This window comes from Mesocryomonas lacus, assembly GCF_055730135.2.
Map to the genome: position 1 here is coordinate 1 of NZ_JBUZWE020000014.1, position 56020 is coordinate 56020.

Here is a 56020-nt window from a genome sequence, read left to right on the forward strand (position 1 = left end):
ACCGTCGTGGTGACGTTTGGCGTCCAGCAAGTAATTGCTATCGTCCGGTCGAGACCGCCAACTCGGCAAATCTCTCAAAATGTTCAAGCAGCAGAGGCGCCAATTCGAACCGCACCGGCCAATTCTGCCGATCCAGTTCTTCGCCAACCCGTCTGGTTGGCCCCGGCGCCGCGCCGTCTCGATGTCCGCTGTATAGGCCCCGCCCCTCGTTTCTGTCAACGACCTTTTCGCAAAATCGTCGCAGAGAACCCAAAACCCAATGTTTAGCAGGGCTTCCAGACTGTCGGTTTTTAGGGAACCCTTTCGTCTCCCGGCGTGTCGCTCACCTCCAGTCTGTGCGCATCAAGCGAACGCGCCCTCCTCAAGGTCGAACTTTTGGCAAAACCTCGCCCGTCTTTGCCGGTGAATCCGTGAGATCGCCAACGGACATTAGCCCTTCGTCTTGGGCGGTTAGAGCTGTCCGGCAATTCGCAGGAATTCCCGGACCCAGACGCCCGCCTACCTATCGGTTTCCGAAGGGAACTGCAGATTGTCTCCCAGAGGATCGGAATGTCTTCCCTCTTCCCTCTTCCCTCTTCCCTCTTCCCTCTTCCCTCTTCCCTCTTCCCTCTCTCTGTCTTCGCCCCTTCCCCCGTCTCATCCCGTCGCCCCTTCCTGACTGCATCCATTGTGGGAAGCACCGTCGGCGCCGCTCCCAGCATTGACAGTCCCGCGCTGCGCCGGGTTAATCGCCCCATTCGTTCAGCGGCGCGGCGCCATGCCCCGGCCGCCGGTCGCGATTTCGCCACCATGATCGCCGATGGCCGGGCTGACACCCAACCAAGGAAGTGAATGAGCCAGGATTCGCCCCGTCGACCCGAGTTCGGAAACGAGCCGCCGCTTCTCGCCGATCGGCGACGGCGTCCGGACCGTCGCCAGGTCTCGGTACGCTGGCTGGCCGGAACCTTGCTCACCGGTCTTACCTCGAGCGCGCTGATGGGCATCGCGCTCTCGGCCGCACTCGACGGGCGCCATACGATGGCGAGCCCCGCCGCGGCCGCAACCGCCGCAGCCTCGCTTGACGCCACCTCGGAAAAAGGCGAGCGCGTTTTCGCCACCGCCATCCCAATGACCAAGAGCCGGCAGACCCTCGAACTCTCGACCGTGACGCGCGAGGGCGACCGCGAGGTGATCCGCACCCTCCCCTTCGCCTACGTCAACATGTCGCTCGCCGCCCGCCACACCACCAATGTCGACTATCCCGCCTTCGACGCGATGAAGGTCTTCGCCGAGGACGGCGATGCCGCCCCGGAGGTCGAAGCGGATGCCGCTCAGATCTATGGCGGCAAAACCGAGAGCGAGATGAGCCTCAAAATGGAGCCGTTCGACTTCGCCGACCTCGACGAGAGCGGCGAGATCGACGACCAGCAAGCCGAGGCGCAAGTGCGGGGCATCGCGCCGACCTTGTCCTACGATCCCGTCAAGGTCGCCTCGCTGGAGCCGGTCGACCCGCTGCGCTTCGCGCTCGAAAGCGACGCCCAGGATTACGAGCCCGGCTCGGCCTTTCGCGTCATCGAGGAGAACGTCTCGATCGCCGCGCCGAACGCACCGGCGGAGATCCCGCTCTACAACGAGGAGATCATCCCCTTCTCCACGCAGAAGACCATCCTGTCGGCGCTCACCGAGGCCGGCTACGCAGATAACGAGGCGAGCTATCCTGCCGAGAGGCTGGCCGACGTCCTCTCGACCAAGGTGCTCAACGCCGACAACGTCATCCGCGTCGGCGCCGAGACCGAGGGCGGCGTCCGGCGGATCGTCCGTCTCTCCGTCTACCGCGGCGATACCCATATCGTCACCGTCGCGGAAAACGATGCGGGGCGCTTCGAGCCGGCGGCCGCCCCGGATGTCAGTCATTCCGTCGCCGACGCCTTCGACGAGAACACCAGCGAAGGCCAGCGCGCTGACATGCCGAGCGTCTACGACGGCATCTACCAGGCGGCCCTGTCCTATGGCCTTAACGAGCGGCTGTGCCAGCAGCTCATCCGCATGCTGGCCTCGGAAGTCGACTTCCAGGCCCGGCTGGGGCCGAAGGATCACCTCACCGTCTTCTATTCGCTTGAAGAGGGCCAGGAGTCGGCGACCGACGCATCGGAAATCCTCTTCGTCGAAGCCAATTTCGGCGATGTAGCGAAGAAATATTACCGCTTCCGGGCGGAGGGCGACGACCACAGCGACTATTACGACGAAGAAGGCCGCAGTTCCCGCCAGTTCCTGCTGCGCAAGCCGGTCCCGAATGCCCGCATGAGCTCGGCCTTCAGCACCGGCCGCAAGCATCCCGTTCTCGGCTACACCCGGCCGCACTGGGGCGTCGACTGGGCGGCGCCGCAGGGAACGCCGATCCTTGCCGCGGGATCCGGCGTCGTCGAGACCGCCGGCTGGACCAATGGCTACGGCCGCCAGACCATTCTGAAGCACGCCAACGGCTATGAGACGTCCTATTCCCACCAGAGCGGCATCGCCAAGGGCGTTGTTCCGGGCGCCCGGGTCCGGCAAGGTCAGATCATCGGCTATATCGGTTCGACCGGCCTCTCGACCGGCAACCATCTGCATTACGAGGTGATGGTCAACACCACGAAACTCGACCCGATGCGCATCAAGCTGCCCTCCGGCCGCGTGCTGCAGGGAGAGGAGCTCGAAGTGTTCAAACGCGAACGCGATCGGATCGACAACTTGCTGATGGACCGCGACGACCCAGCCAAGGTCGCCGCCCGGTAGGATTTTCGCGCCTCAGCACTGGGCAGTGATTTTGCGCTACACCGTGTGATCGCGCCAGCCGCCGAAACATTTAAAGCGCTTCTCAGGGCTAACCATCGGTGTGCCTAGGAGAGGACAGCAACCTCTCCACCCGATTTCAAGGTTCGGCCCGACCTTGCGGAGCCGGCCTTGTCCCCGCAACTTCCCCCGCCCCTCGGACAAACTCTACTTGCAGTAGGTCGCGCCATTGTTGCGAGCGGCGATGTCGAGGTGGAAGTGGGTATCGTGGTCTGAATCGGTGCCGGGTCCGAGGACCGTCTTGAACGGGCCGCAAGCGGCGGCGCGGATGGAATCCTGGAATTTCGCCTCCGGGCTCCCCGCCGGCTTGGCCGCAACGCCGATCTCCTCACCCTTGTCGAAAACGAAGGACGCAATGTCGATCGCACTGCCGCGCGCGTGCTCGGAAATGCCCTTCTCGCTGGCACGCGGTCGGCAGACATAGGTCGAGGCGTGCTTGAATTCGGTGAGCTTGCGGTCTGGAAGATCGGCCTTTGCCGCGGGGACGACGCCCTTCGTCATCCAGTCGTCCAGTGCCAACGCCGTGCGGCACAGCATCTGTGTCTTCGGCGAAACCGTGATGCCGGAAGACAGGCGGGTGACGGCGACGGGCCGAAGCACGCCGCATTCGCCTTCGGAAATGCTGTCGTCGACGGTGAACTCGACGCCGCGCTTCTTCAGCTCGGTCTCACAGGCCTCGGCGTCCTCCACGGCAGCAGCGGCGAGAACCGCTGCGGCTGGACTGACTGCTGTCGTGCGCGACTTCAGCTTCTCCGTCGAATTCGGCGCCGCATCTTCATCCGCCGCTTCTTCAGTGGACGGGGTCGGCTTGGCCGGCTTCTGCGGTTCGACCTCAACTGCCGGCTTTGCCTCGCCCGGCGCGGCCGGCCGTTGGTCCGGCACCGGAATTTCATCCACGGGCTTTGCCGCCGTCGCCGCCGGGTCGACGGGTGTTGTCGCAGCGGGATCATTTGCCTGCGCAACGCCGGCATCGGAGTCGATCGAGGGTTTGTGCTCCGCCTTTTCGGCCTCTGCTTCCGGCTCGACGGCCACTGCCGGCTCGGCCGGTGCTTCCGATTCAACCGGGGGTGCGGGTGACGCCTCGGGCTTTGGCACGTCTTCGGCGCGTGGTACGGGCGGCGTGGCCTCAGCCGCGGCTGGCTGCGCAGCGACTATTTCGGACGGCGCCTTCGTGTTGGCCGCATCCGGCACCTTTGCGTCAGCATCCTTGACGGCAACAGCGGCAGCCGTTGCTGTAGCGGCAGCGGGGACCGCTGCTTCTGCAGCCGTGGCCGGGCGCTGGTTGGGAACCGGCACGGCACCTCTCGCCGACGCCTTGGGCGCCGAGCGTTTCGACTGGTGACGTCGGGTTGTTGCCTTGCGCGGGGCCGGCTTGCCGAACAGACGCTCCAGCGGATTGGCGTCGGACCACGGCAGCTTTTGCGCTACCGCCGGCGCCGCATCCGTGAAACCAGCAATGCTGAGAATGGCGAGAACCGCAGCGCTGCGGCGCAACGCCGACCTCATTCGCTAAACTCCACCACGGTCTTTGCGGGCTGCACCATCTTCGACAGCGCCTGCGCATCCCAATTTGTCAGACGCACACAGCCATGGCTTGCCGTCTTGTCGATCTTCGAGGGATCGGGCGTGCCGTGGATGCCATAGGTCGGCTTCGACAGGTCGATCCAGACGATGCCCACGGGTCCGTTCGGGCCACCCGGCAGCGTCAGCTTCTTGTCGTTCTTGCCTTGCTGGAAATTCTTGTCGGGATTGTACTCATAGGTCGGCTCCTGGGCACTGCCGTTCACCTTCATCGTACCCGATGGCGACGGTGTGCCTTCCGAACCGATGGTCGCGGGATCCATCAGGAGGATTTTGCCATCCTCGTCATAGGCGATGAGTTCGCCGAGGCTTTTGTCGACGACGATCTTGGCAACCTTGCCCTCGGGAGCGGCACCGGGATCGACCACCAGTACTTCCTGGCCGACGCTCGCCTCGTCGATCTTGGGATTGAGCCGGCGCAGCAGCTTCTCGTCCATATGGAAGCGCTCGCCGAGCATTTCTGCGACGTCGCGGTAGCCAAGCCACTCGAGCTTGGCGAGCTTGGCGTAATCGGTCGGCAGGTCCGGAACGAAACGCTCATCGAGATCGGCCTGGGTCAGGCGGTAGACCTGCATGCTCTTGGCGGTATCGGCCGAAAGCGCGGCCCAGAACTCAGGATCGGCTTTGCCGTCCGCCTTGAGGTCGTGCATCTTTTCAAAGGCCTTGATTGCCTTTTCGGTGTTGCCTCCGGGCATGCCGTCGATGACGCCCGGCGATGCATGCGCACGGTCGAGCAGAACTTGCATCCGAATCAGAAAGGGATCGGGAACATCCTCGGGCTTTTCGGCGATGCCGGGATCGACGGCCACGGCCTGCTGGTCGGCAGCCGGCGCATCGGCGGCCTGTTCGCGGGCCATCATGTCGACGGTGGAGTCCGCCTCCCCCTCGATTACGTCCTTGGCTTCGGCGGCGGTTTTGACGCGGGCCTGCCATTCCTCGAACGACGCCGCATCGATCGAGCCCGGCGACAGATCGGGCGCGCTGGTCGATGGCGGTGTCGGCGCGGCTGCCGGGTCAGGGGTCTGCGCCTGCGCCACCGAGGAAAGAAGGAGGCTGATCAATACCGAGTGGATGAACTGTGGCCGCATGTCTGTCTCCGCCTGTTTTGCAGGGGGTAACGTGCAGAAGCCTACTCCGCTCCGGGGTCTTCAGCTTATCTTATCAAACGGTGCCCCGCATCCGCTGCCGCCGCGATGGCGGCGCCGCGCTACTCGATAAACTCGACCGTGACGCCCGGCTTGACGAGCTTCGCGAGTTCCTGCGCGTCGAAATTGGCCAGGCGCACGCAGCCATGGCTGTTGGTCTTGCCGATCTTCGAGGGCTCCGGCGTCCCGTGAATGCCGTAGGTCGGCTTCGACAGCGCGATCCAGACCGAGCCGACCGGTCCGTTCGGGCCGGGGGGGATGGTGAGGATCGACTTGTTCGAGCCTTGGGTGAAATTGATCTTCGGATTGTAGGTGTAGTTCGGGTCGAAGGCGATGCGGCTGACCTCGACGGTGCCGCTCGGCGAAGGCGTATCGGACGAGCCGATGGTCGAGGGATAGGCGGCGATCAATCGACCGGCGGCGTCGTAGGCGCGCACTTGCTCGCGGCCCTTGTCGGCGATGATCTTGGCGACCGGCTCGGTGACATTCGCGCCGACGGCGGTGACCTTCAGGATCGTGCCCGGCCGGTTGAAGTCGGCGCCAGGGTTGATCGCCTTCAGATAGTTCTCGTCCATATGGAAACGCTCGCCGAGCATCTCGCTGACGCGCGTATAGGCCATCGCCGGCAGCAGCGCCTTCTCGGCATAGTCGTCCGGGATGGAGGCGACATAGGGACCGGCGATGTCCTTCTCGGTGATGGTGTAGCTGACGATCGCGGGTCCGCCGGTCGAGTCCAGTTCCTCGGCGAGCGCCTGCGAATTGGTCGCGTCGAGCCTTGTGCCGAACTTCTCCTCATAGGCGGCGACCGCCTTGTCGACATTGCCGCCCATGCGCCCGTCGATCACGCCCGGCGAGATGCCGGCACGGTCGAGCAGCACCTGCAGCGCAGCGATCTGCACCGAGGCATTCTTGCCTTTCGGGCCGGCAACAGACGGTGCGGGCCGGGATTCCGGCGCGGTGGTCTCGTTGGGATAAACGATCGCGGGATTGCCCTCGGGCATGTCGATCGCGCCGCCGGCATCGCCGGGCAGTTGCGAGTCGCCGGGCAACTGGGAGTCGCCGGGCAAGCCGGCATTGCGCTGACCGCCGGAAAGGCCGTCATCGCCGGGCTCGGGAAAGGCGGAGTCATAGGTCGGGTCCGGCAAGGCCCCTCTCTCGACCGGCGCGTCATAACGCGGATCGGACCGTTGATCGGCACGGCGGGATCTGAAGCCGGGATCGATGCCGGGAACGTCGTCCGCCGGACCTTCCAGGACAAGGTTCGGGTCGTTGGCGGGCGGCGCACCCAGCCGGGCCGATCCGTTCCCGCGCGGGCGGAAGCCGCCACGGTCCGGCTGCTCAACGCCAATGATGCGGCCGCGCGCGTCGACGGTCACCCGCCGGCCGTACTCGTCGATAAAGCTCTCGGCCCGCCGCGGGGGAGCGGCGTCGTCGCCATTCCCGTCATAGATCGGCAGATCGTTCGGCTCGTAATACTGTGCCAGCGACGGCGTGGACGAAAGCGCCGACAACGCCAGCGCCACGAGCACGGCGGACGGCACAGTGACTGACTTCATCTGAACTCTCCACGCAGAGCAAGGCGGCCCGCCCCGACACCAACGGCTGCCGTAGCACCCCAAGCTGTCCCGGGGGTTACCAGATCGCAAATGAACCCGGCATGAAGAAGGCGTCCGCGAGAGCTCCGGCGGCCCGGTCGGCTCCGCGTTCGAATGGGGTGGAGGACCGGTCACTCAACCGATCATTCGCCTTGCCCGCTCGGTGGTCTGGCAGGTGCGACCGCTCAGGCGACCTGCCCGGCGCTCCAGCCGGAGGCCCAGGCCCACTGGAAGTTATAGCCGCCGAGCCAGCCGGTGACGTCGACCACCTCGCCGACGAAATAGAGCCCGGGCACGCTACGCGCCTCGAGGGTGCGCGAGTCCAGCTCGCTGGTATCGACGCCGCCGAGCGTCACCTCGGCCGTGCGGTAGCCCTCGGACCCCGCCGGCTTGAACCGCCACTGGTTGACCGCAAGGACAACGCCGCGCAGCAGCTTGTCGGACCAGTCGGCCAGGTTCTTCGGCCCGGGATGCGCCTCGGCGATCCGCTGGGCGAGGCTTTTGGGCAGGAAGGCGCCCAGCGCCGTCTGCAGCGCCTGCCGGCCGTTTTCCGCCCGCGCGGCGCGCAGGTCCGCCAGCACGTCGCGCTCCGGCAGCATGGCGACCGAGATCTCGTCGCCCTCGCGCCAGAACGACGAGATCTGCAGCATCGCCGGCCCCGACAGGCCGCGGTGGGTGAACAGCAGCGCCTCGGCGAACGTCGTCTTGCCGTGCGAGACGGTCGCGTCGATGGCTGTGCCCGACAGCGGCTTCAGCCGCTCCAGCGTCGGCGGATCTAGCGTCAGCGGCACCAGCGCCGGCCGGACGTCGGTAACCTTCAGGCCGAACTCCCGCGCCACGTCGTAGCCAAAGCCAGTGGCGCCCATCTTCGGGATCGACTTGCCACCGGTGGCAATGATCAGCGATCTGCACTCGACTGGCTCGGACCCGCGGCTGTCATGGCTTAGCACCGCCGAGAAGCCGTCGTCGGTCTTGCGAATGCGACCGGCCGAGGTGCCAAGCCGCAGCTCGGCGCCCGCCTCCCGCATCTCGGTCATCAGCATAGACACGATCTGAGCGGCCGAGCCGTCGCAGAACAGCTGCCCCAGCGCCTTCTCGTGATAGGCGATGCCATAGCGCTCGACGAGGGCGATGAAGGCGCTCGCCGGATAACGCTTCAGCGCCGAGATGCAGAAGCTCGGATTGGCGGAAAGGAAGTTCTTCGGACTGGTGTGCACATTGGTGAAGTTGCACCGCCCGCCGCCGGAGATTCGGATCTTCTCGCCGGGCGTTGCCGCGTGGTCGACCACGAGCACGCTCCGCCCCCTTTTGCCGGCCTCGGCGGCCGCCATCATCCCGGCGGCACCGGCACCGATGACCAGAACGTCGATTTTCACGTGAGCACTCCAAAAGGTCGGCGCTGCAGGGCGCTCCGCGTCATGTGCCGACGACCGACCGTCCGGTCAAGCACCCCTCAGTCCACAGCCCCCGTCAGCGTCTTGACGAAGCGCATGGTGCGCGGATCGCGCGGGGTCTGGAACAACACCGCGGGCGGCCCTTCCTCGACGATGCCGCCGCCCTCGAGGAAAGCGACGCGGTTGGCGATCTGCCGGGCGAGGCGCAGGTCGTGCGTTGCCATCAGCATGGTCATGCCTTCGCCGGCGAGCGTGCGGAGGACCTCGACGACCTCGCCCGCGAGTTCCGGATCAAGCGCCGAAGTCGGCTCGTCGCAGAGCAGAAGTTTTGGCGATGCCGCCAGCGCCCGGGCGATGGCGACGCGCTGCTGCTGGCCGCCCGACAGCGTCGCCGGCCAAGCCTCGGCCTTATCAGCCATGCCGACCTTCTCCAGGAGTTCCATCGCCCTTGTCCGGGCCTTTTCCTCCGGCCATTGCGAAACGACGACCAGGCCCTCCATCACATTGCCGATCACCGTGCGGTGCGGAAACAGCTGAAAGTTCTGGAACACCATGCCGGTCTGCCGCCGAACCGCCAGAATGTCGGCCTTGGAGGGTTTGTGTGCGGCGTCGAAGGTCAGCCGGAGGGTGCCGAGCTCGAGCGTGCCGGCCTCCGGCATCTCCAGAAGGTTGACGCAGCGCAGCAGCGTGCTCTTGCCGCTGCCGGAAGGGCCGATCAGCGCGGTCACGCTGCCCTCGGTAATGTCGAGGTCGACTCCGCCGAGGACGACATTGTCGCCGAAGCGCTTGCGGATACCGGAAAGGCGGATCATCGGCCGGTCTCCAGAAAGCCGCCATAGCGGCCGTAGTGCTTTTCAAGCCGTGCCTGAAGAGCCGAGAGAACCGAGGAGACCACGAGATAGAGCAGCGCCGCCTCGATGTAGAGGATCAGCGGCTCGTAGGTGGTCGCCACGATCCGCTGCGCCTGCTGGAACAGTTCCGGCACGGTGATCGCGGCAGCGAGCGAGGTGTCCTTGACCAGCGAGATGAAGGAATTGGACAGCGGCGGGACCGCCACCCGCGTCGCCTGCGGCACGATGGTGCGCATCAGCGTCTGCCGCCCGGTCATGCCGATGGCATAGGACGCCTCCCACTGCCCGCGCGAGACCGAGGTCAGCGCCGCCCGGATGACTTCCGACGTATAGGCCCCGACGCTGAGGGTGAAGCCGATCAAGGCCGCGGGAAAGGCGTCGATCAGGATGCCGACGCTCGGCAGGCCGTAGAAGATGACGAAGAGCTGCACCAGAAGCGGCGTGCCGCGGATGAACCAAACATAGAACCGCGCGAGAAGGGCGAGCGGCTTCGGCGCGAACAGCCGGGTCAGCGCCGTGACGAAACCGAGCGCGAGGCCCAACACGAAGGACAGCACCGCCAGCGGCACCGAAAAAACCAGTCCGGCACGGACGAGGGGCCAGAGCGAGTCCAGCATGAGCTGCAGAAAGGGCGGCAAGCGTGTTCCCCGAAAGACAAGACGGCCGACCGGAAGCCGGTCGGCCGTGTGGTTAAGCCCAGTGTGCCGCGAGGCGCGCGGCGACGCCAGCCGTTACTGCGAGACGTCGGCGCCGAAATACTTCTGCGAGATCTTGCCGTAGGTGCCATCCGCCTTGATCGCGGCCAGCGCCTTGTTGATCTCGGCGACCAGCGGCGCATTGTCCTTCTGCACGATGATACCGGAAGCGGCCGCATCGTCCTGCGTCGCGACCACCGCGACGCCGGCATTCGGCTGCTTCTTCTTGAAGTCGAGATACGACAGGTTGTCGTTGATCGTGGCGTCCGCCCGGCCTGTCAGCACCAGTTGCACCGACTGGTCGAAGCCGTCGGTCCCGACGAGCTCGGCGCCGGCGCCTTCAGCGATCTTGCCGTAGTTCGAGGTCAGCGACTGCGCCGCGCGCTTGCCCTTGAGGTCAGGGAAATCCTTGATCGGGCTGCCTTCCTTGACGATCAGGACGGCCTTGGAGACGATGTAGGGGTCGGAAAAGTCGAAGCGCGCCTTGCGCTCCTCGGTGATGCCCACCTGGTTGATCACCGCATCATAGCGGTTGGAGGCAAGGCCGGCGATCAGGCCGTCCCACTTGCCCTCGACGAACGCTGCCTTGACGCCGAGCTTCTCGGCAACCGCCTCGCCGATCTCGACGTCGAAGCCGACCAGCTTGCCGGACGTGTCGTGGAAGGTGAAAGGCGCGTAGGTGCCCTCGGTGCCGATGCGCAGGGCGCCGCTGGATTTGACGTCCTCGAGGCTTCCGGCGCTGGCGAGTGCTGCGCTGGCGAGAAGGGCGGCAAGGGTGGCGGCGACGAGTTTCATCCGGTGAGTCCTTAGGCAGGGAAGAGGTGTGACGATAGTCAGAAGATCGGAAATGCGTCAGGGTTCCTCAAGGAATGGATTGGCGTTCCCCCGCCGATCCGTAGCTTTTCCGTCCGCCTCGGTCCCTGGCGCCGCCCGGCCTAACCGTTTGACAGCGCCTGAAGCCCGACACTAATCCTAGCTGATAAATAGTTGGCCAGGGAGACGCCGAGATGACCGACATCACACAGCCGGCCGGGGGCGGGGCGGCAGTCGAGCCAGCGCTGCACCGGGTGATGGGGCCTTGGCTGCTCCTGCTCTTCATCGTCGGCGATATTCTCGGCACCGGCATCTACGCGCTCACCGGACAGGTCGCCAAGCAGGTCGGCGGTGTCGTCTGGCTGCCTTTCCTCATCGCCTTCGTCGTCGCCCTCATCACCGCCTTCAGCTATCTCGAGCTGGTGACGAAATACCCGAAAGCGGCAGGCGCCGCGCTTTACGCGCACAAGGCCTTCGGCATCCACTTCGTCACCTTCATCGTCGCCTTCGCCGTGATGTGCTCGGGCATCACCTCCGCCGCCACGGCCTCGCGGGCCTTCGCGGCCAACATGTCGACGGCTTTGGGGATGGGCCTCGAAGGCGGTATCGGCATCACGCTGATAGGCCTCGCCTTCATGGCGATCGTCGCCGTCGTCAACTTCCGCGGCGTCGGCGAGAGCGTGAAGGCGAACGTCGTCCTCACCGTCGTCGAACTGACCGGCCTTTTGATCATCATCTTCATCGGCTTGTGGGCGATCGGGCTCGGCCAGGGCGACGTCTCGCGCGTCATGCAGTTCGGCGGCGCCGCGGATTCGACGGTGTTCTGGTCGGTCATCTCCGCCACCACGCTCGCCTTCTTCGCCATGGTCGGCTTCGAGGACTCGGTGAACATGGCCGAGGAATGCAAGGACCCCTCCAAGATCTTCCCGAAAGTCCTGCTCGCGGGCCTCGTCATCACCGGCGTGATCTATGTTCTCGTCTCAATTTCGGCGATCACCCTCGTCTCGCCGGAGGATCTCGGCGAAGGCGAGACGCCGCTGTTGAAAGTCGTCTCGGCCGGCGCGCCCAGCTTTCCGCTCTGGATCTTCGGCTTCATCACCATGTTCGCGGTCGCCAATTCGGCCCTCATCAACATGCTGATGGCCAGCCGCCTCGTCTACGGCATGAGTCGCGAGCATGTCCTGCCGGCAGCGCTCGGCAAGGTGCATGCAACCCGCCGCTCGCCTTACATCGCCATCGGCTTCACCACGCTCCTCGCCTTCGGCCTCATCACCTTCGTCGGCGAGGTGCCGGCGCTCGGCGGCACGACGGCGCTGCTGCTCCTCTGCGTTTTCACCGTCGTCAACATCGCCGTCTTGGTGCTGCGCAAGGACCCGGTCGAGCACCAGCATTTCCGCACGCCGACCGTACTGCCGATCCTCGGCGCCCTCGCCTGCGCCTTCTTCGCCGGCCCCTGGACCGGCCGCGATCCCGTTCAGTACTCGATCGCCGGCATACTTCTGGCCATCGGCGTCGGCCTCTGGATCGTCACCGTCCTCGTCAACCGCGCCGTCGGCACCGGCCGCGATGCCGATCAGCCGGCCATGGTAAAAAGCGGTGCCCCCTAAACTAGAGCGCGGCTTCTACCGCAGCCCCCCAAGGAGCTCTTTCATAACTGGGGTTCCTGCGTTTGCCACGGTGGGCAAGGTCATACCCATCGCCGAGTGCAACCTGCCTGCGGAAGACATGCACGGCGATGTCCCGCGTCGCCTTCTTTCGGCCCATGGCATGCCCCCGGAGAAACAGCAGAGACGACCTTTAGATACCTAAAAACACTGGTCACCTCTTCACCTTCCGGGACGCAGTTCGCCATGACAGGATCGCCGAAGCCGCGGGCAACGGGGAGAGGGCTATGGACGACCTGGGCAACGCCGCAGCGACCGTCAAAGCATTGGACATCGGCGGCATGATTGCGGCGATCGCCGCTTTGGGCGTTGCCGCGCAGGGTCTTGTCGACTCCAGCAAGTTCTTCAACGGCGGTATCTCGCGTGCGGGCTTGGGCTTCATCAAGAAAGCCCTCGCGCCGTTCGAGCGCGGGCTGGAGATCGCCGCGGGGCCCAATCCATTTACGGCGATCGAGGCCAACTGGATCAATGGTGTCCAGAAGGACGAGCAGAAACAGGCCACGCTGAACCTGATCCGCTTAGGCCTTACCGGCACCACGGCCAGCCATCTGGCGACGGACATAGAAGCGGTTGACGGCACTCGCTTGCAGATGGTCGCCGAGAAGCTTGAGGCCGGTACGACGCTTGAGGAGGCCGACCTCGCCCTCCTCGCCCGCTTCGATTCCGTTGTTGATGTCCGCCTGTCGGCCGCCTACGAGCGCGCAGACCAGTACTACCGCAACAGCGCCAAGCTTGCCGCCGGTATTGTCTCGCTCTGTCTCTCGCTGATCGCCGTGACCGCCAGTCCCGGGATCACCGGCTATCATGGTTTTGAGGAAATGATGGTCGCGCTGCTGATCGGCCTGATCGCCGTGCCATTGGCGCCGGTCTCGAAGGATCTGACCTCGGCCGTTTCCACCGCGGTAAAGGCCCTCAAGCTCGGCAAGGCCTGAGCGATGACGCTTTTCATCAACTTCCGCGAAAAGCGGATCAGCGGCGGCACACGGTCAGTGCCGGAAATCTTCGAGGGAAACCCCGATGAAGGCTACCGACCGGTTCCGGCAAACCGTTTTGCCGAGCGCGTCGCAGGCAGGGATCTTTTGATCGCCACCCATGGCTTCGACAACACCTGGACGGACGGCGTCTTCGCCCTGTCCAGGCTCGAAGATGCGCTGAGGCCGTATTCCTTGCCGGCCAGCACGCTGTTCGCCGCCGTGCTCTGGCCGGGCGATTCCTACGCCTGGAAGCTCGGCTATCCCAGCGAACGCCGCACCGCTGTCACCTGCGGCAGAAATCTCGGCGTCTTCCTCAACATCCACGCCCGGACATCAGGCAGCCTCTCTTTCGCCAGCCACAGCCTCGGGGCCCGCTTGGTGCTGGAGGCCGGGCGGCATACCGTGCTGCCGATCCGTCTGATGTGTCTCATGGCGGCAGCCATCGAAAACACCTGCCTGTTCCAAGAATATAGCGATGTCGGGTCCAAGGCCGACGCGATCGCCGTGCTCTCGTCGCGCGAGGACCGGGTCCTGCGTTGGGCGTTTCCGGCCGGTAATCTGGTGTCGGCAGTGCTCAACCCGACGGCCAACCCGCTGTCGGCCGCGCTCGGCTATGCCGGACCACGCAATCCCATCGGCAAGACCACCAAATCCTATCCGATCGCACCGGCCGATCGATACGATCATGGCGATTATCTGCCGCCGAGTGGCCCGAAGGATCCGCTCGTTCCGCCGGGAGACTGGGACCGCCCTTCCCGCTTCCTGGCCAACGCTTTGCGCAATGCCAGCCAAGCCTGGCCGTGAAGGAACGGCTGCCTCGCCCGCTGCCGCATCTTTCGGGATGCGCAGCGGGCGAGCCGATCAGGCCGCGACGCGGTCGCCGGCAACGCCGGCTTTCGAGCCGACGACGTAGAAGCCGAGGCGGTCGGCCCCGGCGGTGATCTTCACCACCGACTCGTCCCGGACCTCGCCGAGCAGGATCTTCTCGGCCAGCGGGTCCTGCACCTCGCGCTGGATCACCCGCTTCAACGGCCGCGCGCCATAGGCGGGGTCGTAGCCGCGCTCGGCGAGCCAGGCGCGGGCGCCCTCGTCGAGGTCGATGACGATCTTGCGGTCGACCAGGAGCTTCTCCAGCCGCTTCAGCTGGATGTCGACGATCGCCCCCATCTCCGCCCGCTTGAGGCGGTGGAAAAGGATGGTCTCGTCGACGCGGTTGAGGAACTCCGGCCGGAAGGCCGAGCGCACCACCTGCATCACCTGCTCTCGCACGCTGTCGGTATCAACGTCATCCGGCAGGCTTGTGAGGTATTCCGCCCCGAGGTTCGACGTCATGATGATCAGCGTGTTGCGGAAATCGACCGTCCGCCCTTGCCCATCCGTCAGCCGCCCGTCGTCGAGCACCTGCAGGAGGACGTTGAACACGTCGGGATGCGCCTTCTCGATCTCGTCGAAGAGGACGACCTGGTAGGGCCGGCGGCGCACCGCTTCGGTCAGCGAGCCGCCCTCCTCGTAGCCGACATAGCCAGGAGGCGCCCCAATCAGCCGCGCGACCGAGTGCTTCTCCATGAACTCCGACATGTCGAGCCGCACCATCGCGGTCTCGTCGTCGAACATGAACTGCGCCAAGGCCTTGGTAAGCTCGGTCTTGCCGACGCCGGTGGGTCCGAGAAAGATGAACGAGCCTATCGGCCGGTTCGGATCCTGCAGCCCGGCGCGGGCCCGGCGCACGGCGCGCGACACGGCCTGCACCGCCTCGCCCTGGCCGACGACGCGGGTGCCGATGGCATCCTCCATCCGCAGGAGCTTGTCACGCTCGCCCTCCAGCATCCGGTCGACCGGAATGCCGGTCCAGCGCGAGACGACCTGGGCGATGTGATCGGGCGTCACCGTCTCCTCGACCATTGACGCGGTGCCGCCGATCTCATGCGCCTCGGCCTCGGCCACCTCGCGCTCGAGTTTCGGGATCTCGCCATAGGCGAGCTCGCCGGCGCGCTGGTACTCGCCCTGGCGCTGGGCATTGGCGAGTTCGTTGCGCGCCTCGTCGAGCCGCTTCTTCAAGTCGGCGGCAAGGCCGAGCTTTGACTTCTCCGCCTGCCAGGTCTGGGTGATCCGGTCGGACTCTTCTTCGAGGTTGGCAAGCTCTCCCTCGAGCCGCTCCAGCCGGTTGCGCGAGGCGTCGTCGTCCTCGCGCCGCAGCGCCTCGCGCTCGATCTTCAGCTGCATGACGCGCCGGTCGATCTCATCGAGAACCTCGGGCTTGGAATCCACCTGCATGCGCAGGCGCGCGGCGCCCTCGTCGATGAGGTCGATCGCCTTGTCCGGCAGGAAGCGGTCGGTGATGTAGCGGTTCGACAGCTGCGCGGCGGCGACCAAAGCCGAGTCGGAAATCCGCACCTTGTGGTGCTGCTCGTACTTCTCCTTCAGGCCGCGCAGGATCGAGATCGTGTCCTCGACCGTCGGCTCGGAGACGAAGACCGGCTGGAAGCGCCGGGCGAGCGCCGGGTCCTTCTCGACGTGCTTGCGGTACTCGTCGAGCGTCGTCGCGCCGACGCAGTGCAGCTCGCCGCGCGCCAGCGCCGGCTTCAGGAGGTTGGAGGCGTCCATCGCCCCGTCGCCCTTGCCCGCTCCGACCAGCGTGTGCATCTCGTCGATGAACAGGATGATGCCGCCGGCCGCCGAGGTCACCTCAGACAACACGGCCTTCAGCCGCTCCTCGAACTCACCGCGATACTTCGCCCCGGCGATGAGCGAGCCCATGTCGAGCGCCATCAGCTGCTTGTCGCGCAAGGATTCCGGCACGTCGCCGTTGACGATGCGCAGCGCGAGTCCCTCGGCGATCGCGGTCTTGCCGACGCCGGGTTCGCCGATCAGCACGGGATTGTTCTTGGTACGGCGCGACAGGACCTGGATGGTGCGGCGGATCTCGTCGTCGCGGCCGATCACCGGGTCGAGCTTGCCCTCGCGGGCGTCCTTGGTGAGGTCGCGGGCATATTTCTTCAGCGCGTCATAGCCTTGCTCGGCGGAAGCCGAGTCGGCGGTGCGACCTTTGCGCAGATCGTTGATCGCCTCGTTCAGGCCTGCCGCAGTCACGCCGGCCTTTTCAAGGATCGTCGCGGTCTTCGCCGACTTCTCGACGGCGAGCGCCAGAAGCAGCCGCTCAACGGTGACGTAGCTGTCGCCCGACTTCTTGGCGATCTCCTCGGCGGTCGCAAAGATCTTCGCCAGCGGCTGCGAGAGATACATCTGCCCGTTGCCGCCGGAGACCTTCGGCATGGCGGCCAGCGCCGCGTCCACCGCCAGCCGCACATCCGCCGCCCGTCCGCCGGCCTTCTCGATCAGGCCTGCTGCCATGCCCTCGCTGTCGTCGACCAGCACCTTCAGAAGATGCTCGGGCGTGAACTGCTGGTGGTCACGCGTCGTTGCGGCCGTCTGGGCAGCCTGGATGAAGCCGCGCACCCGCTCGGTGTATTTTTCCATGTCCATCGAAAAGTTCTCCTGTTGGCGCGGCACCCGTCCGGCATGGCGCGCAAGTGGAGGCTGGCTCCCGTCATCGGCGAGCCGTCCGCTGTGGAATATGGGGGCCGCCCGACGCGGCCGGAAGAGGAAGCGGCCTGCCGACCGGAAACAAAAACGGCGCCGGGAGTAACCCGGCGCCGTCCTGTATCTTCTAGTGAGTGCGTGTCCCGATCAACCGTTCGAGGCCATCAGGAAAGCCGGCAGATGATCACCGCCGTCGTCACCGCCGCCGGATGAATCATCATCGGGCTTCTTCTTCTTCGGCCGGCCCGGCTTGCGCTTGACCTTGGCCTCGCCCTCGACAGGCGCGGCGTCGGACACCGGTGCATCGACCTTCGCCGAAGCCGGCGCTGCAGCGGCTGGCGCCTCGGCGGGTGCCGCGACCGGCGCGGCCGGCGGCGTTACGGGCGTCTCGGCCTGCGGCGGCGTGGCGGCAGCCTGCGACGGCTCGTCCGCTATCGGCTGGGAGGTTTCGGGCTGGCCTGCATCCGACGCGCCGGCAACACCGGCCTCGTTCTCGCCAAGCCGTGCACGGCGCGGACGGCCGCGGCGGCGTGGCTCGCGCTCGGCGTTCTCGCCGTCATTGCGCGGCCTAAACTCCTCGGCCGGCGCATCGACGCGGGCCGTGTTCTCGCCGGTGGCGACGGCAGGCTGCTCATTCTGGACGCGGGGCTCGACGAAAGGCTGAGGACCGAGACCGCTCGGTGCCGGCCGGTTGTCGCTCCGAGCCTCGCGGCCTTCCCGGTGCTGACCGTTCTGGCCATCGCGGTTCTGGCCATCGCGGGCCTGATGGTCGCGCGCGAATTCCCGGTTTCCATCGCGGTTCTCGCGGTTGCCGTCGCGGTTGCCGCGGTTGCCGCTGTTGTCGCGGCTTCCGTTATTGTCGCGGTTGCCGTTGTTCTCACGGCTACCGTTGTTGTCGCGGTCACGGGCCTCGCGGTTGAATTCGCGGTTGCCGTCCCGGTTGCCATTGGCGTCCCGGTTGCCGTCGCGGTTCCGGTCGCGGGCGAACTCGCGGTTGCCGTCGCGCGGCTGGTTCTGGTCGCGGGCGTTCTGCTGGCCATTGCCCTGCTGGCGGTCCTGCTGGCCCTGCGGCGGCTGGCGGTCCTGGGCAGGCTGCTGGTTGCGGTCCTGCGCGTCGAAGCTGTCCTCGCCGCCCTCCTCGTCGTCGCCGTCGTATTCGGCTTCGTCCTGCTGCAGCTGGAACGTGCCTTGCGCCGCCGCGACGATGCGGCCGTAATGCTCGGCGTGCTGGAGATAGTTCTCGGCCATCACGCGGTCGCCGGATGCGGAAGCGTCGCGCGCCAGCGTCGAGTATTTCTCGGCGATGTGCTGCGCCGTGCCGCGAATCTTCACGTCGGGGCCATTCGACTCGTAGCTCCGCGAGAGCGGGTTCGGCCCCTTACGACCGCGTCCGCGCATGCGCTGCTTGTTCTGCTGCTGCTGCTGTCCTGGCCTCATGCTCTTCCTGTCTTTGGATATCCGGCCTTCAGGCCAGTGAGCCCCTTGCCGCGGGGTGCTTCGTCACGCTGGAGGAAGCGTCGCGGCACACGATCGGCTGCGTTCAGTCGCTGCCAGTATCGAGATTGATGTTTCGGTTAAGCCGATCGATTCCAAATCGACGGTATCACGGACGGCAGTCATGCCGTTTTCCGAGCGCCTGGCATCCCGACCGGTCCGGCGGACCGAGATACGCGGGGCGTTCCCCCTCGAATATTCCGTAACGCCTGCAAATCTAGTGGCTTCGCTGCGCAGCCACAAGCCTTATTTACTGGCGTCCGACTTAAAGCTTAACGTCTCCAACGGTTTTCCGCCCGATATCGACGCCGGGAGAGCACGGTCCCCGTCTCGCCGCGGCGCCTTCCCGAATCGTCGGTCAGGCGTGTCGGCGGAACCAGAGCGCTCGGGCTATGCCGCTGAGATCATCTGCCGATGCGGCGAGATCAAGGCCGCTTCGTTCGAATATCTGGCAGACATCGCTTGCCTGACCCTGACCGATCTCCATCAGCGCATCGCCGCCCGGGGCGAGAAGCTCTGCGGCCTGTGCGGCGATGGCACGATAGGCGTCGAGACCATCCGCCCCGCCATCCAGCGCGCGCATCGGGTCGTGCGCCCGCACCTCGCGCGACAGGTTGAGAATGTCGGCGCTGCGGATGTAGGGCGGGTTGGAGACGATAATGTCGATCGGCCCGCGGAGCGCCGAGAGGTAGTCGCCGACGAGGCCGAGGAAACGCCCGCCGACGCCGGCCGCTTCGGCATTCTGCCGCGCCGTCAGCACGGCGCCCGGCGAAAGATCGAGGGCCACGACCGCGAGTTCGGGATAGAGCGCGAGCAATGAAACGGCGATTGCCCCGCTGCCGGTCCCGACATCCACCAAAAGGCAGGTTCCTCGCGTCGCCAGCACCCGATCGATCGGCTGGCGGCAAAGGTCAACGAGGATCTCGGTGTCCGGCCGCGGCTCCAGCGTGTCCGGCGACAGCACGAAATCGTGCGCGTAGAACGCCCGCCGGCCGATGATGCGGTGGACCGGCTCGCCCGCAAGACGGCGCGCGACGAGGCGGTCGAGGAGCGCCTTTTGATCGGGGGAAGCGGCGTCGTTGCCGCGCAGGATCAGCCCGGCGGCATCCAGCCCGAAAGCAAACGACAGCAGCAGCCGGCTGTCCAGCTCGGCTTCCACTGTCGCCGGCGTCAACAGCCTGCGGGTGCGGGCGAGCAGCGCGGCGATCGTCTCGGGGGTCGACACGCCGGCCTAGCCCTCGTTGCCGACCGAGGCGAGGAGGCTGGCCTGGTGATCGGCCGTCAAGGCGTCGACGAGTTCGGAGAGCTCGCCCTCCATCACCTTGTCGAGCTTGTAGAGCGTCAGGTTGATGCGGTGATCGGTGACGCGGCCTTGCGGGAAATTATAGGTGCGGATGCGCTCGGAGCGGTCGCCCGAGCCAACCTGGCTGCGCCGGTTCTCGGAGCGCTCGTCGTCGGCGCGCTGGCGCTCCATGTCGAACAGCCGCGCGCGCAGGACCTGCATCGCCCGCGCCCGGTTCTGGTGCTGCGACTTCTCGGCCGAGACGACCATGATGCCGGTCGGAAGATGGGTGATGCGCACGGCCGAGTCTGTGGTGTTGACGTGCTGGCCGCCGGAGCCGGAGGCGCGCATGGTATCAATGCGGATGTCCTCGGCCTTGATGTCGATGTCGATGTCCTCCGCTTCCGGCAGGACGGCCACCGTCGCCGCCGAAGTGTGGATGCGCCCGCCCGACTCCGTTGCCGGCACCCGCTGCACGCGGTGGACACCGGACTCGAACTTCAGCCGCGAGAAGACGCCCCGGCCGTTGATCGAGGCGATGACTTCCTTGTAGCCGCCGACTTCGCCCTCGCTCGCGGAGAGAACGTCGACCTTCCAGCCATGGGTTTCGGCATAGCGCTGGTACATGCGGAACAGGTCACCGGCGAAGAGGCCCGCCTCGGAGCCGCCGGTGCCGGCGCGAATTTCGAGGATGGCGCTTTTCTCGTCGGCGGCGTCCTTCGGCAGCAGCAGCAGCTGGATTTCCTCCGACAGCGCCGCCTCCTGGTCGCGCAGGTCGGAAATCTCGGCCGAGGCAAGATCGCGCATCTCCCGGTCCGATGCCGGGTCGTCCATCATCGCCCGCATGTCCGCGAGATCTGCCTCGATCCGCCGGTAGCGGCCGATCGCGGCGACGATGCCCTCCATGCCGGCATATTCACTGGCAAGCGCGGCAAAGCTCTCGCGGTCGCCACCCTTGGCCATCTCGGCCTCTAGATAGGAAAAGCGGCGAACGATCTCGTTCATCGTGTCTGAAGGCAGAACTGCCATGTCGTCCCAAGCGTCGGTAAGAAAGGGGGCACGCGTGCCGGTCGGCCGCGCGCTCAACGTCCGTGCGAAGGCCCGCTAATAGGGGATCGCGTGCGCTTCGGCAAAGCTCGTCAGCAATTGCCGCATCGAGCCGCTGCGGTAGCGGTCGGCGATATGGGCGTCCATCACCGCCTGCAGCTTGGCCACTGGCAGCTCTAATAGCATCGCCTTAACCGGCCCGATGGCCGACGGCGTCATCGAGATCGAGCGGAAACCGAGGCCGATCAGCGCCATGGCCGACAGCGGCTTGCCGGCCATCTCGCCGCAGAGGGTGACCTGGACCGAATTGCGCCGGCCGGCGTCAAGAATGCTCTTCAGCGCCATGAGGAACGGCGGAGACAGGTCGTCGAACCGCCCCGCCATCCGCGCATTGCCGCGGTCGACGGCGGAGAAGAACTGGAAGAGGTCGTTCGAGCCGATCGAGACGAAGTCGACAAGTTGCATCAGCTCGTCGAGCTGGAACAGCAGCGAAGGCACCTCGATCATCGCGCCGATCTTCAGGCGTCGCGGCATGACATGGCCGAACTTGGTGAGATGCTTGAACTCGCGCGAGATGAGGTCGCGGGCCTGCCGCAGTTCGGCCAGCTCGGTGATCATCGGGAACATCACGCGCAGCTCGCGCCCGGCGGCAGCCTTCAGAAGCCCGCGCAGCTGGGTGCGCATCAGGCCCGGCCGGTCGAGCGCGAGGCGAATGGCGCGGTAGCCGAGCGCCGGGTTCTCCTCGGCCGACTGATGGAGGTAGGGCAGGATCTTGTCGCCGCCGATGTCGAGCGTGCGGAAGGTCACCGGCATCGAGCCGGCAGCGTCGAGGACGGCCGCGTAGAGACGCTCCTGCTCGCTCGCCTTCGGCATCGATGACGACACCATGAACTGCAGCTCGGTGCGGAACAGGCCGATGCCCGTCGCGCCGGAGGCGCTGAGCTGCGGCAGGTCGACCAGCAGGCCCGCATTCATCAGGAGGTGGATCTCCACCCCGTCCTTGCTCTCGGCGGGAACGTCGCGGAGGGCCCGGTACTGCTCCTGGCGCTTGGCTCGGAACTGCACCTTCTCGACAAACACGCCCTCGACCTCGGCGGTCGGGCGCAGGTGCACGCCGCCATCGTCGCCGTCGATGATGATGGCGTCGCCGTTCTCGGACATCGAGACGACGCCCTTGGCCTGGCCGACCACCGGCAGGCCGAGCGCGCGGGCGACGATCACGACATGGCTGGTGGCGGTGCCCTCTTCGAGGATCAGGCCGCGCAGCTGGTCGCGGCGATAGTCGAGCAGTTCCGCCGCGCCCATCGAGCGCGCGACGATGATCGCGTCCTTCGGCCCGTCCTCGCCGCCGGCGCCCTCCGCCCGGCCCATCAACTGGCGCAGCAGGCGGTTGGCGAGATCGTCGAAATCATGCAGCCGCTCGCGGATAAACGGGTCGGTCATGTGCATCATGCGCGCGCGCATGTCGCTCTGCACCTTCTCGACCGCGGCCTCGGCGGTCAGGCCGTTACGCACCGCCTCCTCCAGCCGGCGCACCCAGCCGCGATCGTGCGCGAACATGCGGTATGCCTCGAGCACCGCGCGGTGCTCGCCCTCGGCCGCGATGTCGCGCCGCGACAGCATGTCCTCGATCGATATCCGCAGGAACTGCAGCGCCTTTTCGAGGCGGGTGATCTCGGCGTCGGCATCCTCGTTGAAGAGGTTGGTCACCACCACGCGCGGCTCGTGCAGCACGACATGACCGAGCCCGATGCCCTCGGACAGCGCAACGCCGTTGAACGAGACCGGGCGCGACAGGTCGAGAACGACGCCCGGCCGCGACAGGCCGGCAAGGCTGCCGGCGGCGATCATCTCGGCGACGACCATCGCGACGGTCTCGAGCGCCTCGACCTCCTCCTCGCGATAGACCCGCTTGGCGCGGTTCTGCACATCGAGCACGCCCAGCGTCCGGCCGGCGCGCAGGATCGGCACGCCGAGGAAGGCGTTGAACGGCTCCTCGCCGGTCTCGGGCAAAAAGGTGAAGGCCGGGTGCTTCTGCGCTTCGGGCAGGTTCAGCGAGCGCGCGGTCGCGGCGATGGTGCCGACCAGCCCCTCTCCCAGCCGCAGCTGCGCAAGGTGCACGGAACCGGGATTGAGGCCCTCGGTGGCGTAGAGCTCAAGAACCGCGTCGGCGCGCAGCACGTAGAGCGAACAGACTTCCGCCACCATGTTCTGGGCAATCTGGCGGACGATTTCGTCAAGACGCGCCTGCGGCTCCAGGGGCTCGGCCATGAGCTCCCGGATCTTGCGCATGAGCACGCGTGGTCCTGACGAATCGCTTCTGATCAACGCCGTCTTCCAACTGCCGGTCCCGAGGAACCCGTCTTCCGGTCCGTTCGCCCGCCACCGACGCGCGCATTTCAGCGGGCGACACCCTTTCTCAGGGGTGGATCGCCCGGCTCAAGCTTTGTCGAGACCGTACACCGAATGCAAGCTCCGAACGGCAAGTTCGGAGAACTCGCCATCGATCAGGATGGAGATCTTGATCTCCGACGTCGTGATCGCACGGATGTTGATGCCGCGGTTCGCCAGCGCCTTGAAGGCGGTGGCGGCAACGCCGGTATGGCTGCGCATGCCGACGCCGATCACCGAGACCTTGGTGAGGCCGAGCTCGCTCTGGATCACGTCGAAGCGCATTTCGGGCTTCGCCTTCTCGAGGATCGCCGTCGCCTTCGGCAGGTCGCTCGCCGGGACCGTGAAGGTCATGTCGGTGCGGGTTCCGTCCTCGGAGATGTTCTGGACGATCATGTCGACGTTGACGCCGGCATCGGCCAGCGGCCCGAAGATCGCCGCGGCGACGCCCGGCTGGTCCTCGACCCGCCGCAGCGAAATCTGCGCTTCGTCCTTGGCATAGGCGATGCCGGTCACGACCTGCTGTTCCACGATTTCATCCTCGTCGCAAATGAGCGTTCCAGGCGGGTTCAAGACGTCGCCCATTCCCGGCGCGTGCGGGTCGTCGAAGGACGATCGCACGAACAGCCGGACCTTGTGCACCATGGCGAGCTCGACCGAGCGCACCTGCAGGACCTTGGCGCCGAGCGACGCCATTTCCAGCATTTCTTCAAACGAGATCTTCGCCATTCGCCGCGCCTTGGGCTCGATGCGCGGGTCAGTGGTGTAGACGCCGTCGACGTCGGTATAGATGTCGCAGCGGTCGGCCTTGATCGCCGCGGCGATCGCCACCGCCGAGGTGTCGGAGCCGCCGCGGCCGAGCGTCGCGATCCGGTTGTCCGGCGCGATGCCCTGGAAGCCGGCGATGACGGCGACCTGGCCCTCGTCGAAGCGGCGGACGAGTTCCGAGCCGTCGATGTCGAGAATGCGCGCCGCGCCATGCTGGCCGTCGGTCTTGATCGGCACCTGCCAGCCCATCCAGGAGCGGGCGTTGACGCCCATCGCCTGCAGCGCGATGGCGAGAAGCCCGGCCGTCACCTGCTCGCCCGACGCCACCACGGCATCGTATTCGCGGGCATCGTGCATGGCCGAGGCCTCGCGGCACCAGGCAACCAGTTCGTTGGTCTTGCCGGACATGGCCGACACTACGACGGCGACCTGATGCCCGGCATCCACCTCACGTTTCACGTGCTCCGCGACGTTGCGGATGCGGGGAATGTCGGCGACCGAAGTGCCGCCGAACTTGAGGACGAGACGCGCCATGGAGATGCTAGCCTGGACGGCGGACGGCAGAGATGTCCGCGGTGTGTCGATAGGACGCTTCCGGGAACGCCTTCCGAGCCCTCCCTGCAGCGGCCGGGAGTTAGCGGATATGCGCGGCGACTGCAAGAATAGGCGTCGCGGGCCCCTGCGCCGGCCACGCCTCAAGTCGCCACCAGAGGCATGGAATACGTCTGCAGACCGGCCGCGCGTATACGAACTGGAAGCCATTCCCGGCTTTTCCCGCCGATAGCGGCTCGACGGCAACCTGATGTTTCGTCAAGGCGGCTAGACTTACCGCCGACAACACGGACGCCTTGCCCATGAAACGCCCGCTCAAAGTGCAGATCATCGTCACGCCCGGCGGCGAGCGCATGGCCATTCTGCCAGAGGCGGAGCTGGACGCGCTGCTTGCCCTCGTCGACAACCCGGCGGATGGGCCGGCGTACGGGCCGGCGGACGGGCCGGCGGACGGGCCAACGGATGAGCCGGCCGGAGACGACTTCACCGCAGCACTCGCGAGCGAAATGGAAGAGGTCGTGCCGTCGGGCTTTCTCGACCGGCTGCTGTCCGGCGCCAACCCGATCAAGGTCTGGCGGGAATATCGCGGCCTGTCGATCATCGACCTCGCCGAAACCACCGCTGTCCCCGCGCCCCGTCTTCTCGATCTTGAAGCAGGCAGCGCGGCCGGCAGCCCCGCCGAGATCCACGCCATCGCCATCGCGCTGAAGCTCGCCGTCGACGACCTCGTCTGACGCTAAGCATCGGTTGCCGGCGACCGCCGGCGCTTGACTTTCGCCGCCGGGGGCGAACATGCGGGGGGACGACAAGCTGACGGGACCAAGACGATGAGCGACGCGCGGCAGACGACGATCGACGATGGCGAAGTCGAGCGCTTTTCCAGACTCGCCGCGGAATGGTGGAACCCGGCGGGCAAGTTCAAGCCGCTGCACAAGTTCAACCCCGTGCGCCTTTCCTATATCCGGGAACAGCTCGGTCTCAACTTCGGCGTCGACCTCGCCGCCTCCCGGCCGTTCGAAGGGCTCAGCGTTCTCGATATCGGCTGCGGCGGCGGGCTGATTTCCGAGCCGGTGGCGCGGCTCGGCGCCCGGGTCGTCGGCGCCGATGCCTCGGCGACCAACATCGAGGTGGCCCGCCTCCACGCCGCCCAGAGCGGCCTCGACATCGACTACCGCGCGACCACCGCCGAGGCGATCGCCGAAGCCGGCGAAAAGTTCGACGTCGTGCTTGCGCTCGAAGTCGTCGAGCACGTCTCCGACGTCCCCTACTTCCTGACCTCCTGTGCCGACATGGTGAAGCCCGGCGGGCTGCTCTTCGTCGCCACCATCAACCGGACCTTCAAGGCCATGGGCTTTGCGATCATCGGGGCGGAATACGTGCTGGGCTGGCTGCCGAAAGGCACGCACCAGTATTCCAAGCTCGTCCGTCCGGAGGAGATCCGCGCGCCCGTCGAGGCGGCGGGCCTGTCGATGATCGACGAGACAGGCATCGTCTACCACCCGCTCGCCGACGCCTGGCGCCCGTCGAAGGACATGGACGTCAACTACATGGTCCTCGCCCGCCGCGCCTAAGCGCCGGCCGTCTGCCCTTACCGGTCCAGCCGTGCCGTTTGGGGGCCGGATTGCACGCGGACGTGTGCGGCCTTACCCCCGCCGGGCACGCCCCCCGATTGCTTCGCCGGTCGCTCAAGTTTATACGCAAGGCGCAGACGGCATTCCGGTTGAGTCCGAGGATCTCTTGGCAATGGCAGCAGCACTGAAGCAGGCAGACACCAACGCGGGCAACGAGACGGTTCTCGCCTTCCCCTGCGCGACGGCTGCCCGCATCATCCCGTCGTTCGAGCCCAGCGCCGCCGAGCGCATCGACCTCGACCGGCTGCGCTGGCTGGCGCTGCGCAGCGTCATCGCGCCGCAGCCCGATCTCGAGCGGGCTTGCTTGCTTCTGTCCGGTGAGACCGACGTATCGCTCTCCCGCTATGCCAACGCCTTCTTCCACGGCCTCGCCAACAAGGGCCGCCGCCAGATGAGCTTCTACCGTCCCGGCGCGAAGTCCGTCGGCGAGGACGAGACCTGGCTGCTGCGGCTGGTGGCCGCGACCCGGCGGGGCGACGAGCCCGGCGCCCGCGCGCTGATCGCCTGGCGCGTGCAGCCCGAGGCGCAGCGCTGGATGCGATTCCTCTCGGCCGGCCTCGTGCGGATGCTCGACAGCGCCGAATAGAGCGCCGGCACTCTATTCTGCTACCACTTGACCCTGAATATCGGTGATCGCTTTCGCGGCAATTGCCGACGCACCTCGCCGCGACAACGCTGCGGTCAGAGCTGTCGGGGTGCCGGTACACCGCTCATCTCCGTCTAGTTTAGAATGATTCAAAAAAGGATTGCCAAAGGGAGATCGGCAGCCTAGTTTAGAATTATTCCACGACAAGGACCGGCTTGCCCGGTCACAAGGAGACACCCATGGGACTGACCGCCGCCAAGATCGAGCCGACTGCCAAGGAAGAGATCGTCCAGGGCCTGACGCAGGCGCTGGCTGAGACGTCCATCGAGACGATGAAGGCGCAGAACTTCCATTGGAACGTCACCGGCATGTCGTTTGGCCCGCTGCACGAGTTGTTCCAGAAGATCTACGAGGACCACTTCGAAGGCCAGGACCTCCTTGCCGAGCGCATCAAGCAGTTCGACGTGCACGCGGAAGGCCGTTACTCCGTCTACCTCGCCCGCAGCGCGGTGAAGGAGCATGACGGCCACGCCGACGCCAAGGAGATGATCGCCGCCCTCCTCGCCGACCAAGAGCAGATCTCCTCGACGCTCTCAGCTCTCTGCGAGATCGCCGATCAGCACGGCGACTGGGCGACCAACGACCTTTCGACCCAGCGCATCGAGGCGCACGACAAGTTCGCTTGGATGCTCCGCGCGCACCTGAAGTAGGCCACAAAATTTTCGTCAGAAATGCGAACGGCCCTGCCAGCAATGGTAGGGCCGTTTTCTTTAAAACGACCTGTCCGTCAGGCGCACTTTTGCGGGCATCGGCCAGGCGAGGCCGCGGCCGCGCCTTCCCGCAAGCTATTCGGCAGCGATCGCGGCTTACCGGATGGTCGCCCGGACATAATCGCCGCGCAAGACGACCGATGGCCTGGCGCCGACGGCGTTGGGCAGCGCGCTGTCGATCATCGCGGCCCTGGCTTCCACCGTGTAGCTGATCGCGGTATCGGCGGCGAAGCTGAGATAGCTATCCTGGCTGACGGCAGCGATCACCAGCGTTTCGTCCGCCTGCGTTCGATCGAAGCTCAGATGCGAACGAAGCGCCGCAGCCTTCAGCTGGACAGAACCGGCATGCCCTTCGAGCGTCACGTCGGCAGCCTTGTTGTCGAGCGCGATGGTCGCGAAGTCGCCGACGAGCTTCACCTGTGACGCCGCCTGCTCGATCGAGATCGAGACCTCCTTGCGGACGTTCCCCTTCAATTCGACTCGACAGGCAGCGGTATCAAGCCAGGAGGATGTGCTGGCATCGACGAACAGCGTCGTGTCCTTGACGGACATGCGGCTTTCGGTTCGGCAGTCCGTATCGGACCAGATCGAGGTCCAATGCGCGAACCACCCCGAGCGCTTGCCGCCGAGGGTGGCGGTAAAAGGCTCGCCCTCACGGGTGGTCAGGTCGATCGCACTCGCCTCGCCGGTGATGCGAATGGCGGTGACGGCCGAAAGGTCCAACGCCGGCCCCGTCGGCAACGCTTCGTCGGCTAGAGCAGACAGCGCCGGGGGCGATGCGGCGCAAAAGAGAAGAAAGGCGATCATCCGGCTATTCATAGGTCGGTTCCCATCATGGCTGTGACGTGATGGGAGTGGCCGACAAACGGACGCTCTGCGACCTCGATCGCGATGAAGGTCGATCCGGATCGCGATCGAGGGCCCATTGACGATGATCGTGTTCGAGGCCGGCCTCCTCAATTGGTCGAACTTCAACCGGGAATTTCGCGCGTCACCGGCGTCAGCCCAACAGCTTAGTGGACAGCGAAAACGCCTTAGCGTGCGCTAAACCGGTAGCCATGCCTGTCTACAGACGGAGCATGTGTCTGATGTGAGCGTCAGCCGACGTCTGCGTCATCCTCGCGGATCGGGCATTCCACCCCCTCCATCGCGCATTTGCGCCGGTACGACATTACCCAGAAGGCCGGATTGCGCGTCGCCTCGGCCAGCCGGCTCATCAGCGCCTCGATGAATTCCTTCTTCGCCTCGCCGCTGCCGTTGCGGGGAAACGCCTGCTTCTCTTCCTTGGTCATGGCGCAGCCGACGCAGCGGCCTTGGCGCTTGTACTTGCACACGTCGACGCAGGGGCTCGGCGCATCGGCCCAGAGGGCGAGATCGGTTGTGTCGGACATCACGGTTTCCTGTGGCGGCGCGGGGGTCAGGCGGCGCGGTCGAGCTTGTCGAGCGGACAGGGGGCGTCCTTGCGCTCGCATTTGCGCCGGTACATCCGCGTCCAGTAGGGCAACCGGCCGGCGCTCTCCAGACGCGCTGCGAGCTGCAGGAAAAAGGCCTGCTTCTTCGACTTCTTGCCGAGGCGCTTATACGCCTTCTTCTCCGGCTTGGTCATGGCGCAGCCGATGCAGCGGCCTTCGTCGCGGAACTTGCACACGTCGATGCACGGGGAAGGCGCGTCCGCCCAGGTCTTGGCCAATCGAGGTCTCCGGATGTTTCGTTGCGCGCCGGGCGGGCCGGGCGGTGGCGGGCGAGGCCCTGCCGCAGGTTCTTGCCGGGTGTCGCGAAGACGCCCGGCGCTCTCTCTTGCTGATCCAGCTCGTCCCTTGTGCGTCCGGAAGGACGCAGGGCGTTCTAGTTCTTGTCTTCCGGCAGCGGCGGCAGCGGCATCACCGCGATGCCCTCCTCCACCAGCCCTTTCACGTCCGGCAGGCTCGCCTCGCCAAAAATCTGGCGCTGCGGCGTCTCGCCATAGTGGATCCGGCGCGCCTCCTCGGCGAAGGCGGGGCCGACATCCTCGCCCTTGGCGCGCACCGCGCGGCCGATCTCGTGGAGCTTGGCGATCACCGCCGCCGCCTCGGCCTCGCTCGGGCCCTGACGGGTCGAAACCGCCGGCCGCATCAGGCTCTTCGACACCGCGGCGGAGCCGCAACTGGGGCATGAGACCAGACCGTCCGCCGTCTGCCGTTCGAAATCCTCGCTGGACCGGAACCAGCCGTCGAAGCCATGCCCCGCCGGCTCGCAGCGGAGCGCAAACTTGATCACTCGGCGGCCTCGGCGGCTGCAGCCGAACCTGCACCGGTCGGCGGCACTGCAAAGTCACGCGCGTTCTTGAGGTTCGGCACCTTGCGGCGGGTGGCGGCGACGAGCGCGGTGTCGATCTCGGCGAGCGCGATGCCGGGCTCCGCCCCGTCGACCTCGGCGATCACCTTGCCCCAGGGGTCGATGATGATCGAATGGCCATAGGTCTCTCGGCCGTCCTCGTGCACCCCGCCTTGCGCGGCGGCGATCATGAAGGCGCCATTCTCGATCGCCCGGGCGCGCAGCAGCACGTGCCAGTGCGCCTCGCCGGTCTGGCGGGTGAAGGCGGCGGGCGCGGTCAGCACCTCGGCGCCGGCCAAGGCTTCGGCGCGGAACAGCTGGGGGAAGCGCATGTCGTAGCAGACGCCAAAACCGATCCGCACCGGGCCGCCCTCGAGCGCGAGGTCGGCGACCCCTGCAGCCGCACCCGGCCGGTAGGTCGCCGATTCCCGCCAGCTCTCGCCATTGTCGAGATCGACGTCGAACATGTGGATCTTATCATAGGTGGTGAGGCGCTTTCCGTCCGGCCCGAACAGGAACGCACGGTTGGCGATCATCCCGTCCTCGACCGCGACGGCGACCGAGCCAACATGGATGAACACGCTATGCTTGCGCGCAAGATCCGCGGCGGTGCGCACGATCACGTCGTCCGCCTCGCTCTTCAACTCAGCATCGAGTCTCGTGCGGTCGCGCTGCACCATGCCGGTCATCTCCGGCGTCTGCAGATAGGTGGCGCCCTTGGCGACGGCGTCGGCCACCATCGCGGCCATCACCTCGGCATTGGCTTTGGGGTCGACGCCCGAGCGCATCTGCAGGACGGCGGCGGTAAACTTGGTCATGGGAAATCCTGCAGGGGGCGAAAGGCGATGCGGCCGGTGGGAAGCCGGCCCGTGGCTAGGCCGCGAAAAACGAGGATGCCGCTCAGGCCGCCAGCATCGGGTCGAGCTTGCCGCCGCGGTCGAGCGCGAAGAGGTCGTCGCAGCCGCCGACATGGGTGTCGCCGATGAAGATCTGCGGGAAGGTCGTGCCACCGTTCGCCCGGGCCAGCATCTCCCGGCGGATCTCGGGCTCGTGCGTCGCATCCTTCTCGTCGAAGGCGACGCCCTTCTCGGTCAGCAACTGCTTGGCGCGGGCACAGTAGCCGCAGAACTGGCGCGTGTAGATGGTGACGTCGGGCATGGCTGCGTCCTGGTGAAAAGGTTGAGAGTTCAGATATGGACGGCACCCTCTCCGACCGCAACCCTTGCGAACGTCAACACGTCGACATCCCGCGCGCCGGCGCGCTTCAGCGCCCGCGTCGCGCTGGCGACGGTGGCGCCGGTGGTGAAAACGTCGTCGATCAGCAGCACGCGCCGCCCGGCCACGAGCGGCTTGCAGCGCCCGGGCACGGCAAAGGCGGCGCGCACGTTCGCCTCACGCTGGGCGCGCCCGAGCCCGACTTGGCTGCGCGTCGCCTTGACGCGGACCAGCACCCTCGGCTGGTAGCGGAGGACGTGGCCGCGCCCGGCCTCCAGCCGCACCAGCTGGCGGGCCAGCTCGGCCGCCTGGTTGAAGCGACGCCGCCACAGCCGTGACGCATGCAGCGGCACGGGCACCACGAGATCGGCCGCGTCGAGGAGTTCGCGGCCGGCCCGCGCCATCCAGGCGGCCATCAGCAGCGTGAGATCGATGCGGTCGCCGTATTTCAGCGACGCCACCAGCCGTGCCGCCAGCCCATCATAGAGTGCGGCCGCCCGCAGCCGCGCGAAGGGCGGCGGGTCGGCGATCGCCTCGGGCGACACGAGGCTGCCGCCGATGTCGCCGGCAAACCCCGCCTCGAAGGCGAAGGGCGTGCCGAGCACCGCGCAGAAAGGCGACTCGATGAAAGCGACGCCCGCCCAGCAGCCGGCACAAAGGGCATGCGCTTGCCCGATGGCCGTCTGGCAGCCGGCACAGACCGGCGGAAACAGCAGCTGGCCCAGTGCCGCCGCCAGCCAGCTGGCCCCGCTCTGCCGCATGCCGCTCCCCGCCCTCCAAGTTGGAGACGCCCTTTGCCGGGCATCCTCTGCTTGAGCTCGATGCAAGAAGCTTGACGTTACGCCGTGCGTCATCAGCTACAAGCCGGCGTCGACCTCGAAATTGGAAGCTGGATGAACACCCCTCTTTTCGACCGTGCTCTGCTCGACCGCCGCCGGCGCCGTGTGGCGCTCGACCCGAAGGCTGCCGAGGCCCGCTTCCTCTTGCGCGCGGTCGCCGCCGAGCTCGCTGAGCGGCTGTCGCTGGTCGAGCGCCGGTTTCCGCTCGCCGTCGACCTTGCCGGCCATTCCGGCGAGATGGCGGGCCTCCTCGCTGCCGGCGGCCAGGTCGACACCGTCGTGCGGGTCGAGCGCGATGCGGCACTGCTCGGCGGCACTGGCCTGTCGGTCGTCGCCGACGAAGAGGCGTTGCCGCTCGCAGAGAATGCCGTCGACCTCGTCGTTTCCGCGCTGTCGCTGCATCTCACCAACGATACGCCAGGCACCCTCGTCCAGATCAAACGCTGCCTGAAGCCGGACGGGCTGTTCCTGGCGGCGCTTCTCGGCGGCGAAACGCTGAGCGAACTGCGCGCCGCTCTGCTTGCGGCGGAGGCGGAGATCGTCGGCGGCGTCTCGCCGCGCGTCGCCCCCTTCGTCGACATCCGCGACGCCGGCGCGCTGCTGCAGCGGGCGGGCCTCGCGCTGCCGGTCACCGACCAGGACCGGCTGACGGTGCGCTATGCCTCGATGTTCGAGCTGATGCGTGATCTGAGGGCCATGGGCATGGCGAACATGCTGACCGAACGCAGCCGCGTGCCGAGCCGGCGCCGGCTGTTCCTGCGCGCCGCGGAAATCTACGCCGACCGCTATTCGGATCCGGACGGGCGGGTGCGGGCGACTTTTGACATCGTCTATCTCTCGGGCTGGAAACCGCACGACAGCCAGCAGAAGCCGCTGAAGCCGGGCAGCGCGAAGGCGAGCCTCAGCGCGGTGCTGAACGATCGGTCGGGCAAGCTCTGAGCACCGGCCGCTTGGCGGGAGACGAACGCCCCCTCTTATCGCGGACAGAGGAACCGCAACGAGGCCACCCGACTGTTCGTCGCCAGAAAGACAGACGCTAAAAGTCGAGGCTATCCAGGATCCCGTCGACCGGACGGGCCTGTCGCTATGCCAGCTTTATTTCGCCAGGGCGTTCGCGACGTTCTGGAAGATGGTCTGGAGGTTGCTGCCGATCTGCGAGACGAAGGCAACGATCGCGAGGCCGATGAGGCCGGCGATCAGCGCGTATTCGATCGCCGTCGCACCCGCGGTATCATCGATGAAGCTGCGGCAGCGCGACATCAGCCGCGCCGTCAGCGAGGAGGGTCTGCCGTTCAGCATGCGCCGCGCTGCGTGCCATCGGGGAACAGTAGGCAAGGGCCGGCCTTGCCATCCCACAGAACGCTGCGGCTCTCGACATAGGTGTTCTTGCCGGCATGTCCGGCCGAACCGGTGACCGTCGGATCCAGCGCCTGGCCGCGCTCGGCGACGCTGATCTTCGCGTGGCGGTCTGCGGCGGGCACGACGATCAACGCCAATGCTGCGGCGATCGAGCCGAACAGCAAGGTGGCACGAAAGAGACCGGTGCGGGCCTCGGCGAGGGCGCCGGCATTACCCGTTTTCGGCTGGCCGCTGTCTTTCATGGTCACCCCCCGGATGTCGGCGGCGCCCGGCGAGGACGCGGCGCTTTTGCAACACTCTGGGATTGTGACGGAAAGCCGTGAAAAATCGCTTAAGGCCGCCGCTGGTCCTTCAGCAAAGGTTAGGGTCTGGGGCAGACTTCCCCAGCGGCAGTTTTTCTCAGATGAGGTCGATGAGAAACGGGATCAGCGGCGCGTCGGCCGGGGGCATGGGATAGTCGCGCAGATCCTTCGGCCGGACCCATTTCAGCCGCTGCCCCTCGCGCGGCTGGGCAATGCCCTCATAGCGGCGGCAGACGTAAAGCGGCATCAAAAGGTGGAAGTCGGGGTAGAGATGGCTGGCAAAGGTCAGCGGCGCGAGGCAGGCGGCTTGCGTGGTGACGCCGATCTCCTCCTGGAGTTCGCGGATCAGAGTCTCCTCGGGCGTCTCGCCGGCCTCCACCTTGCCGCCCGGAAACTCCCATAGCCCCGCCAGCGACTTGCCTTCCGGCCGCTCGGCGATCAGCACCCGTCGGTCGGCATCGATCAGCGCGCATGCGGCAACGAGGAGGATGGTCTTTGCAGGCATGATGGTTTCCTCAACGTTTGCCCCCGCCGGAGGCGGAGAAGCCGCGGACGGACCGTCCGGGCGGGTCACCAGCAGGCCGCGTCGTCAGGCCGGCGGCGAGCGGTAGATGTAGCGATAGGCCTCGACGAAACCGAGATTGCGGTAGAGCGCGAGGCCCGCGGTGTTCTCCGCCTCGACCTGCAGCCAGCCGGTGCGTGCCCCCTTGTGCAAGGTGTGGCGCAGCGCAGAGGCCACGATGTCGCGCCCAATGCCCCTCTGGCGACTGCCCTCGGCCACGGCGACGTCGAGCACGCCCGCAAGGTCGTTGTCGTGGATCGCCAGCGCCACGGCGATGGCCTTTCCCGCTTCCTCCTGCACGAACAAGCCGGCGGGTGGGCGGATCGATTCCAGGATCTCGGTCAGGCCCTGGCGCATGTCGTCGGAGCGGTCGTGCACGGCAAGGCTCGCAGTCACGTAGCGTCCGAGGTCCTTGGTCGGGATCCGGTCGATGGCGCTCGACAGGTCAAGCGCGGCGAGGTCGGCGGTGAAGACGATGGATTCGGCGAAGCGTGACCAGCCGGCGCGGTCGAGATGCTCGATCAGAGGCGTCGGCGCCAGCGGCGACTGGCGGAACACCAGCGGCCGGCCGGCCGCGGCGAAGCGTTCGGCTGCCCGCTCGATCCGGCCCTCGATGTCGGAATGGTCGGACGGGTCGAGCGGATTGACCGAGTTCAGCCGCTTGGCCGGAAAGCTCTTGGTCAGCCGCACCGCCCAAGTGCCGTCATAAACGGTCGAGGTGGCGGGCCAAGCCCGGAAGCCGGCAGCTTCCAGCCGGCGGACGACGGCGAGGCGCTTCATGAACTCAGCTTCGATAGTCGCCATTGATCTCGACATATTCCTTCGTGAGATCGCAGGTATAGACCGTCCAGCGCCCGGCGCCGAGCCCGAGCTCGACCCGGATCGGCACTTCCGGCCGCTTCATCACCGCCGCCGCAGCCGCCTCGCTGTAGTCGGGATCGCGCTCGCCGTTCACCGCAACGCGCACCGCGCCGAAGGAGATCGTCAGGAGGTCGCGGTCGGCCGGCTCGCCGGCCTTGCCGACGGCCATCACGACGCGGCCCCAGTTGGCGTCCTCGCCGGCGACCGCCGTCTTCACCAGCGGCGAGTTGGCGATCGACAGCGCGATGCGCTTGGCGGAGGTGTCGCTGACCGCTCCCTCGACCGTCACCTGAATTTCGTGCCGGGCGCCCTCGCCGTCGCGCGCCACCTGGCGGGCGAGGTCGAGCAGCATGTCGGCGAGCGCCAGCTTGAAGTCGGAAAGGCGCGGGTCGGCGCCGTCGGTGATCTCCGGGCAACCGCGGGCGCCGGCCGCGCCGGTCGACAGCAGCAGCAGCGTGTCGGAGGTCGAGGTGTCGCTGTCGACGGTGACCGAGTTGAAGCTCGGCTCTACGGCGGCCGACAGCATCGCCTGCAGCGCCATGGAGGAGATCGCCGCGTCGGTGGCGAGGAAGGAGAGCATCGTCGCCATATCCGGCGCGATCATGCCGGCACCCTTGGCGATGCCGTTCAAGGTAACCGCCACGCCATCGATCTCGACCGTGCGGGTGGCGACCTTGGCATAGGTGTCGGTGGTCATGATCGCGTCGGCGGCGTCGCGCCAGCGGTCGCCGGTCGCCTCGCCAGCGAGGCCTTCCAGGAGGTGCGCGAACTTGCCGGCATCGAGCGGCTCGCCGATGACGCCCGTCGAGGCGAGGAAGACCTCGCCGGTCTTGCAGCCGACCGCCTCGGCGGCGGCAACCGCGGTCATCGCTGTGGTCTCGCGGCCCTTGCGACCGGTGAAGGCGTTGGCATTGCCGGAATTTACGACGATCGCGCGGACGCTCCCGCCCTTCAGGCTGTCACGGCAGAAGTCGACCGGCGCCGACGGACACTTCGACTTGGTGAACACGCCGGCAATGCCGCCGGGCGCGTCGAGCACCATCAGGAGCACGTCGGTGCGGCCCTTGTACTTGATGCCGGCGGCGCCGGTGGCGATGCGCAGGCCCTCGATCATTGGCATGTCGGGCGTGGCCGTGGGGGCCAGCGGGGAGACGCTCACGCTCATGGTCGTTCCTTCTCGGGAAGCCTACTGGAGATCGCGCTGTCGCCGGCCGTCCGGCCTGCGGACCGGCGGAAGAGAGCGGGCATCGCCCTCTTCCGCCGACATTCGTTGTTTCGTCTTACTGGGCCGGCGCGGGCGCCGTAGCAGGGGCATCGCCCTCGGCCGGGGCCGTCTCCGCCGGAGCGCCCTCAGCCGGCGCTGCCTCACCGCCGGCCGGTGCGCCGTTGGCGATCGACTTCTCCATCGCCTCGACCTGCGTCTTCACCTTCGGGTCGACATACTCGACCTTCAGGTCGTCGCGGGCCTTCTGGACGATGGCCATGTACTTCTCGCGCATCAGCACCTGGCGAACCTGGTCCTTGACGTCGTCGAAGCTCGGCTGCGGCTGCGGCCGCTTCTCGGTCACCTGAATGACGTGCCAGCCGAACTGGGTCTCGATTGGCGCCTCGGTATACTTGCCGACCTCGAGCGCATAGGCAGCCTTCTCGAAAGGCGGCACCATCTGGCCGGGACCAAAGAAGCCGAGATCGCCGCCCTCGGGACCGGACGGGCCGGCCGATTTCGACGCCGCCAGCGTCATGAAGTCGGCGCCGGCGTCGAGTTCCTTGATCACCGCCTCAGCCTCTTCCTTGGTCTTCACCAGGATGTGGCGGGCATGGACTTCCTCGACCGGCTTCAGCTTCGCGAGCTCGGCGTCGTAGCGTGCCTTCAGCTCCTCATCCTTGATGCCGTCGACGCCCTGCTTCTGGAAATAGGCGTTGTGCAGCGCCCGCTCGCGCAGAAAGGCGATGCGCGCCTGCACCACCGGGTCCTTCTCGATGTCGGTCTTCTCGGCTTCCTGGGCGAGTGACTTGATGTCGATCAGGGCGGACAGCACGGCCAGCTTGCGCTGCTCGGGCGGCAGCTTCTCGAACTGCTCGCCGAGGTCGCCGGCGGCGAGCGTCAGGTCGCCCTCGGTAATCGACTGGGTGCCCACCTTGGCCACGACGTCGGTGTCGGCGGCGCTGGCCGGGAGGGCCATGCCCGCCAGCGACAGGCTGGTCGCGGCAAGAAGAAGCGTGATGATACGGGTCATAAAGTCAGTTCCTCGGATTTCTCGGGCGACACGGATGCCGGCCTCTCGGCGCGGGCCGCTCTTTGAACGCGTGGTTGGAAGTCCTTGCTTTGCGGTCTTTTGAAGGCCGCACGGCGCCGGCAGGCGGCGTTGACATCGCTTTGCCCCCCTCTTATCTCTCTCGCGTCATCAAAGTCCAGCCGCAGGTCCCGACACGCGACGCCGATGACGGGAAACGGCAGCATGCTCACGCGATGTGTAACTCTTTGATCCCTAACGTTTAATCCGTTCGGATCGGCTGGGATCGGGATAGCGGCGCACGGCCTCTTCGGCCGAGACCGGATCGCCCTGGACCCGTCGGCAGACAATGAAGACGTCAGGTCGCACCGCTTAATCTTTGGAAAGTCCTGATCATGGTCAGTTTCGGCGGCTTAGCCCGCAAGTTGCTTGGTTCGTCGAACGACCGCGTCGTGCGCAAGTTCGATTCCTTCGTGCGCGAGATCAATGCTCTGGAGCCCTCGCTGGTCTCCCTCAGCGACGATGAGCTGCGCGGCCGCACTGCGACCTTCAAGGCCGAGATCGCCGCCGGCAGGCCGGTAGACGATCTTCTGGTGCCGGCCTTCGCGACCGTGCGCGAAGCCGCCAAACGCGCCCTCGGCATGCGGCATTTTGACGTGCAGATGATCGGCGGCATGGTGTTGAACCGCAAGTCGATCGCCGAAATGCGCACCGGCGAGGGCAAGACCCTCGTCGCGACGCTTCCGGTCTACCTCAATGCGCTCGCCGGCAAGGGCGCGCACGTCGTGACCGTCAACGACTACCTCGCCACGCGCGACGCCGAGTGGATGGCCAAGGTCTACCGCTTCCTCGGCCTTTCCGTCGGCATCATCACGCACGGCCTCAGCGACGACGAGCGCCGCGCGGCCTATGCCTGCGACATCACCTACGCCACCAATAATGAGCTCGGCTTCGACTATCTCCGCGACAACATGAAGTATGACCGCGGCCAGATGGTGCAGCGCGGCCACCACTTCGCCATCGTCGACGAAGTCGACTCGATCCTGATCGACGAGGCGCGCACGCCGCTGATCATCTCCGGCCCGCTCGACGACCGCTCGGACCTCTACAAGACCATCGACACCTTCATCCCGCAGCTCGGCAAGGAAGACTACGAGCTCGACGAGAAGCAGCGCCAGGTCGCCTTCACCGAGGACGGCACCGAGAAGCTCGAGCGCCTCCTGGAGTCCGCCGGCCAGCTGGTCGGCACCTCGCTCTACGACATCGAGAACGTGGCGATCGTCCACCACGTCAACAATGCGCTGAAAGCGCATACGCTGTTCCAGCGCGACAAGGACTACATCGTCCGCAACGACGAGATCGTCATCATCGACGAGTTCACCGGCCGCATGATGCCGGGCCGCCGCTTTTCCGAGGGCCTGCACCAGGCGCTCGAGGCGAAGGAAGGTGTCACCGTCCAGCCCGAGAACCAGACGCTGGCCTCGATCACCTTCCAGAACTATTTCCGCATGTACGGCAAGCTCGCCGGCATGACCGGCACGGCGTCGACGGAAGCGGCTGAGTTCGGCGACATCTACGGCCTCGACGTCCTGGAGATCCCGACCAACCTTCCCGTCAGCCGCATCGACGAGGACGACGAGGTCTACCGCACCGCCGAGGAGAAGTTCCGGGCGATCGCCAAGGAGGTCGCCGAGGCCTCCAGCCGCGGCCAGCCGACCCTTGTCGGCACGACGTCGATCGAGAAGTCCGAGCTGCTCGCCGAGCGCCTGCGCGAGAGCGGCCTGAAGGACTTTCAGGTGCTGAACGCCCGCTATCACGAGCAGGAAGCGTACATCGTCTCCCAGGCCGGCGTGCCGGGCGCGGTGACCATCGCCACCAACATGGCCGGCCGCGGCACCGACATCCAGCTCGGCGGCAATGCCGACATGCGCATCGAGCACGAGCTGAAGGACATGCCGGAAGGTCCCGAGCGCGACGCCGCCGAGGCCGCGATCAAGACCGACATCAAGCGCCTGAAGGAAATCGCGCTCAAGGCCGGCGGTCTCTACGTCCTCGCCACCGAGCGGCACGAGAGCCGGCGAATCGACAACCAGCTGCGCGGCCGCTCCGGCCGCCAGGGCGATCCCGGCCGCTCGAAATTCTTCCTGTCGCTGCAGGACGATCTGATGCGGATCTTCGGCTCCGAGCGCATGGACACCATGCTCACGCGCCTCGGCCTGAAGGAGGACGAGGCGATCGTCCACCCGTGGATCAACAAGGCACTGGAGAAGGCGCAGAAGAAGGTCGAAGCCCGCAACTTCGACATCCGCAAGAATCTTTTGAAGTACGACGACGTGATGAACGACCAGCGCCGGGTCATCTTCGACCAGCGCCTTGAGCTGATGGATTCGAGCGACCTGTCCGAGACCATTTCGGACATGCGCATGGCCACCATCGACATGATCGTCAGCCGCCGCATTCCAGAACGGGCCTATGCCGAGCAGTGGCAGACCGCCGAGCTCCGCGAGGACGCGCTTGAGCTGTTGAACCTCGACCTGCCCATCCAGGCTTGGGCGGACGAAGAAGGCATCGACGAGGAGGTGATCCGCGAGCGCATCATCGCCGCTTCGGACGCCGCCTATGCCGAGAAGCGCGAGCGCTTCGGCCCGGAGATGATGACCTATGTCGAGCGCTCCGTGGTCCTCCAGACCATCGACGCATTGTGGCGCGAGCATCTCGTCAACCTCGACCACCTGCGCTCGGTCGTCGGCTTCCGCGGCTATGCGCAGCGCGATCCGCTGAACGAGTACAAGTCGGAGGGCTTCGAGCTGTTCGAGACCATGCTCGGACACCTGCGCGAGCGCACGACCTCACAGTTGATGCGCGTCGAGATCGTCCGGCAGGACGAGCAGCCGCAGGACGACATCCTGCAGCTCGCCGAGGGCCACCACATTGACGCCGATACGGGCATCGACGAGTTCGCTCCGCCGACCGACAGCGTGACCGCCGGCGAGCCCGGCACCGAGGATGCGAGCCTCTGGGGCACCGTCGGCCGCAACGAGCCCTGCCCTTGCGGCTCGGGCAAGAAGTTCAAGCACTGCCACGGCGCCTACGCCTGACAGCAAAGAGGCGGTCGCTCGGCGACCGCCTCTTCCAGCCGGAGCGGGCCCGCCCGCCGCGCCCCCAGCAATGCTTCTACAGGATCGCCTTGACGTCATCGGGCGACCGGCAGAGCCGCACACCCCTCTCCGTCACCACGATCGGCCGGTTGATCAGGATCGGATGCTCGATCATCTGGTCGAGGATTTCCTCGTCGTCGAGCGCGGGATCGTCGAGGCCGAGCTCGGCATAGGGCGTGCCCTTCTTGCGCAGCAAATCACGCGGCTTCAGTCCCATGACGTCGAGCAGTTCGATCAGCGTCTCGCGGCTCGGCGGCGTCTTCAGATATTCGATGATTTCCGGCGTCGCGCCTGCGGCCTCGATGGCGTCGAGCGCCGCCTGCGAAGTCTGGCAGTCGGGATTGTGATAGATCGTCACAGCCATGCATGTCTCCAAATGATTGCGGCGGGCGCCGCGGTTGTGCGAGAGAGTTTCAGGAATCACCGGGTCAAGCCAGCCGAAATCGGCGGGTGCGGTACCCCGACCAGAATGCTTGCCGGCTCCGTTGCCGGGCGGACGAGAGAGATCCCATGAAACGCCTTGCCGTTGCAGCCTTCGCCTTGCTGTTGCCGATCGCGGCCCTCGCCGAGCCCGTCGCCGGCCAAGCCGTGCAAGGCGACATCGCCATTTCCGGCGGCTTCACCCGCGCCATGCTGCCGAACCAGCCGGTCGGCGGCGGCTATCTCACCATCCGCAATGCGGGTGCCGCCGACCGCCTGCTCGGCGTGGCGACCCCGCTTGCCCAGAAGGGCGAACTGCATGAGATGTCGATGAAGGGCGAGGTGATGTCGATGCGCCCTCTGCCAGACGGCGTCGATCTGCCCGCGAACAGCACCGTCGCGCTGAAGCCGGGCGGCTTGCACATGATGTTCACCGGCGTCACCACGCCGTTCAAGGCCGGCGACACGGTGCCGGTGACGCTCAGCTTCGAGAAGGCGGGAAAGGTCGAGGTCGTCCTGCCGGTGCTCGGCGTCGGCCAGTCGCCGGAAGCTAGCACCGCGGAGGGGGATGCAATGCCGGGCATGGGCCACATGCCGGGCATGAACCACTAAGGTTCGGAAGTTCCGAAGCAAGGGGCGACATCTTTTGTCGCCTCTCCGAGAAGCGCTGTCACTCACGCCACTGCGCGACGATCATGATCGGCGCGGTATTGTGGCGCTCAGTAGCGCAAGCTGCCTTCGTGGTGCGACCAGCTTGTCGGACGCGGCGCCCGCATCATAACCAGCCTGCGCCTTGCCCCGGTAATATCGCTGATTACTTCCGGCCTAGCATGCCGTCGAACACCGTTGCCTTACGCACCTCGATCGGCTTGCCCAGCCGGTCGTAGCCCTCGCGGCGGTGCTGTTCGTTGGCGTAGGCGTCGGCGGTGATCGGCGAGCCGGTCTTATAGCTGAAGGTGGAGACCGGCGCGAAGTCGGTCGGCTTCATCAAGGCGACCAGCTTGTCTTCCTCGGCCTGGTCGGCAATCCGCTTGGCGGCAACCTCTGCCGTCTCCGTCACCACCGGGCACTTGCCGGCGGCGTCGAGCTTCTGCCCGTCCTCGAGCTTCGGGTCGAAGACGTAGCGCTTCTCGCAGACTCCGACGTCCGGCACCTTCTTGGTCAGCTCGAAGCGGTCCGAGCCTTCCTTCAGCATCTTCCAGAAGGCGTAGTGCTCGGACTGCCGGTGGCGGGCCATGTTCTTCGGCGTCATCCGGAACGGATAGGCCTGGATCTGGAACGAGCGCTGGCCGCCGGCGAAGCTGTCGCGGGCCAGCGCATAGAGTTCCTCCACCTGCCAGTCGTCCATGGCGTAGCAGCCGGACGAATTGCAGGAGCCATGGATCATCAGGTTCTGGCCGGTGCTGCCATTGGCGCGGTCGTACTGGTTGGGATAGCCGATGTTGACGGCCAGATGGTGCTGCGAGCCGGGGTTCAGGCTGCCCTGGGTAACGGTGTAGAAGCCCTCGGGCGCCTGGCGGTCACCCTCGACGCGCTTCGGCCCGAGCTTGCCGGACCAGGCGCAGATCGCATAGGTTTTCAGGAGTTCGTACTGGCCGCTGGTCTTCTGCTTCCAGACCTCGAGCTGCGACTCTTCCTTGTAAAGCCGCACCAGGATCGGCGACTTCACGCCCATGTCCTTGAGCTTCATCTCCTTGACGAGGGCAGCGGGAACCGGCGCATCCGGGCCCATGAGGTCACCGAGATCGGCGCCCGGTTGGCAAGCCGACATCACCATCATGCTGGCCGCAAGTACCGCTGCGGTCACCAGGCGTCTGACGAGCATCCCCGTACCCTCTTTGAGCAGGGACCACTCCCTGCGCCCGATCTTCCGGCGAACCGGCCCCCGATCGGCATCTGGCGTCCCTGCCCCGGCCAGCGCTCGGGTTAAGGACAAGTTATCTCTTTTTGGCCTTGCCGGCTTAACAGGCGGTTAAGACCTTGGCGCCCTGCCGCGCGCCCGCGCGAAAAACGACGCGACGGCTGGGAATTCTCGGTGACTTCACCACAAAACCGCGAGGGCGGCCGTGGCGAAAAAGCCACGGCCGCCCTCGATAGTGAATGCCATGCCGCAGAACGCGGAAGAAAGCTACAGATTGCGGCCGATCGACAGGAACTTTTCGCGCCGCTGCCGCCGAACGGTCTCGCCGTCGAGCACCGTCAGTTCAGCCAGCGCCGCGCGCACCCGGTCGGCTGCGAGGTCGATCGCCTCGTCGTTCTGGCGATGGGCGCCGCCGAGCGGCTCCGGCACGATCTCGTCGATGACGCCAAAACCCTTGAGGTCCTGCGCGGTGATCTTCATCGCCTGGGCGACGTCCTGCGCCCGCGTCGCGTCGCGCCACAAGATCGAGGCGCCGGCCTCCGGCGAGATGACGCTGTAGATCGCGTGCTCCAGCATCAGCACCCGGTTGGCCGCGGCGATGGCGATGGCGCCGCCCGAGCCGCCCTCGCCGATCACCAGCGAGACGATCGGCACCTTGAGGTTGAGGCAGGCCTCGGTCGAGCGGGCGATAGCCTCGGCCTGTCCGCGCTCCTCGGCGCCGATGCCGGGATAGGCGCCGGCGGTGTCGACGAGCGTCAGCACGGGGATGCCGAAGCGCTCGGCCATCTCCATGATCCGAACCGCCTTGCGGTAGCCTTCGGGCCGCGCCATGCCGAAATTGTGCTTCAGCCGTGTCTGGGTGTCAGAGCCCTTCTCCTGCCCGATCACCGCGACCGACTTGCCGTCGAACCGGCCGAAGCCGGCGACGACAGCCAGATCCTCAGCGTAGAACCGGTCACCGGCAAGCGGCGTGAAGTCGGTGATCATGCGCCCGATATAGTCGAGGCAATGCGGCCGGTCGGGATGGCGCGCGACTTGCGTCTTCTGCCAGGGCGTCAGCTTCTTGTAGAGATCGACCAGCGCATCGCGCGAGCGCTTCTCCAGGCGGCCGATCTCCTCGGTGACGTCAACGCCATCCTTGTCGGCGCCGATCTCCTTCAGCGACAGGATCTGCGTTTCCAGGTCGGCGACCGGTTTTTCAAAATCGAGATAGTTGTGCATGAGCGACCGAGGCCGTCCTTTTTCTCGCGGGGAACAGCCTCTTTCCGTCGCTCGGATCGAGCGTTTGCCGGGGACCGGCAACGTCGGCCGGGGGCCAGGAACAGAGGGTTCGAGTTGCGGCGCAAACTGACGACATGGCCCCGGCTTGTCAAGAAATCCGCCGCACCCGCAGTCCTCGCCTCAGCCGCCGCTGATCTCCGACAGCGGATGGTGGTCGGAAACCAGGCGGATCAGGCGTTCCTCGAGGACATGGGTATAGATCTGCGTCGTCGAGATGTCGGCATGCCCGAGCAGTTCCTGAACGGCCCGGAGATCGGCGCCGTTCTGCAGGAGATGGCTCGCAAAGGCATGCCGCAACACGTGCGGCGACACCCGCGAGGCGGGGATGCCAGCGCGGCCCGCCAGCGCCTTCAGATCGCGGGCGAAGGCTTGGCGCGTCATGTGACCGCTTTCCGAGAGGGCCGGGAAGAGCCAGGGCTGGTCCGCCGCATCCGCAGCGCGCGGCACTGTGGCGGCTGCCCGCATCGCCTCGCCAAAGCCCTGCAGCGCGTCGCGGGCGCGCTCGCCGATCGGCACCATCCGCTCCTTGTCGCCCTTGCCGCGCACAATGATCAGCCGGTTCTTCGACCGCAGCACCGAGCGCGGCAGACTGACGAGTTCGGAAACGCGCATGCCGGTCGCATAGAGCACCTCGACCAGCGCGTGCATCCGCATCGCCCGCACCAGCGCCAGCCCCGAAAGATCCGCCGCACCGGCGGCGGCCGCCGCCGCGTCGATCAGCCGGTCCACCTCGGCCTCGCTCATAATCTTCGGCAGCGGTCGGGCCTTGCGGGCCGTTTCGATCGGTCCCGTCGGATCGTCGCCGCGCATCCCCTCGGCATAGAGGAACTTGTAGAACTGCCGCAGCGAGGACATCCGTCGGGACTGGCTAGAAGCAGCAAAACCGCGCGCCGCCAGATCGGAGACAAAGCCGCGGATGTCGTCGGTCGTGGCCGAGGCGAGGCTTGCGCCCTCCCCGGCCAGGAAGCCAGCGGCGTCATCGAGGTCGCGGCGATAGGCGTCGAGCGTGTTCTCGGCCGCACCGCGCTCGACCGCCATCATCTCGAGGAAGGTCTCGATGTCGGTGGCATCGCGGCGGAATGGCGGCTTCCGCGCCGGCGCGGTTGCGGTCTTCACGGGCGGGGCACCATCGGCTGGCCCGTTGGCGGCGGCGCCTTCAGCTGGTTCAGCGGCAGGTCGATGACCACGGCGTGCGGCGTCGGCTCGACGAGGTAGACGAGCGCCGCCATCACCGCGAACATCGTTCCGGCAAGGATCAGAAGCACCGTCAGCAGTCGGACGAGGGTGGGCATGACGGATACGCCATTCTATCGGAGACAGGGCATGGTGATCGTTTCGCGAAGCTTACCGCGCTTTCGTTTAAAGATTGCCGTATTCGGCGCAAGCGCCAACCCCACCGGCAGATCCCCGTCCGGAACTTGGGCGGGCCTGGAACTTGACGGGAAGAGGGAATTCCTGTCTCCAAGATCGAGGATCAGGGACGACAGAGACCGACGATGAGGAGTGCACCCCGCCCGGACCAGGGGCTCGACATATCGGCGCGGCTGCGCGGACGCTGCATCACGCTGATCGGCCTGATGGGCGCCGGCAAGTCGACCGTCGGGCGCAAGCTCGGCCAGGTGCTCGACCTGCCGTTTCGCGATGCCGACACCGAGATCGAGTCGGCCGCGCGCATGTCGGTTTCAGAGATTTTCAAGGCCTATGGCGAGCCGGAGTTCAGGGCGCTGGAGGCCCGCGTCGTCGCCCGCCTCGCGCAGACCGGACCGCTGGTACTGGCCACCGGCGGCGGCGCCTACATGGCCGAGGAGACGCGGACCATGTTGCGCGAAAAGGCCATCACCATCTGGCTGAAGGCCGATCTCGACGTCCTCATGGAGCGCGTCTCGCGCCGCGCGACGCGCCCGCTGCTCCTGGCCGCCGACCCGCGGGCGGTGATGGAGGGGCTGATGGCCCAGCGCTATCCCGTCTACGCCGAGGCCGACATCACCATCCAGTCCCGCAACGTCCGGCGAGAGGTGATCGCCGACGAGATCGTCGACGCCCTCGACCGCCACCTGGACCGATAGCATGAGTTTTGCGCAAGCCGAGCCCCGCACGGTGCGGGTCGACCTCGCCGACCGTTCCTACGACATCCTGATCGGCGAAGGTCTGATCGCAGGGGCCGGCGCGGCGATCGCCGCGCGCCTCCCCGGCATCCGCGTCGCCGTCATCACCGACGAGAACGTCGCGGCGCTGCACCTGCCGACGCTCTTCAGCTCGCTTGCCGAGGCCGGGATCGAGGCGGCGACGCTGGTCCTGCCCGCCGGCGAGACGACCAAATCCTTCACCCAGCTGCAGGTTGCCGTCGAGGCGGTGATCGCAGCCCGGCTCGAGCGGGGCGATGCGGTCGTGGCGCTCGGCGGCGGCGTCATCGGCGACCTCTCCGGCTTCGTCGCCGGGATCGTTCGGCGCGGCATGCGCTTCGTGCAAATCCCGACCTCGCTGCTGGCGCAGGTGGATTCCTCTGTCGGCGGCAAGACCGGCATCAATTCGCCGCAAGGCAAGAACCTCGTCGGCGTCTTCCACCAGCCCGCTTTGGTGCTCGCCGATACCGCGGTGCTCGACACCTTGAGCCCGCGCGAATTCGCCGCCGGCTATGCCGAGGTGGTCAAATACGGGCTAATCGACCGGCCGGACTTCTTCGACTGGCTGGAGCGGAACAGGACGGCAGTCTTCGCAGGCGGTCCTGAGCGCGCCGAGGCGATCGCCAAGAGCTGCCGGGCCAAGGCCGAAGTCGTCGCCGCCGACGAGCGCGAGGACGGCCGCCGCGCCCTCCTGAACCTTGGCCACACCTTCGGCCACGCGCTGGAGGCGGCCTGCAGCTACGACACGGCGCGGCTGGTACACGGCGAGGCCGTCTCGATCGGCATGGCGCTGGCCCACCGCTTCTCTGTCCGGCTCGGCCTCTGCAGCGGCCAGGACGCCGTCCGCGCCGAGCGCCACCTGCAGGCTGCCGGCCTGCCGACGACGATCGGCGACATTCCCGGCGACGGCTTCTCCACCGAAACCCTGATGCGCGCCATCGGCCAGGACAAAAAGGTCAGCCGCGGCCGCCTCACCTTCATCCTCACCCGAGGCATCGGCGAGGCCTTCATCGCCGGCGATGTCGATCCCGCCGACGTATCGGCGTTCCTGGCCGACGAACTGGCCTGAGCCGAGGCCGCGACGGACCGCGGCTTCCGACGGCAAGCCGAAGCCCGCCAATGCTAAACGGTCCGCCTCCATCACCCGGCAAAATACTGCCGTCGCCAGCGGGCGGGGATGAGCAGCGAAGCAACGGCGATCACCGCGGCAAAGCCCGCGGACAGCCAGATCGCCAGCGGGCCGATGAGGTTGAAGGCGACCGCGCCGATGACGGCGCCGCTGAGCATACCGCACCAGGGCACGATCTCGAACCACCAGTTCGGCACCGCGCGGCCGAGCAGGCGCCGCCCGAGGCCTCGGCCGAAGCGCGACAGCGCGCCGGAGACGTAGGTCACCCCCAGCGAATGGCCCTCGACCCGCTCCATCGCGACGTTGACCGCGCCCATCGCGAAGACGAGGAGAATGATCGAAATGCGCTCCAGCCCTTGCCCGGAGAAGCCCGCCGATGCGAGGAGCAGCGCGGCCACCAGCCCGACGATGACGCCGTGCCGGCGTCCGGTAAGATGGGCGAACAGAACGCCGGCGGCATTGCCGAGGACGAAGACGAGAACGAGCACCGCGAGATGCAGCACTGCCGCGAACTGCAGGCTGCCAATGGCGACGGCGAGCCGCGTCGTATTGCCGCTCATGAAGGAGACGAAATCGCCGGCGATGAGGAAGCCGAGGGCGTCGGTCATGCCGGCAAGGCAGGACAGCGCCGCGGCAAAGCTCAGCCCGACCGCGGTGCGGCGGCGGCGGTGCGCGGTGCGCCGGGCTGCGCGGGCTGAGAGCAGCGCGGTCAACGCCGCGTCGGCTCGCCCGGTGCCTTCGCCTCGATGGCCAGCGCGTGCACGCCGGAAACCAATTCGTCGGCCAGCGCCTTGTTCACGGCACGATGCCGGTCGATACGGCTCAGTCCGGCAAACAGGGAAGACACGATCATGACGCGAAAATGCGTACCCGCCGACCCATCGAAGCCAGCATGATGCTCGCTCGCCCCATGGTGGTGACCCGCATGCAGGTGGCTTTCGTCGATGACCTTGAGACTATCCGGGGCAAATGCGTCTGCCAGCTTGGCCTCGATCGTGTCGCGGGAATACAGCGTCATTCCGGGTTCCGATGCAAAGAGGGTTGGTTGAGGCGAGATTGCCGGTCCGCAGGAACCGACAATCGCCGCTTCGGCCCGGCTTCCCGGACTTTTTCGCATCTGTCAATTCTTGTTCGGCTCCTGCCGGCGCACCATAATCCATCCCGATGAAACTCGATTCCAAATATTTCGACGGCATTCGTGTCCGCCCCAGCCGCAAGGCTGCAGAGAAGGCGCGCGCGCCCGACTGCTCGTGGGATGGTTGCAAGGAGCCCGGCACCCACAAGGCGCCGCGGGGACGCGACCACGAGGGCCAGTACCTCAACTTCTGCGTGGACCACGTCCGCCAGTACAACAAGTCGTACAACTACTTCTCCGGGTTGAACGACACCGACATTCAGACCTACCTCAAGGATTCGCTGACGGGGCACCGTCCGACCTGGACGATGGGCGCGGCGACCGGCGACACCGCGACCAACCAGGCGCCGCCGCGCGCCAAGCGCTGGACCGGCAAGGCCAAGGACCCGTTCAACCTTTTCGAGGGCGACGCGGCGGCCGCACGCGCGGCGGCCAAGGTCAAGAAGGTGCGCTCGCTGGAATCCAAAGCCTTCACGACGCTCGGCATCCCCGAAGATTCGTCTGGCGAGACGGTTCGGACGCGCTATAAAAGCCTGGTGAAGCAATATCATCCCGACGCCAACGGCGGCGATCGCGGACACGAAGACCGGCTGCGCGAGGTCATCCAGGCCTACAAGCTCCTGAAGCAATCCGGTTTTTGTTAATCGCTGAACGGAAGCCCGCGTGTGGCGACCGGCAACTCCGCCGGATGATGGCGCGGCTTGAACACAGCAGCGGCATCTCGGTGCCGAAAGGGCATTTCGGTGCCGGCAACTCTGCCCGCGACGGCTCCCGGCGTCACTGAGGCAACAGACACGGCACCGCGCCAGCATGGCCGCGCGGGCCTTTGGAGGCGTGATGACTGCAGCGGTTCAGGACGTGGCTCGGCTCCCGGATACCACGATCTCCGTCCGTGAAACCTTCGGTTTCGACAGCAACCTGATGGTCCCGGCCTATGCCGAGGCGGACAACCACGTCCCGGACCTCGACCCCGACTACCTCTTCGACAAGCAGACGACGCTGGCGATCCTCGCGGGCTTTGCCCGCAACCGCCGCGTCATGGTCTCGGGCTTCCACGGCACCGGCAAGTCGACGCACATCGAGCAGGTTGCGGCGCGCCTCAACTGGCCCTGCGTGCGCATCAACCTCGACAGCCATGTCAGCCGCATCGACCTCATCGGCAAGGACGCGATCACCGTCCGCGACGGCATGCAGGTCACCGAATTCCGCGACGGCATCCTGCCCTGGGCCTACCAGCACAACGTTGCCCTCGTCTTCGACGAGTATGATGCTGGCCGCCCGGACGTGATGTTCGTGATCCAGCGCGTGCTGGAGGCCTCCGGCCGCCTGACGTTGCTCGACCAGAGCCGCGTCGTGACGCCGCACCCCGCCTTCCGCCTGTTCGCCACCGCCAACACGGTCGGCCTCGGCGACACCACGGGCCTCTACCACGGCACGCAGCAGATCAACCAGGCGCAGATGGACCGCTGGTCGATCGTGACGATCCTCAACTACCTGCCGCACGACAAGGAAGTCGACATCGTCCTCGCCAAGGCGAAGCACTTCCAGACCAAGGAAGGCAAGATCCAGATCTCGAAGATGGTTCGCGTCGCCGACATGACCCGCTCCGCCTTCGTCAACGGCGACCTGTCGACCGTGATGAGCCCGCGGACCGTGATCACCTGGGCCGAGAACGCCGAGATCTTCGGCAATATCGGCTTCGCGTTCCGGCTGACGTTCCTGAACAAGTGCGACGATCTCGAGCGGGCGCTGGTGGCGGAGTTCTATCAGCGGGCGTTCGGGGAAGAGCTGCCGGAGTCGAGCGCTAACGTGGTGCTAGACTAGGTTTCGACGCGGTGAAAGCGGCATCAAACGGCGTGAGACGTCAGGCCGGATCAGGCGTCGCGAGACGTCAGGCTAAAGTGCACGCCTTCTGACCGCGAAGTGAGGACGCTCTGACCGCACAGGGACACGCCGTTTGAACATCGTCATCCTCGGGGCCTTGGCCCCGGGGACCCATGCCGAGACGTCACCGCACCAAGACCAGCGATAATGACATCACGGTGACTGCCGCCGCGGCTGTGTTCAACGCCACGGCATGGGTCCCCGGCCTGCGGTTGAGGATGACGAACCTGAGAGGTTGGCGCTTCGGTACAGGCGTCGCACCGCCGAGCACGACAGACACGGCAACGGCGCTCCGCCGCCCCACACGAGAACAAGGCCCGGATAGCATGTCCCGCATCGGCGACAATTCCAAACCCGGCAATGCCAAAGGTGGCATCGATCGCGAGCCGTTTCGCCGGGCGGTGGCCGGCTGCATGCGGGCGATTGCCGGGGATGCCGAGCTTGAAGTCACCTATGCCAGCGAGCGGCCGGGGCTGAACGGGCCGCGTGCCCGCCTGCCCGACCTGCCGAAGCGCGTCACCCAGAACGACATCGCCGTCACGCGGGGCATGGCCGACGCCATGGCGCTGCGGCGCGCCCGGCACGACAACAAGATCCACGCGACCCTTGCCCCCGAGGGCAAGAGCGCGCGCGCCGTGTTCGACGCGGTCGAGCAGGCCCGCGTTGAGGCGATCGGTGCGAATGCCATGCTCGGCGTCGGCGACAACCTCGCGGCCATGCTTGAGGACAAGTACTTCCGTTCCAACCTGCAGGACGTCACCGACCGCGCCGAGGCGCCGCTGGAAGATGCAGTGGCGCTGATGGTGCGCGAGCGCCTGACCGGCCGCGAGATCCCCCCGAGCGCCCGCGCCGTCGTCGATGTCTGGCGCGACTGGATCGAGGAGAAGGCCGGCGAACGGCTGGAGCGCCTGCCGAACGCGGTCGAGGACCAGAAGGCCTTCGCCCGCGCCATGCGCGACCTCCTGGCGGCGATGGAGATGGCTGAGGAACTCGGCCAGGAGCAGGACGGCGAGGACAGCGACGACGACCAGGAACAGGGCGACAACCAGGAGCGCGACAGCGACGAGGGCGGCGCCGAGAAGGAGGCCGGCGAGGACGAGGCGCGCGCCGAGGATTCGGAATCGCAGTCTGAAAGCGAGGACGCAGCCGAGGCCGAGGAGTCCGAGGTCACCGCCGACGACCCGGTCGACGACGACAGCAAGGACACCGAGACGCCCGGCGAATCGCGCCGTCCCAACCAGGCGATGTCGAACATCTCGGCCGAGATCGACTACAAGCCCTATACCCAGGCCTTCGACGAGATGGTCGGCGCCGAGGAACTCTGCGACGAAGCCGAGCTCGACCGTCTCAGAGCCTTCCTCGACAAGCAGCTGACCACGCTGCACAGCGTCGTCGGCCGCCTCGCCAACCGGCTGCAGCGCCGCCTGATGGCGCAGCAGAACCGTTCCTGGGATTTTGACCTCGAGGAAGGCTATCTCGACAGCGCCCGGCTGACGCGCCTGGTGATCGATCCGATGCAGCCGCTCTCCTTCAAGCAGGAGCGCGACACAGCCTTCCGCGATACCGTCGTGACGCTGCTGATCGACAATTCCGGCTCGATGCGCGGACGGCCGATCACGGTTGCGGCCACCTGCGCCGACATTCTGGCGCGCACGCTGGAGCGCTGCGGCGTCAAGGTCGAGGTGCTCGGCTTCACGACGCGCGCCTGGAAGGGCGGGCAGTCGCGCGAGGCTTGGCTAAAGGCCGGCAAGCCGCAGAAGCCCGGCCGGCTCAACGATCTCCGCCACATCGTCTACAAGTCGGCGGATGCGCCCTGGCGGCGGGCCCGGCGCAATCTCGGCCTGATGATGCGCGAGGGCCTCCTCAAGGAGAACATCGACGGCGAGGCACTGGTCTGGGCGCACAACCGCCTGCTCGCCCGGCCGGAGCAGCGGCGCATTCTGATGATGATTTCGGACGGCGCGCCGGTCGACGATTCGACACTGTCGGTCAATCCCGGCAACTATCTCGAGCGGCACCTGCGGGCGGTGATCGAGGAGATCGAGACGCGCTCGCCGGTCGAGCTCCTGGCCATCGGCATCGGTCACGACGTCACCCGCTACTACCGCAAGGCGGTGACCATCGTCGACGCCGAGGAGCTGGCGGGCGCGATGACCGAGCAGCTGGCCGACCTCTTCGCCGACGACAGCGCCGGCGGCACCCGCCGCACCCCGCGCCGCGCCGGCAGCAGCAGGTGACAGGCGCGTTGAAACGCTACCGCCGGCGCCTCGGGGCGCTGGCAGGGCTTGCCGTGTCGGTGGTCGCGACGGGCGGCCCGGCCCGGCCCGAGGGCAAGGCGCTGACCATCCAGTCCTCGGTCATCGAGCGCTTCGACAAGCGGTCGGCAGACGGGCATACCGGGGCGCTGCGCTATCTCGGCGGCTTCCACTACAGCGCCGCCGATCGGCGCCTGCAGGGGGTTTCCGCCGTTCGGCTTCGGGAGGGCGGCACCCGCCTTCTCGCGATCACCGACACCGGCTACTGGCTTGCGGCAACGATTCGGCGCGATGCAGAAGGTCGCCCTGTCGGCTTGGACGAGGCGGAGATGGCGCCGATCCTCGACGCTGCCGGCGAGCCGCAGACGCAGCGCAAGGGCCTTGCCGACGCCGAGGGCATGGCGATCGATGGCGACAGAGTGCTGGTCTCGTTCGAGCAGAGGCATCGGATCGCGGCCTATGCCGACCCCGCCCGTCCTTTCGACAGCAAGGCCGAGGCCGTCAAGCTGCCGATTCCCCCACGCGAGCTGCGCACCAACCAGGGGATCGAGACCATTGCCGTCACGCCGAAAGGCGCAGCCGGGAGCCCCCGGACGGTGATCGCCTCTGAACTCTCGCTCGACCGCGAGGGCAACCTCTTCGCCGCGATCCTCGGGCCGAGAGGCGGGATGTTCAAGGTGAAGCGCGAGGAGCCTTGGTCGGTCACCGACGGCGCCTTCCTGCCGGACGGCGACCTGCTGCTGCTGGAGCGGCGCTACCAGGGTTTCGGCCGCATCGGCATGCGCATCCGGCGGATCTCCGGCGCCGACATCAAGCCCGGCGCCCTCGTCGACGGCCCTGTCCTGATGGAGGCAGGCCCCGCCGAGGAGATCGACAACATGGAAGGGCTCGATGCCTGGGTCACCCCGACCGGCACCACTGTCATCTCCCTCGTCTCCGACGACAACGGCTCCTTCTTCCAGCGCAACCTCTATTTGGAATTCGCGCTGGAGGATGCTGGCGCCAGCTGAGGACGTGCACTAGGCGCTGCCATACGCCGAAGCACCAATGGCCCCGTCCCAAAACCCGTAGCGCTCCCCCGAACATCGTCATCCTCGGCCGCAGGCCGGGGACCCATGCCATGGCGTCAAAGCGTTGATCCGGTGCCGGAATGCGGCGTCCCCGCGACGGCATGGGTCCCCGGGGAAAAGTCCCAGAGGATGACGACATCATCGGGTTTACGGCAGTTTTAGAACCTTGGTGACGCGAGCGATATCAGCTCAAAACTAGAACAGCCCGCTCGTCGCCGCTTAGCGCACCCGATTCGCCGCTTCCCCCGCTCTAGCCGGCGACGCCGATCGGACGGTACGGCATGAAACGCTGCATGATGATGCGGTAAGGCATCAGCGCCAAGACCGCGATGGCGAGCTTCACACTGAAATCGCCGATCGCCCAGGAGATCCAGCGGGGTGCCTGCGTGGCGAAGGCACCGAGCAGCGGCGCGGCCTGCAGCGAGAACTCGTCGGTCGGGCCCAGCAGCCAGAACGGCGCGAAGGCGAGCGTGAAGAAGGTCAGCGTATCGACCACCGAACCCGCCACCGACGCGAACGCCGGCGCCCGCCACCAGCTGGCGCCCCGCCAGCGGTTGAAGACGGCGATGTCGAGCAGCTGCGCCATCAGGAAGGCGGTGCCCGACGCCAGCGCGATTCGCACCAGCCGATCGCCGGCCGTCGGGTACGGCAGCAGGCCGAGGTGGAACAGCAGCGGCGGTGCGAGGATCGAGGCGAGAATCGCAACGGCAAAACCCGCATAGACGATTCGCCGCGCGACGGCAGGGCCGAAGCGACGGTTGGTGAGATCCGTGACGAGGAAGGCGAAGGGATAGGTGAAGGTGCCCCAGGTCAGGATGTCGCCGAGGGCCAGTGTCCCGACATGCCCCGACAGCGGAAACTGCACGAGGATGTTGGAGGCGAGCACGATCAGCGTCATGGCTGCCAGTGGCAGCGCGAAGGAGCGCAGGTTCATTTTTTTATCCTGGGGTGATGGAACCAGAAAACCGGGCGCCTTTCGGCATCCGGTTCAGAAACTTAAGTCGAGACCGAAAAGCTTAAGCGGCGACCGTGGTGGTCTCCGCCAGCTTCTTGGCGATCTGGCGCTTGAGAAGGCGGGCCTTCTGCGAAAGCTCAAGCTCGCTCGACTTGATGAGGAAGGCGTCGAGGCCGCCGCGGTGCTCGACCGAACGCAGGCCATGGGCCGAGACGCGAAGACGGATGCGCTGGCCGAGGGCGTCGGAGATCAGCGTGACAACCGACAGGTTCGGCAGGAAGCGGCGACGCGACTTGTTGTTCGCGTGGCTCACATTGTTGCCGTATTGGACGGCCTTGCCGGTCAGTTCGCAAGCGCGCGACATGTGTTACACCTTTCAAGCTCGAAACGGCCATCGCGGAGCGCCGCCGATAGGAACACGGCGCGATCATCGTCCACGAGGCATGATCGGAATTGGTGCGTGCTATAATCCGACACCGGCGCTTCGTCAACCCGACGACGCCTCGGCGCCGCCCGCGAAAACGCCCTAACGGCAGAATTCAGCCCTATTCATCCGCCAGGGAACATGGCACGCATGGGCTGACGAGGCGCGCAGCCGATTTCGTCGACACTCCGGGAAGCCACGGCATGACGCATTTCCACAGGGCGACCGCCGCTCTCTTCGCCGCGCTCGCCTTGGCGCCGCTGGCGCCAGCCGAGGCCGCCGCGCAAACCGTCTCCTCGCGCTACAACGTCTCGCTGATCGGCCTGCCGGTCGGCCGCGCCAGCTTCGATACCACGATCGACGGCAGCCGCTACAGCATCAAAGGCACGCTCGGCTCGACCGGCCTTGCCGACATCTTCTCGAAAGTCGCCGGCACCAGCTCCGTCAGCGGCACGATCAAGGGCGACAAGGTGCTCGCCACCAGCTACGGCCTCGACTATTCCAGCGACAAGAAGACCTATCGCAGCGACGTCACCTTCCGCAGCGGCCGGGTCGCCTCGGTGGATGTCGCGCCGAAGATCACCAAGCCGAAGAAGGATTACGTCCCGGTCTCGCCCAAACACCTTCTGTCGGTGGTCGACCCGCTGAGCGGGCTGATGCTGAAGGGCAAGCCAACGACGCTCTGCGACCGGACCTTGCCGTTCTTCGACGGCTGGTCGCGGCTCGACCTCGTGCTGTCGCCGGCCGGCACCAAGACCTTCACCACCGACGGCTATTCCGGCGACGTCACCGCCTGCAACGTCCGCATCAGCCCGGTCAGCGGCTATCGCGCGACCTCGAAGGGCGTGAAGTTCATCCAGCGCCAGACGATCGAGCTCTGGTTCGCGCCGATCGGCACGACCGGCATCTTCGCCCCGGTCTACGCCCGCATCCCCACCGAGATCGGTCCCCTCACTTTCCGCGCCGCGACCTTCGCGAAGGGATAGTGGCAGGGCGGGATGGGTCGCCCGCTTACTGGCCGCCCCTTCTCACTCCGCCTCCCCGCCTCTATAGCCG

The 56020-nt window shown here is 66.6% G+C and carries 53 protein-coding genes; 18 read left to right on the plus strand and 35 right to left on the minus strand.

Annotated features, from left to right (window positions below; translation table 11 throughout):
• Nucleotides 1-831: 831 nt before the first annotated feature.
• The gene (locus tag ACZLZY_RS19785; RefSeq protein WP_472935767.1) at nt 832-2754 is read left to right on the plus strand and encodes a M23 family metallopeptidase; all 1923 of its coding nucleotides are present in this window, start codon (nt 832-834) and stop codon (nt 2752-2754) included.
• A 204-nt stretch (nt 2755-2958) separates the two neighbouring features.
• On the opposite strand, the gene ACZLZY_RS19790 is transcribed toward ACZLZY_RS19785, so the two are convergent.
• The 7 genes from ACZLZY_RS19790 to ACZLZY_RS19820 all read right to left on the minus strand — a co-directional run bounded on the left by ACZLZY_RS19790 (nt 2959) and on the right by ACZLZY_RS19820 (nt 10867).
• Entirely contained in the window at nt 2959-4317 is a 1359-nt protein-coding gene (locus ACZLZY_RS19790) for an extensin-like domain-containing protein (RefSeq protein WP_472935768.1), read from the minus strand.
• Nucleotides 4314-5480, minus strand: a complete 1167-nt coding sequence (locus tag ACZLZY_RS19795) for a L,D-transpeptidase family protein (RefSeq protein WP_472935769.1) — start codon at nt 5478-5480, stop codon at nt 4314-4316. Before ACZLZY_RS19795 ends, ACZLZY_RS19790 begins: the two co-directional genes overlap by 4 nt.
• A 119-nt stretch (nt 5481-5599) precedes the next feature.
• Nucleotides 5600-7093: a L,D-transpeptidase family protein gene (locus ACZLZY_RS19800; RefSeq protein ID WP_472935770.1), complete on the minus strand. Its 1494-nt coding sequence runs from the start codon at nt 7091-7093 to the stop codon at nt 5600-5602.
• 224 nt (nt 7094-7317) lie between these two features.
• Nucleotides 7318-8466 (minus strand): BaiN/RdsA family NAD(P)/FAD-dependent oxidoreductase, encoded by a 1149-nt coding sequence (locus ACZLZY_RS19805; protein ID WP_472935924.1) that lies wholly within the window; start codon nt 8464-8466, stop codon nt 7318-7320.
• Nucleotides 8467-8585: 119 nt separating this feature from the next.
• A complete protein-coding gene (locus tag ACZLZY_RS19810) occupies nt 8586-9338 on the minus strand; it encodes an amino acid ABC transporter ATP-binding protein (RefSeq protein WP_472935771.1) in 753 nt (250 codons plus the stop codon).
• Entirely contained in the window at nt 9335-10015 is a 681-nt protein-coding gene (locus ACZLZY_RS19815) for an ABC transporter permease subunit (RefSeq protein ID WP_472935772.1), read from the minus strand. Before ACZLZY_RS19815 ends, ACZLZY_RS19810 begins: the two co-directional genes overlap by 4 nt.
• A gap of 93 nt (nt 10016-10108) precedes the next feature.
• Nucleotides 10109-10867 (minus strand): amino acid ABC transporter substrate-binding protein, encoded by a 759-nt coding sequence (locus tag ACZLZY_RS19820; protein WP_472935773.1) that lies wholly within the window; start codon nt 10865-10867, stop codon nt 10109-10111.
• Nucleotides 10868-11079: 212 nt separating this feature from the next.
• On the opposite strand from ACZLZY_RS19820, the gene ACZLZY_RS19825 reads away from it, so the two are divergent.
• The 3 genes from ACZLZY_RS19825 (at nt 11080) to ACZLZY_RS19835 (ending at nt 14327) form a co-directional block, all read left to right on the plus strand.
• A complete protein-coding gene (locus ACZLZY_RS19825; RefSeq protein ID WP_472935774.1) occupies nt 11080-12492 on the plus strand; it encodes an APC family permease in 1413 nt (470 codons plus the stop codon).
• A gap of 284 nt (nt 12493-12776) precedes the next feature.
• The gene (locus ACZLZY_RS19830; protein ID WP_472935775.1) at nt 12777-13481 is read left to right on the plus strand and encodes a hypothetical protein; all 705 of its coding nucleotides are present in this window, start codon (nt 12777-12779) and stop codon (nt 13479-13481) included.
• A 3-nt stretch (nt 13482-13484) separates the two neighbouring features.
• Nucleotides 13485-14327, plus strand: a complete 843-nt coding sequence (locus tag ACZLZY_RS19835; protein ID WP_472935776.1) for an alpha/beta hydrolase — start codon at nt 13485-13487, stop codon at nt 14325-14327.
• Nucleotides 14328-14384: 57 nt separating this feature from the next.
• On the opposite strand, the gene clpB is transcribed toward ACZLZY_RS19835, so the two are convergent.
• The 6 genes from clpB to ACZLZY_RS19865 form a co-directional block, all read right to left on the minus strand.
• The gene (clpB, locus tag ACZLZY_RS19840; RefSeq protein ID WP_472935777.1) at nt 14385-17006 is read right to left on the minus strand and encodes an ATP-dependent chaperone ClpB; all 2622 of its coding nucleotides are present in this window, start codon (nt 17004-17006) and stop codon (nt 14385-14387) included.
• Nucleotides 17007-17210: 204 nt separating this feature from the next.
• On the minus strand, nt 17211-18500 hold the full coding sequence (locus ACZLZY_RS19845; RefSeq protein ID WP_472935778.1) for a DUF4167 domain-containing protein: 1290 nt from the start codon (nt 18498-18500) through the stop codon (nt 17211-17213).
• Nucleotides 18501-18915: 415 nt separating this feature from the next.
• Entirely contained in the window at nt 18916-19782 is an 867-nt protein-coding gene (gene prmC, locus ACZLZY_RS19850; RefSeq protein ID WP_472935779.1) for a peptide chain release factor N(5)-glutamine methyltransferase, read from the minus strand.
• 6 nt (nt 19783-19788) lie between these two features.
• On the minus strand, nt 19789-20868 hold the full coding sequence (gene prfA, locus ACZLZY_RS19855) for a peptide chain release factor 1 (protein ID WP_472935780.1): 1080 nt from the start codon (nt 20866-20868) through the stop codon (nt 19789-19791).
• 75 nt (nt 20869-20943) lie between these two features.
• On the minus strand, nt 20944-23211 hold the full coding sequence (ptsP, locus tag ACZLZY_RS19860; protein WP_472935925.1) for a phosphoenolpyruvate--protein phosphotransferase: 2268 nt from the start codon (nt 23209-23211) through the stop codon (nt 20944-20946).
• Nucleotides 23212-23325: 114 nt separating this feature from the next.
• Nucleotides 23326-24579: an aspartate kinase gene (locus tag ACZLZY_RS19865; protein WP_472935781.1), complete on the minus strand. Its 1254-nt coding sequence runs from the start codon at nt 24577-24579 to the stop codon at nt 23326-23328.
• A 320-nt stretch (nt 24580-24899) separates the two neighbouring features.
• Between ACZLZY_RS19865 and ACZLZY_RS19870 the strand changes: the two genes are divergently transcribed.
• The 4 genes from ACZLZY_RS19870 (at nt 24900) to ACZLZY_RS19885 (ending at nt 27524) form a co-directional block, all read left to right on the plus strand.
• The gene (locus ACZLZY_RS19870) at nt 24900-25331 is read left to right on the plus strand and encodes a helix-turn-helix domain-containing protein (RefSeq protein ID WP_472935782.1); all 432 of its coding nucleotides are present in this window, start codon (nt 24900-24902) and stop codon (nt 25329-25331) included.
• 93 nt (nt 25332-25424) lie between these two features.
• Nucleotides 25425-26168 carry a bifunctional 2-polyprenyl-6-hydroxyphenol methylase/3-demethylubiquinol 3-O-methyltransferase UbiG gene (gene ubiG, locus ACZLZY_RS19875; RefSeq protein WP_472935783.1) on the plus strand — a complete coding sequence of 248 codons (744 nt, stop codon included), beginning with the start codon at nt 25425-25427 and terminating at the stop codon, nt 26166-26168.
• Between the two features lie 172 nt (nt 26169-26340).
• Nucleotides 26341-26814, plus strand: coding sequence for a hypothetical protein (locus ACZLZY_RS19880; protein ID WP_472935784.1), 474 nt, complete (start codon nt 26341-26343; stop codon nt 26812-26814).
• A 239-nt stretch (nt 26815-27053) separates the two neighbouring features.
• A complete protein-coding gene (locus ACZLZY_RS19885) occupies nt 27054-27524 on the plus strand; it encodes a Dps family protein (RefSeq protein ID WP_472935785.1) in 471 nt (156 codons plus the stop codon).
• 156 nt (nt 27525-27680) lie between these two features.
• Here ACZLZY_RS19885 and ACZLZY_RS19890 read toward each other — a convergent pair whose 3' ends face one another.
• The 7 genes from ACZLZY_RS19890 to ACZLZY_RS19920 all read right to left on the minus strand — a co-directional run bounded on the left by ACZLZY_RS19890 (nt 27681) and on the right by ACZLZY_RS19920 (nt 31873).
• On the minus strand, nt 27681-28391 hold the full coding sequence (locus ACZLZY_RS19890; protein ID WP_472935786.1) for a hypothetical protein: 711 nt from the start codon (nt 28389-28391) through the stop codon (nt 27681-27683).
• Between the two features lie 290 nt (nt 28392-28681).
• Nucleotides 28682-28975 carry a DUF1289 domain-containing protein gene (locus tag ACZLZY_RS19895; RefSeq protein ID WP_472935787.1) on the minus strand — a complete coding sequence of 98 codons (294 nt, stop codon included), beginning with the start codon at nt 28973-28975 and terminating at the stop codon, nt 28682-28684.
• Nucleotides 28976-29001: 26 nt separating this feature from the next.
• Nucleotides 29002-29274, minus strand: a complete 273-nt coding sequence (locus tag ACZLZY_RS19900) for a DUF1289 domain-containing protein (protein ID WP_472935788.1) — start codon at nt 29272-29274, stop codon at nt 29002-29004.
• A gap of 155 nt (nt 29275-29429) precedes the next feature.
• The gene (locus ACZLZY_RS19905) at nt 29430-29840 is read right to left on the minus strand and encodes a DUF1178 family protein (protein WP_472935789.1); all 411 of its coding nucleotides are present in this window, start codon (nt 29838-29840) and stop codon (nt 29430-29432) included.
• Nucleotides 29837-30715 (minus strand): carbon-nitrogen hydrolase family protein, encoded by an 879-nt coding sequence (locus tag ACZLZY_RS19910; protein WP_472935790.1) that lies wholly within the window; start codon nt 30713-30715, stop codon nt 29837-29839. The genes ACZLZY_RS19905 and ACZLZY_RS19910 overlap by 4 nt, the downstream gene beginning before the upstream one ends.
• 82 nt (nt 30716-30797) lie before the next feature.
• Nucleotides 30798-31055 (minus strand): glutaredoxin 3, encoded by a 258-nt coding sequence (grxC, locus tag ACZLZY_RS19915; protein WP_472935791.1) that lies wholly within the window; start codon nt 31053-31055, stop codon nt 30798-30800.
• A gap of 29 nt (nt 31056-31084) precedes the next feature.
• Nucleotides 31085-31873 carry a ComF family protein gene (locus tag ACZLZY_RS19920; RefSeq protein ID WP_472935792.1) on the minus strand — a complete coding sequence of 263 codons (789 nt, stop codon included), beginning with the start codon at nt 31871-31873 and terminating at the stop codon, nt 31085-31087.
• A gap of 132 nt (nt 31874-32005) precedes the next feature.
• Here ACZLZY_RS19920 and ACZLZY_RS19925 point away from each other — a divergent pair, with 132 nt between their 5' ends.
• Nucleotides 32006-32890 carry a methyltransferase domain-containing protein gene (locus ACZLZY_RS19925; protein WP_472935793.1) on the plus strand — a complete coding sequence of 295 codons (885 nt, stop codon included), beginning with the start codon at nt 32006-32008 and terminating at the stop codon, nt 32888-32890.
• 156 nt (nt 32891-33046) lie between these two features.
• On the opposite strand, the gene ACZLZY_RS19930 is transcribed toward ACZLZY_RS19925, so the two are convergent.
• The 6 genes from ACZLZY_RS19930 to ACZLZY_RS19955 form a co-directional block, all read right to left on the minus strand.
• A complete protein-coding gene (locus tag ACZLZY_RS19930) occupies nt 33047-33250 on the minus strand; it encodes a Flp family type IVb pilin (RefSeq protein WP_472935794.1) in 204 nt (67 codons plus the stop codon).
• On the minus strand, nt 33244-33552 hold the full coding sequence (locus tag ACZLZY_RS19935; protein WP_472935795.1) for a hypothetical protein: 309 nt from the start codon (nt 33550-33552) through the stop codon (nt 33244-33246). The genes ACZLZY_RS19930 and ACZLZY_RS19935 overlap by 7 nt, the downstream gene beginning before the upstream one ends.
• Nucleotides 33553-33709: 157 nt before the next feature.
• Nucleotides 33710-34117 carry an 8-oxo-dGTP diphosphatase MutT gene (mutT, locus tag ACZLZY_RS19940; protein ID WP_472935796.1) on the minus strand — a complete coding sequence of 136 codons (408 nt, stop codon included), beginning with the start codon at nt 34115-34117 and terminating at the stop codon, nt 33710-33712.
• An 84-nt stretch (nt 34118-34201) separates the two neighbouring features.
• The gene (locus tag ACZLZY_RS19945; RefSeq protein WP_472935797.1) at nt 34202-34978 is read right to left on the minus strand and encodes a GNAT family N-acetyltransferase; all 777 of its coding nucleotides are present in this window, start codon (nt 34976-34978) and stop codon (nt 34202-34204) included.
• Complete coding sequence (gene argJ, locus ACZLZY_RS19950; RefSeq protein ID WP_472935798.1) at nt 34959-36200, minus strand: bifunctional glutamate N-acetyltransferase/amino-acid acetyltransferase ArgJ; 1242 nt, start codon at nt 36198-36200, stop codon at nt 34959-34961. The genes ACZLZY_RS19945 and argJ overlap by 20 nt, the downstream gene beginning before the upstream one ends.
• Before the next feature lie 115 nt (nt 36201-36315).
• Nucleotides 36316-37272: a peptidylprolyl isomerase gene (locus ACZLZY_RS19955; RefSeq protein WP_472935799.1), complete on the minus strand. Its 957-nt coding sequence runs from the start codon at nt 37270-37272 to the stop codon at nt 36316-36318.
• A 392-nt stretch (nt 37273-37664) separates the two neighbouring features.
• Here ACZLZY_RS19955 and secA point away from each other — a divergent pair, with 392 nt between their 5' ends.
• The gene (gene secA, locus ACZLZY_RS19960) at nt 37665-40367 is read left to right on the plus strand and encodes a preprotein translocase subunit SecA (RefSeq protein WP_472935800.1); all 2703 of its coding nucleotides are present in this window, start codon (nt 37665-37667) and stop codon (nt 40365-40367) included.
• A 76-nt stretch (nt 40368-40443) separates the two neighbouring features.
• Here the strand turns inward: secA and arsC are convergent, their stop codons facing one another.
• Complete coding sequence (arsC, locus tag ACZLZY_RS19965) at nt 40444-40791, minus strand: arsenate reductase (glutaredoxin) (protein ID WP_472935801.1); 348 nt, start codon at nt 40789-40791, stop codon at nt 40444-40446.
• A gap of 146 nt (nt 40792-40937) precedes the next feature.
• Between arsC and ACZLZY_RS19970 the strand changes: the two genes are divergently transcribed.
• Complete coding sequence (locus tag ACZLZY_RS19970) at nt 40938-41459, plus strand: copper chaperone PCu(A)C (protein ID WP_472935802.1); 522 nt, start codon at nt 40938-40940, stop codon at nt 41457-41459.
• Nucleotides 41460-41661: 202 nt separating this feature from the next.
• Here the strand turns inward: ACZLZY_RS19970 and ACZLZY_RS19975 are convergent, their stop codons facing one another.
• The 4 genes from ACZLZY_RS19975 to ACZLZY_RS19990 all read right to left on the minus strand — a co-directional run bounded on the left by ACZLZY_RS19975 (nt 41662) and on the right by ACZLZY_RS19990 (nt 45281).
• Complete coding sequence (locus ACZLZY_RS19975) at nt 41662-42672, minus strand: L,D-transpeptidase family protein (RefSeq protein ID WP_472935803.1); 1011 nt, start codon at nt 42670-42672, stop codon at nt 41662-41664.
• A 303-nt stretch (nt 42673-42975) separates the two neighbouring features.
• Entirely contained in the window at nt 42976-43929 is a 954-nt protein-coding gene (locus ACZLZY_RS19980) for an acetyl-CoA carboxylase carboxyltransferase subunit alpha (RefSeq protein ID WP_472935804.1), read from the minus strand.
• Nucleotides 43930-44109: 180 nt separating this feature from the next.
• On the minus strand, nt 44110-45105 hold the full coding sequence (gene xerD / locus ACZLZY_RS19985) for a site-specific tyrosine recombinase XerD (RefSeq protein WP_472935805.1): 996 nt from the start codon (nt 45103-45105) through the stop codon (nt 44110-44112).
• Nucleotides 45102-45281, minus strand: coding sequence for a hypothetical protein (locus ACZLZY_RS19990; protein WP_472935806.1), 180 nt, complete (start codon nt 45279-45281; stop codon nt 45102-45104). The genes xerD and ACZLZY_RS19990 overlap by 4 nt, the downstream gene beginning before the upstream one ends.
• A 204-nt stretch (nt 45282-45485) precedes the next feature.
• On the opposite strand from ACZLZY_RS19990, the gene ACZLZY_RS19995 reads away from it, so the two are divergent.
• Nucleotides 45486-46055: a shikimate kinase gene (locus ACZLZY_RS19995; protein ID WP_472935807.1), complete on the plus strand. Its 570-nt coding sequence runs from the start codon at nt 45486-45488 to the stop codon at nt 46053-46055.
• A gap of 1 nt (nt 46056) precedes the next feature.
• Complete coding sequence (aroB, locus tag ACZLZY_RS20000; protein WP_472935808.1) at nt 46057-47181, plus strand: 3-dehydroquinate synthase; 1125 nt, start codon at nt 46057-46059, stop codon at nt 47179-47181.
• Nucleotides 47182-47252: 71 nt separating this feature from the next.
• On the opposite strand, the gene ACZLZY_RS20005 is transcribed toward aroB, so the two are convergent.
• Nucleotides 47253-47954, minus strand: a complete 702-nt coding sequence (locus ACZLZY_RS20005) for a YoaK family protein (protein ID WP_472935809.1) — start codon at nt 47952-47954, stop codon at nt 47253-47255.
• Entirely contained in the window at nt 47951-48259 is a 309-nt protein-coding gene (locus tag ACZLZY_RS20010; protein WP_472935810.1) for a BolA family protein, read from the minus strand. Before ACZLZY_RS20010 ends, ACZLZY_RS20005 begins: the two co-directional genes overlap by 4 nt.
• A gap of 146 nt (nt 48260-48405) precedes the next feature.
• Here ACZLZY_RS20010 and ACZLZY_RS20015 point away from each other — a divergent pair, with 146 nt between their 5' ends.
• The 4 genes from ACZLZY_RS20015 to ACZLZY_RS20030 all read left to right on the plus strand — a co-directional run bounded on the left by ACZLZY_RS20015 (nt 48406) and on the right by ACZLZY_RS20030 (nt 53525).
• A complete protein-coding gene (locus tag ACZLZY_RS20015) occupies nt 48406-49020 on the plus strand; it encodes a J domain-containing protein (protein WP_472935811.1) in 615 nt (204 codons plus the stop codon).
• Between the two features lie 193 nt (nt 49021-49213).
• Complete coding sequence (gene cobS / locus ACZLZY_RS20020; RefSeq protein ID WP_472935812.1) at nt 49214-50200, plus strand: cobaltochelatase subunit CobS; 987 nt, start codon at nt 49214-49216, stop codon at nt 50198-50200.
• A gap of 386 nt (nt 50201-50586) precedes the next feature.
• Entirely contained in the window at nt 50587-52497 is a 1911-nt protein-coding gene (cobT, locus tag ACZLZY_RS20025) for a cobaltochelatase subunit CobT (RefSeq protein WP_472935813.1), read from the plus strand.
• Nucleotides 52498-52505: 8 nt separating this feature from the next.
• Nucleotides 52506-53525 carry an esterase-like activity of phytase family protein gene (locus ACZLZY_RS20030; RefSeq protein ID WP_472935814.1) on the plus strand — a complete coding sequence of 340 codons (1020 nt, stop codon included), beginning with the start codon at nt 52506-52508 and terminating at the stop codon, nt 53523-53525.
• A 310-nt stretch (nt 53526-53835) separates the two neighbouring features.
• Here the strand turns inward: ACZLZY_RS20030 and ACZLZY_RS20035 are convergent, their stop codons facing one another.
• Together ACZLZY_RS20035 and rpmB are read right to left on the minus strand one after the other, a co-directional pair.
• A complete protein-coding gene (locus tag ACZLZY_RS20035) occupies nt 53836-54513 on the minus strand; it encodes a queuosine precursor transporter (protein ID WP_472935926.1) in 678 nt (225 codons plus the stop codon).
• An 88-nt stretch (nt 54514-54601) separates the two neighbouring features.
• Nucleotides 54602-54904, minus strand: coding sequence for a 50S ribosomal protein L28 (gene rpmB / locus ACZLZY_RS20040; protein WP_472935815.1), 303 nt, complete (start codon nt 54902-54904; stop codon nt 54602-54604).
• Between the two features lie 263 nt (nt 54905-55167).
• On the opposite strand from rpmB, the gene ACZLZY_RS20045 reads away from it, so the two are divergent.
• Complete coding sequence (locus ACZLZY_RS20045; protein ID WP_472935816.1) at nt 55168-55950, plus strand: DUF3108 domain-containing protein; 783 nt, start codon at nt 55168-55170, stop codon at nt 55948-55950.
• The last annotated feature ends 70 nt before the right edge of the window (nt 55951-56020 follow it).

Coding starts and splice junctions, on each gene's coding strand:
- ACZLZY_RS19785 (WP_472935767.1), top strand. CDS start 832: ATGAGCCAGGATTCGCCCCGTCGACCCGAGTTCGGAAACGAGCCGCCG.
- ACZLZY_RS19790 (WP_472935768.1), bottom strand. CDS start 4,317: ATGAGGTCGGCGTTGCGCCGCAGCGCTGCGGTTCTCGCCATTCTCAGC.
- ACZLZY_RS19795 (WP_472935769.1), bottom strand. CDS start 5,480: ATGCGGCCACAGTTCATCCACTCGGTATTGATCAGCCTCCTTCTTTCC.
- ACZLZY_RS19800 (WP_472935770.1), bottom strand. CDS start 7,093: ATGAAGTCAGTCACTGTGCCGTCCGCCGTGCTCGTGGCGCTGGCGTTG.
- ACZLZY_RS19805 (WP_472935924.1), bottom strand. CDS start 8,466: ATGATGGCGGCCGCCGAGGCCGGCAAAAGGGGGCGGAGCGTGCTCGTG.
- ACZLZY_RS19810 (WP_472935771.1), bottom strand. CDS start 9,338: ATGATCCGCCTTTCCGGTATCCGCAAGCGCTTCGGCGACAATGTCGTC.
- ACZLZY_RS19820 (WP_472935773.1), bottom strand. CDS start 10,867: ATGAAACTCGTCGCCGCCACCCTTGCCGCCCTTCTCGCCAGCGCAGCA.
- ACZLZY_RS19825 (WP_472935774.1), top strand. CDS start 11,080: ATGACCGACATCACACAGCCGGCCGGGGGCGGGGCGGCAGTCGAGCCA.
- ACZLZY_RS19830 (WP_472935775.1), top strand. CDS start 12,777: ATGGACGACCTGGGCAACGCCGCAGCGACCGTCAAAGCATTGGACATC.
- ACZLZY_RS19835 (WP_472935776.1), top strand. CDS start 13,485: ATGACGCTTTTCATCAACTTCCGCGAAAAGCGGATCAGCGGCGGCACA.
- clpB (WP_472935777.1), bottom strand. CDS start 17,006: ATGGACATGGAAAAATACACCGAGCGGGTGCGCGGCTTCATCCAGGCT.
- ACZLZY_RS19845 (WP_472935778.1), bottom strand. CDS start 18,500: ATGAGGCCAGGACAGCAGCAGCAGCAGAACAAGCAGCGCATGCGCGGA.
- prfA (WP_472935780.1), bottom strand. CDS start 20,868: ATGGCAGTTCTGCCTTCAGACACGATGAACGAGATCGTTCGCCGCTTT.
- ACZLZY_RS19865 (WP_472935781.1), bottom strand. CDS start 24,579: ATGGCGCGTCTCGTCCTCAAGTTCGGCGGCACTTCGGTCGCCGACATT.
- ACZLZY_RS19870 (WP_472935782.1), top strand. CDS start 24,900: ATGAAACGCCCGCTCAAAGTGCAGATCATCGTCACGCCCGGCGGCGAG.
- ubiG (WP_472935783.1), top strand. CDS start 25,425: ATGAGCGACGCGCGGCAGACGACGATCGACGATGGCGAAGTCGAGCGC.
- ACZLZY_RS19880 (WP_472935784.1), top strand. CDS start 26,341: ATGGCAGCAGCACTGAAGCAGGCAGACACCAACGCGGGCAACGAGACG.
- ACZLZY_RS19885 (WP_472935785.1), top strand. CDS start 27,054: ATGGGACTGACCGCCGCCAAGATCGAGCCGACTGCCAAGGAAGAGATC.
- ACZLZY_RS19890 (WP_472935786.1), bottom strand. CDS start 28,391: ATGATCGCCTTTCTTCTCTTTTGCGCCGCATCGCCCCCGGCGCTGTCT.
- ACZLZY_RS19895 (WP_472935787.1), bottom strand. CDS start 28,975: ATGTCCGACACAACCGATCTCGCCCTCTGGGCCGATGCGCCGAGCCCC.
- ACZLZY_RS19910 (WP_472935790.1), bottom strand. CDS start 30,715: ATGACCAAGTTTACCGCCGCCGTCCTGCAGATGCGCTCGGGCGTCGAC.
- grxC (WP_472935791.1), bottom strand. CDS start 31,055: ATGCCCGACGTCACCATCTACACGCGCCAGTTCTGCGGCTACTGTGCC.
- ACZLZY_RS19920 (WP_472935792.1), bottom strand. CDS start 31,873: ATGCGGCAGAGCGGGGCCAGCTGGCTGGCGGCGGCACTGGGCCAGCTG.
- ACZLZY_RS19925 (WP_472935793.1), top strand. CDS start 32,006: ATGAACACCCCTCTTTTCGACCGTGCTCTGCTCGACCGCCGCCGGCGC.
- ACZLZY_RS19930 (WP_472935794.1), bottom strand. CDS start 33,250: ATGCTGAACGGCAGACCCTCCTCGCTGACGGCGCGGCTGATGTCGCGC.
- ACZLZY_RS19935 (WP_472935795.1), bottom strand. CDS start 33,552: ATGAAAGACAGCGGCCAGCCGAAAACGGGTAATGCCGGCGCCCTCGCC.
- mutT (WP_472935796.1), bottom strand. CDS start 34,117: ATGCCTGCAAAGACCATCCTCCTCGTTGCCGCATGCGCGCTGATCGAT.
- ACZLZY_RS19945 (WP_472935797.1), bottom strand. CDS start 34,978: ATGGCGACTATCGAAGCTGAGTTCATGAAGCGCCTCGCCGTCGTCCGC.
- argJ (WP_472935798.1), bottom strand. CDS start 36,200: ATGAGCGTGAGCGTCTCCCCGCTGGCCCCCACGGCCACGCCCGACATG.
- ACZLZY_RS19955 (WP_472935799.1), bottom strand. CDS start 37,272: ATGACCCGTATCATCACGCTTCTTCTTGCCGCGACCAGCCTGTCGCTG.
- secA (WP_472935800.1), top strand. CDS start 37,665: ATGGTCAGTTTCGGCGGCTTAGCCCGCAAGTTGCTTGGTTCGTCGAAC.
- arsC (WP_472935801.1), bottom strand. CDS start 40,791: ATGGCTGTGACGATCTATCACAATCCCGACTGCCAGACTTCGCAGGCG.
- ACZLZY_RS19970 (WP_472935802.1), top strand. CDS start 40,938: ATGAAACGCCTTGCCGTTGCAGCCTTCGCCTTGCTGTTGCCGATCGCG.
- ACZLZY_RS19975 (WP_472935803.1), bottom strand. CDS start 42,672: ATGCTCGTCAGACGCCTGGTGACCGCAGCGGTACTTGCGGCCAGCATG.
- ACZLZY_RS19980 (WP_472935804.1), bottom strand. CDS start 43,929: ATGCACAACTATCTCGATTTTGAAAAACCGGTCGCCGACCTGGAAACG.
- ACZLZY_RS19990 (WP_472935806.1), bottom strand. CDS start 45,281: ATGCCCACCCTCGTCCGACTGCTGACGGTGCTTCTGATCCTTGCCGGA.
- ACZLZY_RS19995 (WP_472935807.1), top strand. CDS start 45,486: ATGAGGAGTGCACCCCGCCCGGACCAGGGGCTCGACATATCGGCGCGG.
- aroB (WP_472935808.1), top strand. CDS start 46,057: ATGAGTTTTGCGCAAGCCGAGCCCCGCACGGTGCGGGTCGACCTCGCC.
- ACZLZY_RS20010 (WP_472935810.1), bottom strand. CDS start 48,259: ATGACGCTGTATTCCCGCGACACGATCGAGGCCAAGCTGGCAGACGCA.
- ACZLZY_RS20015 (WP_472935811.1), top strand. CDS start 48,406: ATGAAACTCGATTCCAAATATTTCGACGGCATTCGTGTCCGCCCCAGC.
- cobS (WP_472935812.1), top strand. CDS start 49,214: ATGACTGCAGCGGTTCAGGACGTGGCTCGGCTCCCGGATACCACGATC.
- cobT (WP_472935813.1), top strand. CDS start 50,587: ATGTCCCGCATCGGCGACAATTCCAAACCCGGCAATGCCAAAGGTGGC.
- rpmB (WP_472935815.1), bottom strand. CDS start 54,904: ATGTCGCGCGCTTGCGAACTGACCGGCAAGGCCGTCCAATACGGCAAC.
- ACZLZY_RS20045 (WP_472935816.1), top strand. CDS start 55,168: ATGACGCATTTCCACAGGGCGACCGCCGCTCTCTTCGCCGCGCTCGCC.